Below are 57,671 nucleotides of genomic sequence, written 5' to 3' on the forward strand. Positions count from 1 at the left end.
GCCTACCGGCTGCTCGCGGACTCGCCCGACCGGGCGCGGGCCGAGGTCGGCGAGGTGCTCCGTACCTCGCGCGGGGCGCTCGCCGACGTACGCGCGGTCAGCCGTGGCTACCGGGAGATGTCACTGTCGGGTGAGGCGCACGCGGCGGTGTCGATGCTGGGTGCGGCCGGTATCCGGACCACGCTGGACATCGACGGGAGGGAGTTGCCGCACGAGGTGGACGCGGCACTCGCCACCGTGCTGCGCGAGGGCCTGACGAACCTGTTGCGGCACAGCAAGGCGGAACGGTGCGAGATCAGGGCCGAGCACCGGTCGGGGACCGCCGTGGTGACCCTGATCAACGACGGCGTGGGACGCGGCCGGTCGGCCAGGACCGCGACGGACGGCACCCTGGCCGCGCTCGCGGACCGCATCGCCGCACTCGGCGGCGCGCTGGCCTACGGCCCGGACGGCTCGGGCCGGTTCTGCCTGCGGGCCACCGTGCCGGTCGCCGGCCACCTCACCCGACACGGCACCGGTCCCGTCGCCGGTGACGTCACCGGCCACCCTGAGGCCCACCCCGCGGCCCGCTCCGACGTCCACCCCGACGGCCGGGCCGACGTCCACCCCGACGGCCGGGCCGGTGCCGGCCCGGCGGGGGCCGCCGCGATCGGCGACGACGAGCAGCCGGCGGTGCAGCCGCACGGCCTGGGCCACCGGGACCTGGTGCCGCGGGCCGCCGCCGCGTTCAACTGCGCGGTCCTGGTGGGCTACTTCCTGGCGTACTCGGTGCTGTCGATCTCCTTCGGGACCTCTCCCGGGCGCGTGGTGTCCGTCGAACTCCCGCTCCTTGGAATGCTGTTGGTCCAACTCGCGGTGTCCTTCCCCCAAACCCTCGGCCGGGCGGAGCGGCTTCCGTACGCGATGCGCCAAGGCGCTCTGGCCGCGGCCCTGGTCCTGTTCCAGATCGTCCCGACCTTCCTCGTGGGGCCGACCTACATCGGGATGCCGGGCTTCCTCGCGGGCACGGCGCTGCTGATGCTGCCGGGCCGGGTCGCGTGGCCGGTGTTCGCCGCGGTCGTGGTGGGCGCCGACGTCCAGCTGTATCTGATCGACCCGCTCCTCCAGGACCTCATCTACTTCGGCGCCTACACCCCGATTTGCGGTGCGGTCGTGTTCGGCCTCGCCCGGCTGTCCCGGTCCGCCTCCGAACTGCACCGTTCCCGTGCGGAGATCGCCCGGCTCGCGGTGACGACGGAGCGGCTCCGGTTCGCCCGTGATCTGCATGACCTGCTCGGTTTCAGTCTGTCCGCGATCACGCTGAAGTGTGAGCTGGTGCGCCGGCTCGCGTCGGTCCGGCCGGTGGTGGCGCGGGCGGAGTTGACCGAGGTGTTGGGCATCGTGCGGCAGGCGCTGGCCGATGTGCGGACGGTGGCGGAGGGGCGGCAGCGGATGAGCCTGACCGAGGAGGCGGCGAGCGCCACCGCGATGTTGGCGGGGGTGGGGATACGGGCGACCGTGGACACCGACTGCGGCGAGCTCCCGGGCGATGTCGACACGGTGCTGGCCACGATGCTGCGCGAGGGCCTGACGAACATGCTGCGGCACAGCAGGGCCGAGCACTGCGAGATCACCGCCGAGCGGACGGCGGCGGGGGTGCGGCTGACCCTGGTCAATGACGGTGCCGACGGGACCGGCGCCCCCGGGCTCGCCGCGCGTCCCGGCGGCGGCAGCGGGATCGGCAATCTGACGACGCGCGTCGAGGCGGTCAACGGGCGGCTCACCGCGCGGCCGCGCCCCGGCGGCCGCTTCGAGCTGCGGGCCGAGGTCGCCCTGCTCATGGCCTGAGGGGCGGGCCTCAGGCCGAGTGCAGCCAGCCCGCGTCACGGGCGATCCGGATGGCGTCGACCCGGTTGCGCGCGTTGAGCTTGCTGACGGCCGAGGTCAGGTAGTTGCGTACGGTGCCGGAGGAGAGGTGCAGGCGGGACGCGATGTGGCCGGCCTCCATGCCCTCGGAGGCCAGGTGGAGCACTTCGCGCTCGCGATCCGTGAGCGGCGAGGGGCCCGAGTCGAGTGTGGCGAGCGCGAGTTGTGGGTCGATGACGCGCTCACCGGCCGCGACCTTGCGGATCGCGGCGCACAGGCTGTCCGGATCGGCGTCCTTCGGCAGGAAGCCGGAGACATGGGCGGCCAGTGCCCGCCGGAGGTTTCCCGGCCGGCCCAGGCTGGTCAGGATGAGCGTGCGGCACTCCGGTGCCGAGGTGTGCAGCTCGGCGGCGGCGGTGATCCCGTCGGTGCCGGGCAGGTCGATGTCGAGAACGGCGACGTCCGGCCGTATCGCCATGGCGGTCGGCACGATGTCCGAACCGGACGACAGCTCGGCGACCACTTCCAGGTCGGGCTCCAGTTCGATGAGCGACACCAATGCCTTGCGCAGCATGTGCATGTCTTCGGCGATCAGAACGCGCACCATGGTGCCCCCCGTTGTGCTGGTCATGGGTCGGTCTCCAAGGATTATGCAATAGGCGCCCGGCGCGACCGCGCGCTCCTGTCGGGCTCCCGGACGGGGTGCCGGACGAGGTGCCGGACACGGATCGTGCCGCTGCCTGACGCCTGACGCCTGACGCCTGACGCCTGACGCCTGACGCCTGACGCCTGACGCCTGACGCCTGACGCCTGACGCCTGACGCCTGACGCCCCGGCCCAGTACCGCACGGAGCGCCCGTACGCGCCGCGCGCCGACAGCACGAAGGCCCTGTTCCGTCCTGGGGAAGGACGGAACAGGGCCTTCGCATTACGCGATGACTAGCGCCGCGCCCGCGTGGCGAACGCGTCCGCGCGCGGCACTGGGGTGCCGTCGGGGAGCGGTAGAGGGGCCGCTGGGTCCCGTCGGGCGGGTCGATCAGATGAAGCGGGGTGTTCAGCCCTGGAGGCCGGCCACCTTGTGCGCCAGCGCCGACTTCTTGTTGGCGGCGGCGTTCTTGTGGATGACACCCTTCGAGACAGCCTTGTCGAGCTGACGCGAAGCGGCGCGGGACGCCGCCGTGGCCTTCTCGACGTCGCCGGCGGCGACAGCCTCGTTGGCCTTGCGGATGAAGGTGCGCAGGGAGGACTTGACGGACTTGTTGCGCAGGCGCGCCTTCTCGTTCGTCTTGTTCCGCTTGATCTGGGACTTGATGTTCGCCACGAAAGAGCCTTTGCAGGTTCGATGATTCGATCTTAGGTCGGCCCCGCCGCCACAAGGGTGACGAGACACAGCTGTCCACGTTACCAGCCGCCCCCCGACCAGCCCAAACCGGGCGCAGGCCCGCAGGCGTGGGACGATAGGGGCTGCTACTTACGTATCGAACCGTCGTCGACCCGAGACGAGGCGCCGCGATCAGACCCGCGGGCCTCAAGAATCAGGACCCTGCGTGCCCGCGACTCCTCCCAACGTGCCCGAGCCGAGCCGTACCGACCCGGCGCTGATCCGCAACTTCTGCATCATCGCCCACATCGACCACGGCAAGTCGACTCTTGCCGACCGGATGCTCCAGCTGACCGGTGTGGTCGACCAGCGGCAGATGCGCGCCCAGTACCTCGACCGCATGGACATCGAGCGCGAGCGCGGCATCACGATCAAGTCCCAGGCGGTCCGTCTGCCGTGGGCCCCCAGCGACGGCCCCGGCCAGGGCCGGGCCCACATCCTGAACATGATCGACACCCCGGGCCACGTGGACTTCACGTACGAGGTGTCGCGCTCGCTCGCCGCCTGCGAGGGCACCGTCCTGCTCGTCGACGCCGCCCAGGGCATCGAGGCGCAGACGCTGGCCAACCTGTATCTGGCCATGGAGAACGACCTCACCATCGTTCCCGTCCTCAACAAGATCGACCTGCCGGCCGCGCAGCCCGAGAAGTTCTCCGAGGAGCTCGCGAACCTCATCGGCTGCCAGCCCGAGGACGTGCTCAAGGTCTCGGCGAAGACCGGCGTCGGCGTGGACGCGCTCCTGGACCGCGTGGTCCGTGACGTGCCCGCCCCGGTCGGCATCGCCGACGCACCCGCCCGCGCGATGATCTTCGACTCGGTGTACGACTCCTACCGCGGTGTCGTCACCTACGTCCGTGTCGTCGACGGCCAGCTCAACAAGCGCGAGCGCATCCGCATGATGTCGACCGGCGCCACCCACGAGCTCCTTGAGATCGGCGTCTCGTCCCCCGAGATGACCCCGGCCGACGGCATCGGCGTGGGCGAGGTCGGCTACATCATCACCGGCGTGAAGGACGTCCGTCAGTCCAAGGTCGGTGACACCATCACCAGCCTGCACAACGGCGCCACCGAAGCCCTCGGCGGCTACAAGGACCCGAAGCCGATGGTCTTCTCCGGTCTGTATCCGCTGGACGGCTCGGACTACCCGGACCTGCGCGAGGCCCTCGACAAGCTCCAGCTCAACGACGCCGCCCTGGTGTACGAGCCGGAGACCTCCGCGGCCCTCGGCTTCGGCTTCCGTGTCGGCTTCCTCGGCCTGCTCCACCTCGACGTGATCCGCGAGCGCCTGGAGCGCGAGTTCAACCTCGACCTCATCGCGACCGCGCCCAACGTGGTCTACCGGGTCGTCCTGGAGGACGGCAAGGAGGTCACGGTCACCAACCCGAGCGAGTTCCCCGAGGGCAAGATCTCGGACGTGTACGAGCCGGTCGTACGGGCCACGATCCTCGCCCCGTCCGAGTTCATCGGCTCGATCATGGAGCTGTGCCAGACCCGGCGCGGCACCCTGCTCGGCATGGACTACCTCTCCGAGGACCGGGTCGAGATCCGCTACACGCTGCCGCTCGCGGAGATCGTCTTCGACTTCTTCGACCAGCTGAAGTCCAAGACCCGCGGCTACGCCTCGCTCGACTACGAGCCCACCGGCGAGCAGGCCGCCAGCCTGGTCAAGGTCGACATCCTGCTGCACGGCGACAAGGTCGACGCCTTCTCGGCGGTCTGCCACAAGGACGCGGCCTACGCCTACGGCGTGCGCCTGGTCGCCAAGCTGCGCGAGCTCATCCCGCGCCAGGCCTTCGAGGTGCCGGTCCAGGCCGCGATCGGCTCCCGGGTCATCGCCCGCGAGACCATCCGCGCCATCCGCAAGGACGTCCTCGCCAAGTGCTACGGCGGTGACATCTCCCGTAAGCGCAAGCTCCTTGAGAAGCAGAAGGAGGGCAAGAAGCGGATGAAGATGGTGGGCTCCGTCGAGGTCCCCCAGGAGGCCTTCATCGCGGTGCTCTCCAGCGACGAGTCGGGCGGCAAGAAGAAGTAGTACGCCCGCGATCACCGGCTCTTCGCACCACCGGCACAACGGACCCCCGCGCCTTCGCACGGGGGTCCGTTCGTTATGAAACCACTCTCCGTTGCCCCTTACGCGCCGGGCGGTGGCGCCTTACTCTGATCACGGCCCGATGGTTACTCGCCAGTTAAACAAGGGTCGGACAGCCAGAGCACTCGAACAACAAAACCAGTCGCGCAGCCTTGCCGCAGGCCAGCCCGGAGGACGTCGTGAGCGACACACAGACCTTGATCGAGAACCGGCCGCCGTCCGTGGCGACCCTCTTCGTCCAGCGCGTGGACGCCACGCCGGACGCGGAGGCCTACCGCTACCCGGTGCCGGGCAGCGGCCAGAGCCCCGACGAGTGGAAGTCGCTGAGCTGGGCCCAGGCCGCCGAGCGGGTCTACGCGATCGCGGCGGGCCTCGCCGACCTCGGGGTGCGGGCCGAGGAGCGGGTCGCGCTCGCCTCCTCCACCCGCGTCGAGTGGATCCTGGCCGACCTCGGGGTGATGTGCGCCGGGGCCGCCACGACCACGATCTACCCCTCCACCAACGCCGAGGAGTCGGCGTTCATCCTGGCCGACTCCGAGAGCCGGGTCCTGATCGCCGAGGACGCGGCCCAGCTGGCCAAGGCCCGCGAGCGCCGCGCCGAGCTGCCGGAGCTGAAGCACGTCGTCGTCATCGACGCGGCCGGTGCCGAGGCGGCCGAGGGCGACCCGGAGGGCTGGGTGCTCAGCCTCGCGGAGCTTGAGGCGCGCGGCGCGGCCCACCTGGAGAAGAACCCCGAGGCGGTCAAGGAGCGGATCGCGGCCATCACCGCAGACCAGCTCGCCACCCTCATCTACACCTCCGGCACCACCGGCCGCCCCAAGGGCGTGCGGCTGCCGCACGACAACTGGTCGTACATGGCCCGGGCCACCGTGGCGACCGGTCTCATCACCGCCGACGACGTCCAGTACCTGTGGCTGCCGCTCGCGCACGTCTTCGGCAAGGTGCTGACCTCCGGCCAGATCGAGGTCGGGCACGTCACGGCGGTCGACGGCCGGATCGACAAGATCATCGAGAATCTGCCGGTGGTCCAGCCGACCTACATGGCGGCCGTGCCCCGCATCTTCGAGAAGGTCTACAACGGCGTCGCGAGCAGGGCCCGTGAGGCCGGCGGCGCCAAGTACAAGATCTTCCAGTGGGCGGCCGGGGTGGCCCGCGAGTACGCGAAGGTCAGCCAGGACAACTTCCGCCGCACCGGCCGGCCCGGCGCGCCCTTCGCCCTGGCGGCCAAGCACAAGGTGGCCGACGCCCTCGTCTACAGCAAGATCCGCGAGGCGTTCGGCGGCCGGCTGCGGGCCTGCGTCTCCGGCTCGGCCGCGCTCGCGCCCGACATCGGCTTCTTCTTCGCCGGCGCCGGCATCCACATCCTGGAGGGCTACGGCCTCACCGAGTCTTCGGCCGCCTCCTTCGTGAACCCGGGCGAGGCCTACCGCACCGGCACCGTCGGCAAGCCGCTGCCCGGCACCGAGGTCCGGATCGCGGACGACGGCGAGATCCTGCTGCGCGGCCCCGGCATCATGGAGGGCTACCACCGGCTGCCCGAGAAGACCGCCGAGGTCCTGGAGTCCGACGGCTGGTTCCACACCGGTGACATCGGCGAGCTGTCCGTGGACGGCTATCTGCGCATCACCGACCGCAAGAAGGACCTCATCAAAACCTCCGGCGGCAAGTACATCGCGCCCGCCGAGGTCGAGGGCCAGTTCAAGGCGGTCTGCCCGTTCGTCTCCAACATCCTGGTGCACGGCGCCGACCGGAACTTCTGCACCGCCCTCATCTCGCTCGACGAGCCCACGATCCTCGGCTGGGCCAAGGAGCAGGGCATCGCGGGCGGTTACGCCGAGGTCGTGGCGGCCCCGCAGACACTGGAGCTGGTCGACGGCTACGTCAAGCGCCTCAACGAGGGCCTCCAGCGCTGGCAGACCATCAAGAAGTTCCGGCTGCTGCCGCGCGATCTCGACGTGGAGCACGGCGAGTTGACGCCCAGCCTCAAGCTGAAGCGCCCGGTCGTCGAGCGCGAGTACCGGGTCCTGATCGAGGAGATGTACGCGGGCTCCCGCGAGGCCTGAGCCCGCCCGTCAGGGATTGCTGCGGGCCCGCTTCAGGGCCCGCAGCGCCTCTTCGAGCCGGGCCATCTGCTGGCGCAGCTCGGCCATCTCGCTCCGCTCGCCCCGGGCCAGCTCGTCCTCGATCGCGCCGAGCCGCGCGCCGATCTCGTCGAGCTGCTCCCGGTCGCCCGCCAGCATCCACTCCAACTGCCGGTTCTTGCGGTGCAGTTCGAGGAACACCTTCACCTTGGCGCGCAGCACCCACGGGTCGAAGGGTTTGGTGAGGAAGTCGGCCGCTCCGGTGGCATAGCCCCGGAAGGCATAGCCGGCGTCGCCGTCGTTGCCGGTCAGGAAGATGATCGGCACGTCCTTGGTCTGGTCGAGGCGCTTGATGTGGGAGGCCGTCTCGAAGCCGTCCATGCCGGGCATCCGCACATCGAGCAGCACCACCGCGAACCGCCGGCGCAGCAGTGCCTTCATCGCCTCCTCGCCCGAACGGGCCCGCACCAGCGGCTCGTTGAGGGATCCGAGGACGGCCTCCAGGGCGATCAGGTTGTCCTCCATGTCGTCGACGAGGAGGATGCCGGCGCCGTCCTGCGGTGGTGCCTGTGGGCTCATCCCGGGCCGCCTCACGGAGTCGGTGACGTCGCTTCGGTCTCTCCGGCGCCGCTCTGCCGCCCGGGGGCCGAGGGGGTCTCGCCGGCCTCCTCCGCCGCCGCGCCGTCGGGGTCCAGAAGGGCGCAGGCTACGCCGAGGAGGCGGTCCACGTCGACGGGCTTGGGCACGTAGGCGTTGGCGCCCTTCGCGATCGACCGCTCCCGGTCGCCGGGCATCGCCTTCGCGGTGAGCGCGACGATCGGCAGCTCGGCCCACCGCGGGCTGCGCCGGATCGCCTCGATCGTCTCGTAGCCGTCCATCTCCGGCATCATGATGTCCATCAGGACCAGCTCGATCCCGGCGTCGCGCTCCAGGATCTCGATGCCCTCCCGCCCGTTCTCCGCGTACAGGACCGGCATGCCGACCCGGCCGAGGACATGGGTGAGGGCGAAGACGTTGCGGATGTCGTCGTCGACGATCAGCACCCTTCGCCCGGGCAGGACTTGACCGGGCCGCCCGCTGCTCCACTCCTCCAGCCTGCTGGTGGTGGGCCAGTCGTCCTCCTGCTCGGGCAGCAGGACGTCCTCGCCGGAGAACCGGCCCGGGCCGTCGAAGGCGGGCGCCACCGGTCCCGGCTGCTCCAGCTCGCCGAGCACCTGCCCGGGGTAGCGGACGGGGACGTACAGGGTGAAGGTGGAGCCCTGGCCCGGCTCGCTCTCGGCGACGATCCGGCCGCCGAGCAGCCCGGCGATCTCCCGGCTGATGGACAGGCCGAGGCCGGTGCCGCCGTACTTGCGGTTGGTGGTGCCGTCGGCCTGCTGGAACGCCTCGAAGATCACCGGCAGCTTCTCGTGCGCGATGCCGATCCCGGTGTCCTTGACGACGAACGCGACCAGGTCCTGGCCGTCGTGGGTGTCCTTGAGCCGGTTGACGCGCAGCTCCACCCGGCCCGACGAGGTGAACTTGATGGCGTTGGACAGGAGGTTGCGCAGGATCTGCTGGAGCCTTTGCTCGTCGCAGTACATCTCGCGCGGCACGTCCTCGCCCACGGCCAGCTCGAAGGCGAGGCCGCGGTCGAGGGTGATGGGCCGGAAGGTGGCGTGGACGTAGTCGAGGACCTTGATGAGCGGCAGCTGCCTGGGCCGTACGTCCATGCGGCCGGCCTCGATCTTCGACAGGTCCAGGATGTCGTTGATCAGCTGGAGCAGATCGGAGCCCGAGCGGTGGATCGTGGCGGCGAACTGCACCTCCTGCTCGGACAGATGGGCGTCCGGGTTGTCGGCGAGCAACCGGGCGAGGATGAGCAGCGAGTTCAGCGGGGTGCGCAGCTCGTGCGACATGTTCGCCAGGAACTCCGACTTGTACCGGGAGCTGGTGGCGAGCAGCGCCGCCTTCTCCTCCAGGGCGGCATTGGAGCGCTGCAACTCGGCCTGCTGGCGCTGGAGTTCGTCCGAGCGCTCCTGGAGCTGGACGGCGAGCCGCTGGGACTCGCTGAGCAGTGACTCGGTGCGGGAGTTGGCGATGATCGTGTTGATCGCGACCCCGATGGTGTTCACGAACTGGTCGAAGAAGGCCAGGTGGACATCGGAGAAGCGGGAGAAGGAGGCCAGCTCGATCACACCGAGCAGCTTGTCCTCGAAGAGGATCGGGATGATGACGACACTGGCGGGCGCGGCCTCGCCCAGACCGGAGTTGATCTTGATGTAGTCCGGCGGGGCCTCTTCGAGCAGGATCCGCTTCTTCTCCAGGGCCGCCTGCCGCACCAGGCCGTGCCCCGGCATGCCGGTGGTGTCCACGGTCGCGCCCTGCGCCGCGCCGTACCCGGCGATGAAGGCGAGCCCCTTGGTGGTGCTGGTGGTGCGCGACGGGGCGCCGTCGTCGTCGGGGTCGGCCAGGAAGAACGCGCCGTACTGGGCGTTCACCAGCGGGGTCAGCTCGCGCAGGATCAGATCGGCGACCTCCATCAGGTCCCGGTGGCCCTGCATGAGGCCGGCCAGCCGGGCCAGATTGGACTCCAGCCAGTCCTTGGCGCGGGTCGTCTCGCGCAGATTCGACACCATCAGATTGATGTTGTCCTTCAGCTCGGAGACCTCGCCCCGGGTCTCCACCGTGATCGAGCGCGACATGTCGCCCTGGGCCACCGCGGAGGCGACCTCGGCGATCGCGCGGACCTGGGTGGTGAGGTTCAGGGCGAGTTCGTTGACGTTGGTCGTCAGCCGCTTCCACGTCCCGTACACGGCCTCCACCCGCGCCTGCCCGCCGAGCTGCCCCTCCGAACCCACCTCGCGGGCCACCCGGGTGACCTCGGAGGAGAACGACGACAGCGTGTCCACCATGGTGTTGATGGTGGTCTTGAGCTCCAGGATCTCGCCGCGCGCGTCCACGTCGATCTTCTTCGACAGATCGCCCTGGGCCACCGCCGTGGCGACCTGGGCGATGTTGCGGACCTGCGAAGTGAGGTTGTCCGCCATGTAGTTGACGTTGTCCGTGAGGTCCTTCCAGACCCCCGACACCCCGAGGACCTGGGCCCGCCCGCCGAGCCGGCCGTCCGTACCGACCTCGCGGGCGACCCGGGTGACCTCGTCGGCGAAGGCGCGCAGCTGCTCCACCATCGTGTTGACGGTGTCCTTGAGCTCCAGGATCTCGCCCCGCGCGTCCACGGTGATCTTCTTCGACAGATCGCCGTTGGCGACGGCGGTGGTGACCTGCGCGATGTTGCGCACCTGCGAAGTGAGGTTGGACGCCATGAAGTTGACGTTGTCCGTGAGGTCCTTCCAGACCCCGGACACGCCCCGCACCTGCGCCTGCCCGCCGAGGTTCCCCTCCGTCCCCACCTCGCGGGCGACCCGCGTGACCTCGTCCGCGAAGGCGGACAGCTGGTCGACCATGGTGTTGATGGTGGACTTCAGCTCCAGGATCTCGCCCTTGGCCTCCACCGTGATCTTCTTGCCGAGGTCGCCCTGGGCCACCGCCGTCGACACCAGGGCGATGTTGCGGACCTGCGACGTCAGGTTGTCGGCCATGAAGTTGACGTTCTCGGTGAGGTCCTTCCACACCCCCGACACCCCGCGCACCTGGGCCCGCCCGCCGAGGTTGCCCTCCGTGCCGACCTCGCGGGCGACCCGGGTGACCTCGTCCGCGAAGGCGGACAGCTGGTCGACCATGGTGTTGATGGTGGACTTCAGCTCCAGGATCTCGCCCTGGGCGTCGACGGTGATCTTCTGCGACAGATCGCCGTTGGCGACGGCGGTGGTGACCTGGGCGATGTTGCGGACCTGCGAAGTGAGGTTCGAGGCCATGAAGTTGACGTTGTCCGTGAGGCCCTTCCAGACCCCGGACGCACCCCGCACCTGGGCCCGCCCGCCGAGCCGCCCCTCGGTGCCGACCTCGCGGGCGACCCGGGTGACCTCGTCGGCGAAGGCGGACAGCTGGTCCACCATCGTGTTCACGGTCAGCTTCAGTTCGAGCAGCTCACCGGTGGCCTCGACCGTGACCGTACGGGTCAGATCGCCGCGGGCCACCGCCGTGGTCACCGCCGCGATGTCCCGGACCTGCGCGGTCAGCCGCGCGGCCATGGTGTTCACCGCCTCCGTCACCGCGCGCCAACTCCCGCTCAGGCCCTGTGCCTTGGCGCGCCCGCCGAGCCGTCCCTCGGTGCCGACCTCGCGGGCGACCCGGGTCACCTCGCCGGTGAACAGCGACAGCTGGTCGACCATCGTGTTGACGGCCCGGCCGAGCCTGCGCAGATCGCCGCGCAGCTGCCGGCTCCCGTCGTGCAGATCGACCCGCTGGGTCAGATCGCCGCCCGCCACCGCGTCCAGGACCCGCGTCGCGTTCGCCGCCGGCACCACCAGGGCGTCGAGCAGGGTGTTCGCATGCCCGATGCCGGTCGTCCAGGCGCCCTGCCCGGGGCTGGCCGCGAGCCGCTCGTCGAGCCGCCCGTGCCGGACCACCTCGCGGCGCACCCGCGTCAGCTCGTCGGTGAAGTGCTGGTTGCGCGCGGCCACTTGATTGAACAGGGCCGCCAACTCGGCCGGAAGACCCTCGTGGACCTCCTGGAGCCGCACCCGGAAGTCGCCGTCCCGCAGCGCCGTCAGCGCGGCCAGGAGCGGGCGCAGCTCGGAGGCGCGGACCCAGCCGTCCTCGTCCGGCGACGAGGTGCGGACCCAGCCGTCCTGGTCCGGCGACATAGCACTGTCTCTGTTCATACGGGCCCACTTCGGTGACTCGGTGCTCACGCGCCCGCTCAGTCTGTCACTCTGTCGAAGCCGTGAGCGGCGCATTGCGAGAACCCGTCAGGAGCCGCACGTGGGACCCTTGCCAGCCCAGCGGGGCAGCGTGAACCGCCCCCAACTCCCGCTCCCCGCAGCCCTGTCCGGTGAGGCCGCGCGGGATTCCCCGGCGCGCACCGGAGCGCCGGCGGGCCCCCACGGCGCCCTCGCCGCCTGCCCCACCGCCCGCACCAGCCTGCCCGGCAACCCGCTCGCCCCCGGCGCCGCCCGGCGCTTCATACGGGCCGCGCTCGCCGACTGGGCCGGGCCCGGCCCCCTCGGCGCGGGCCAAGTGGGCCTGTTCTCCCACGAGTTCGCCTACGAGGCGGCCGTCCTGGTCAATGAACTCGTCACCAACGCGGTCGTCCACGCCGGCACCACCGTCGACGTCCTGTGCCGCCTGGAACGCGGCAGCACGACGCAGCCCACGGCCCTCGTCATCGAGGTGTCCGACCACCACCCGGCGCGCACGGTACGCGGTGCGCCGCGGCGCACCCGCGACGACCTCACCGCGCAGGAGTGCGGGCGCGGCCTGCACGTCGTCGCGGCCCTCGCCGAATGCTGGGGGATCACCTACCGCACCGGGCTCAAGACCGTCTGGGCGCGGCTGTGCACGGACGCGGGCGAACCGCCCGAGCGGCACGGGGCGGCGCGTGACGAACGGCTCCAACGCGGCCTGCGCGCAGCCGAGTTCCTCGCCCACGCCCCGCAGCTCGCCCCGCGCGGGCCCGACCGCGACTGGATCAACCGGGGCGCGCTCTCCTTCCTCGCCGAAGCCTCCGACCTGCTGGCCGGCCAGTTCGACGAGGACCTGATCGCCGCCCTGGCCGGCCAGCTCCTGGTGCCCCGGCTCGCCGACTGGTGCGCGATCTGGCTCGACGAGGACGCGGGCGGCCCGCTCGCCGCGCCCCGCCTGGCCCGGGTCTGGCACGCGCGGGAGGCCGTCATCGCGCCGCTGCGGGCCGCCGTCGAGAAGGAGCCGCCCCGGCTGCCCGCCGCCGCGCGCGGCGGCCCGGTGCCGATGCCCTGGCCGCGTGCCGCCGGACTGGGCGCCGAAGGGGCGGCGCTCGCCTACCGGCTCGTCGCGGGCGGCCGCGAGGTGGGCGCCCTGCTCCTCGGCCGGGCCGGCCAGACGCACATCCCCGACGAGATCACCGGCCTGATCGAGGACTTCCTGCGCCGGGTCGCCCTCGCGATCGGCGCGGCCCGCCAGTACACCCGGCAGGCCACCATCAGCCGCATCCTCCAGCGCGGGCTGCTGCCCAGCCGGGTCGCCGAGATCCCCGGCGTCGACAGCGCCTTCGTCTACCAGCCGAGCAACGAGGCGCTGGCCGGCGGCGACTTCTACGATGTCTTCCCCGGCGCCGCGGGACGCTGGTGCTTCGCGCTCGGCGACGTCCAGGGCAGCGGCCCCGAGGCCGCAGTGATCACCGGTCTCGCCCGGCCGTGGCTGCGGCTGCTCGCCCGCGAGGGACACCCGGTGCACGAGGTGCTCGACCGGCTCAACCAGCTGCTCGTCGACGACGCCACCGAGGCGGCCGAAGCGGCGGTCCACCTCGCGACCGCCGAACACCCCGTCGAGCCGACCGCCCCCCTCGACCCCGCGGACGGCGGGCAGGCCCGCTTCCTGTCCCTCCTCTACGGGGAGCTGGTGCCGGACGCCGACGGCGGCTCGGTGCACTGCACCCTCGCCAGCGCCGGCCACCCGCTGCCCCTGCTGCTGCGGCCCGACGGCTCGGTGTGCCCGGCCGCCGCCCCGCAGATCCTGCTCGGCGTCGTCGAGGGCGCGCGCTACGAGAGCGAGAGCCTGCGCCTGACCCCCGGCGACACCCTGCTGTGCGTCACGGACGGGGTGACCGAGCGCCGCTCGGGACCGCGCATGTTCGACGACGCCGACGGGCTCGCCACGGTCCTGGCGGGCTGCACCGGCCTGTCCGCGGCCGCGGTGGCGGGCCGCATCAAGCAGGCGGTGCACGACTTCGCCGACACCCCGCCCGCCGACGACCTGGCGCTCCTCGTGCTCCGGGTCAGCTGATCCGGTCCGCCGCCCGGTCCGCCGCCCGGTCCGCCGACCCGGCGGGCGGCATCGCAGGCCCGCGCGTGCCGGACAATGGGGGCATGCCTTCCGTACTGCCCGATGGTGAGCCCATGCCCGAGGACGGGTCGCTGCCCCGCCATGCCCTGGAGGGCGCGGGGGACCGGCCGCTCGGGTTCTACCTGCACGTTCCGTACTGTGCGACGCGCTGCGGCTACTGCGACTTCAACACGTACACGGCGAGCGAACTGGTCGGCAAGGGCGGCGTCCTGGCCTCCCGCGACAACTACGCCGACATGGTCGTCGAGGAGATCCGCCTCGCCCGCAAGGTGCTCGACGGCGACCCGCGCCCGGTGCGCACGGTGTTCGTCGGCGGCGGCACCCCGACCCTGCTCGCCGCGGCCGACCTGGTGCGGATGCTGGCGGCGGTACGGGACGAGTTCGGCCTGGCCGAGGACGCGGAGGTCACCACCGAGGCGAACCCGGAGTCGGTGAACCCCGAGTACCTCGCCGAGCTGCGGGCCGGCGGGTTCAACCGGGTCTCCTTCGGGATGCAGAGCGCCCGGCAGCACGTCCTGAAGGTCCTCGACCGCACGCACACGCCCGGCCGCCCGGAGGCGTGCGTGGCCGAGGCCCGTGCGGCGGGCTTCGACCACGTCAACCTGGACCTGATCTACGGCACGCCCGGCGAGAGCGACGAGGACTGGCGGGCCTCGCTCACCGCGGCCGTCGGGGCGGGCCCCGACCACATCAGCGCGTACGCCCTGATCGTCGAGGAGGGCACCCAGCTCGCCCGCCGGATCCGGCGCGGCGAGGTGCCGATGACGGACGACGACGAGCACGCGGACCGGTACCTGATCGCGGACGAGGTCCTCGGCGCGGCCGGGTACTCCTGGTACGAGGTCTCCAACTGGGCCACCACCGAGGCGGGCCGCTGCCTGCACAACGAGCTGTACTGGCGCGGGGCGGACTGGTGGGGGGCCGGTCCCGGGGCCCACAGCCACGTGGGCGGGGTGCGCTGGTGGAACGTCAAGCACCCCGGTGCGTACGCGGCGGCCCTGGCCTCCGGCCGCTCTCCCGGCGCGGGCCGGGAACTCCTGTCCCCGGAGGACCGCCGGGTGGAACGCATCCTCCTCGAACTCCGCCTCCGCGAGGGCTGCCCCCTGACCCTGCTCAACCCCGCGGGCCTCGCGGCGGCGCGGGGCGCGGTTGCGGGGGGCCTGCTGGAATCCTCCGCCTTCGCGGCGGGGCGGGCGGTCCTGACCCTGCGGGGTCGGCTGCTGGCCGATGCGGTGGTCCGGGACCTGGTGGACTGAGGGGGTTGCGCCTTCGCGGCGCCTCCCGGCCCTGGGGTGATTGCGCAGTTCCCCGCGCCCCTGAACCCGATTTCGTCCGCGGGCCGTAGGGGCCGTTCGCGCAGTTCCCCGCGCCCCTAAGGGTCTCGGTGCTGGCCCGCACCGAGCATTTCAGCCCGTCATGGGGGTCCCTCTGGCCCCTAAGGCCTTGGGGGAGTTTGAGGACGAGCGCCGTTCGGGCGCGAACGGGGTCTGGGGCGGAGCCCCAGGGGGCCGGCCCGTCCACCCCGGTGGGGATAGGCCTACGGGGCCGTGACGAAGTCGATCAGGTGCTCCACCGAGCCGAGCAGGGACGGATCCAGGTCCCTGTACGACCGCACCCCGGACAGAATCCGCTGCCACGCCGCCCCCGTGTTCTCGGGCCACCCCAAGGCCCGGCAGACCCCCGTCTTCCAGTCCTGCCCCCGCGGCACCACCGGCCACCCCGCGATCCCCACGGAGGCCGGCTTCACCGCCTCCCACACATCGATGTAGGGGTGCCCGACGACCAGCACGTCAGGATGCGTCACGGACGCGGCGATACGGGACTCCTTCGAGCCCGGGACCAGGTGGTCCACCAGGACACCGAGACGCGCGTCCGGCCCCGGCGCGAACTCGGCGACGATCGCCGGAAGGTCGTCGATGCCCTCCAGGTACTCCACCACCACGCCCTCGATGCGCAGATCGTCCCCCCACACCCGCTCCACGAGCTCCGCGTCGTGCCGCCCCTCGACATAGATCCGCCCGGCCCGCGCCACCCGGGCCCGCGCTCCGGGCACGGCCACCGAACCGGATGCGGTACGTGCGGGGCGCCGAGGGGCCGCCGAGGCGGAGGGGCGTACGAGGGTGACGGCCCTGCCCTCCAGGAGGAAGCCGCGGGGCACGAGCGGGAAGACGCGGTGCTTGCCGAAGCGGTCCTCAAGGGTGACCGTCGGCCCCTCGGCCGTCTTCTCGCAGCGGATCACGGCCCCGCAGAATCCCGTGGCGACCTCCTCCACGACGAGGTCGGTCTCCGCGGGCACCTCGGGAACAGGAGCCTGCTTCTTCTTCCAGGGCGGGGTCAGGTCAGAGCTGTAGCTGCGCATGGCCTCATTATTCGGCGGGGTCGGAGGGAGCGGGTGTGCGGCCGGGGGTCCGGGGGGTGGCCCCCGGGGGATGCAGCCAGGGCGGGGTCAGGTCAGAGCTGTAGCTGCGCATGGCCTCATTATTCGGCGGGGTCGGAGGGAGCGGGTGTACGGCCGGGGGTCCGGGGGGTGGCCCCCGGGGGATGCAGCCAGGGCGGGGTCAGGTCAGAGCTGTAGCTGCGCATGGCCTCATTATTCGGGGCCGCCGGGGCGGACGGGTGCCCCGGCGGCACATCGGCATGGCGGCGCTACGACACCCCGAAGCGCGCGGCGAGCCGGTCCCGCTGGGTGCGTACGAACCCCGCGTCCACCACCGCCCCGTGCCCCGGCACGTACACCGCGCCCTCGCCGCCGAGCGAGAGCAGCCGGTCGAGCGCGGAAGGCCAGCGCGAGGGCACCGCGTCGGGGCCCGCCTGCGGCTCGCCCGACTCCTCGACGAGGTCGCCGCAGAAGACGATCTCCGGAGCGCCGCCGGCCGCCGGAACCAGGACCACGAGATCGTGCCCGCTGTGCCCGGGGCCCACATTGGCGAGCAGCACCTGCCGGCCGCCCAGGTCGAGCGTCCACTCCCCGCTCACCGCGTGGTGCGGAAGCACCAGCAGATCGACCGCCTCGGCCGCTTCCCCGGCGGGCACTCCGTGGCTCACCGCGTCCGAGCGCAGCTCGTCGCCCCGCAGGGCCCGCTCGATGCCGACCGCCCCGTACACCTCGGCCCCGGCGAAGGCCGCCGTGCCCAGGACGTGGTCGAAGTGCGGGTGGGTCAGCGCGATGTGGGTCACACGGCGGCCGAAGAGGGCCTCGGCCTGGGCCCTCAGTTCGGCGCCCTCGCGCAGCGTCGAGCCGGTGTCGCACAGGAGCAGCGAGCGCTCGCCGGCGACCAGCGCGGCCGTCGCGTCCCAGCCCGGCAGCCGTCTGCGCCCGACCCCGTCACCGAGCCGCTCCCAGCCGAACTCTTCCCAACTGACGTCCATGACGCGACGCTATCCGCAATCAAGGGGCGACGTCGCACGGTAGCGTGGTCGGCCGCCCTTGCTAGGGGCGTACCGGTCGGCCGTACACTGGCCGGGGGATTGCTGGCACTCGTACACAGTGAGTGCCAAACGGACGGCAACTGGAGGTGTGCGCGATGCTCAGTGAACGCAGGCTTGAGGTGCTGCGCGCCATCGTCCAGGACTACGTCGGCACCGAGGAACCGGTGGGCTCCAAGGCCCTCACCGAGCGCCACGCGCTCGGCGTCTCCCCGGCGACCGTGCGCAACGACATGGCCGTCCTGGAGGAGGAGGGCTTCATCGCCCAGCCCCACACCAGCGCCGGCCGCATCCCGACGGACAAGGGCTACCGGCTCTTCGTCGACCGGCTCGCGGGCGTCAAGCCCCTGTCGTCGCCCGAGCGCCGCGCGATCCAGAACTTCCTGGACAGCGCGGTCGACCTGGACGACGTCGTGGCCCGCACGGTGCGGCTGCTCGCGCAGCTGACCCGGCAGGTCGCGGTCGTCCAGTACCCGTCCCTGACGCGGTCCACGGTGCGGCATGTGGAGCTTCTCTCACTCGCCGCGGCCCGGCTCATGCTGGTGCTGATCACGGACACCGGACGGGTCGAGCAGCGGATGGTCGACTGCCCGGCGCCGTTCGGCGAGGCCGCGCTCGCGGACCTGCGGGCCCGGCTCAACGCACGAGTGGTGGGGCGCCGCTTCGCGGACGTACCGCAACTCGTGCAGGACCTGCCGGAGTCCTTTGAACCGGAGGACCGAGGAACCGTTTCGACGGTCCTCGCCACCCTCCTCGAAACCCTGGTCGAAGAGACCGAGGAGCGGCTGATGATCGGCGGCACCGCCAATCTCACCCGCTTCGGACACGACTTCCCGCTGACCATCAGGCCGGTGCTGGAAGCACTTGAGGAGCAGGTCGTGCTCCTCAAGCTGCTCGGCGAGGCCAAGGAATCGGGCATGACCGTACGCATCGGGCACGAGAACAACGCCCACGAGGGACTGAACTCCACGTCCGTCGTCTCGGTCGGCTACGGTTCCGGCGGCGAGGCGGTCGCCAAACTCGGCGTGGTCGGACCGACCCGCATGGATTACCCCGGAACGATGGGAGCGGTACGCGCAGTGGCACGTTACGTCGGACAGATCCTGGCGGAGTCGTAAGTGGCCACGGACTACTACGCCGTACTCGGCGTGCGCCGCGACGCATCACAGGACGAGATCAAGAAGGCGTTCCGGCGCCTCGCACGCGAACTCCACCCGGATGTGAATCCGGACCCGAAGACGCAGGAGCGCTTCAAGGAGATCAACGCCGCGTACGAGGTCCTGTCGGACCCGCAGAAGAAGCAGGTCTACGACCTCGGCGGGGATCCGCTGTCGTCGTCGGGCGGCGGCGGAGCCGGCGGCTTCGGCGCGGGCGGCTTCGGCAACTTCTCGGACATCATGGACGCCTTCTTCGGCACGGCATCGCAGCGCGGCCCGCGCTCGCGCACCCGCCGCGGCCAGGACGCCATGATCCGCCTGGAGATCGACCTCAACGAGGCGGCCTTCGGCACCACCAAGGAGATCCAGGTCGACACCGCCGTGGTGTGCACGACCTGTTCGGGCGAGGGCGCGGCCCCCGGCACCTCCGCGCAGACCTGTGACATGTGTCGCGGTCGCGGCGAGGTGTCCCAGGTCACCCGGTCCTTCCTGGGCCAGGTCATGACCTCGCGGCCCTGCCCGCAGTGCCAGGGCTTCGGCACCGTCGTCCCCACCCCGTGCCCGGAGTGCGCGGGCGACGGCCGGATCCGCTCGCGGCGCACCCTCACCGTGAAGATCCCGGCCGGTGTCGACAACGGCACTCGGATCCAGCTCGCGGGCGAGGGCGAGGTCGGCCCCGGCGGCGGCCCCGCCGGCGACCTGTACGTGGAGATCCACGAGCTGGCGCACGACGTGTTCCAGCGCCGCGGCGACGACCTGCACTGCACGGTCACCATCCCCATGACGGCGGCCTCGCTGGGCACCAAGGTGCCGCTCCAGACGCTGGACGGCATGGAGGAGGTGGACATCCGCCCGGGCACCCAGTCCGGCCAGTCCATCCCGCTGCACACCCGCGGCATCACGCATCTGCGCGGCGGCGGCGGCCGGGGCGACCTCATCGTGCACGTCGAGGTCCTGACCCCGAGCAAGCTGGACCCGCAGCAGGAGGACCTGCTGCGCCAGCTGGCCAAGCTCCGTGGCGAGGAGCGGCCCACGGGCCAGTTCCAGCCCGGCCAGCAGGGCCTGTTCTCCCGTCTGAAGGACGCGTTCAACGGCCGCTAGGCCGAGCGGTGAACGGCCGCCGGGCCGTGCGGAAGGGGCCACGGGATGCACCCCGTGGCCCCTTCCGCGTTCTCCGGGGCGTCCGTGTACCGGACACGTGACGGGCCTCACCACCCCGGACGGAAGAGGCGATTCGGTACGGGAGCTACGGCGTGGCACGATGCGGGCATGGCTTTGACCGATCTCTGCCGGTATCCGATCGTGCAGGCGCCCATGGCGGGCGGCGCCTCCGGTCCGGCTCTGGCCGCGGCCGTCTCCGAGGCCGGGGGGCTCGGCTTCCTGGCCGCCGGATACAAGACCGCCGACGGCATGTACCAGGAGATCAAGCAGGTGCGCGGGCTGACGAGCCAGCCCTTCGGCGTCAACCTGTTCATGCCGCAGGAGCCGCACACCGACCCCGCAGCGATCGACGTCTACCGCCACCAGCTCGCCGGCGAGGCCTCCTGGTACGAGACCCCGCTGGGCGACACGGACTCCGGCGGCGACGACAACTACGAGGCCAAGCTGGCCATCCTGCGCGAAGACCCGGTGCCGGTCGTCTCGTTCACCTTCGGCTGCCCCCAGCGGGCCATCCTCGACGCCTTCGCGAAGGCGGGCACGTACACGATCGTCACCGTGACCTCGCCCCAGGAGGCCCAGGTCGCGCAGTGGTCGGGGGCGGACGCGGTGTGTGTGCAGGGCGTCGAGGCGGGCGGCCACCAGGGCACCCACCGGGACGACCCGGAGGCCGACGGCTCCGGCATCGGACTGCTCACCCTGATCGGGCTCGTCCGCGAGGCGGTGCAGCTGCCCATCGTGGCGGCCGGCGGCCTGATGCGGGGCGCGGGGATCGCGGCGGTGCTCGCGGCGGGCGCGTCCGCCGCTCAGCTGGGCACCGCGTTCCTGGTGTGCCCCGAGTCCGGCGCGAACGTGCTGCACAAGCAGGCCCTCACCAACCCCCTTTTCGTACGAACCGAGTTGACGCGCGCGTTCTCCGGGCGGCCCGCGCGGGGCCTGATGAACCGTTTCATGCGCGAGCACGGTCCGTACGCCCCGGCCGGCTACCCCCAGGTGCACCACCTCACCTCCGGACTGCGCAAGGCCGCGGCGGCGGCCGGCGACCCCCAGGGCATGGCGCTCTGGGCGGGCCAGGGCCACCGGCTGGCCCGGGAACTCCCCGCGGGCCGGCTCGTCGAAGTCCTGGCGGCCGAACTCGACGAAGCGGCTGGCGAGTTGACCGCCACTCTGCTGAACCTGAAGAACCAGAGGAGTACCTCATGACCGCCCCGGTCTTCGTCGTCGACAAGGTGCCGGGCGTCGGCGGATTCGTCCTGGACGGGGCGGAGGGCCGGCACGCCGTCTCGGTCAAGCGGCTGCGCGCCGAGGAGCAGGTGACCCTCACCGATGGCACGGGCAACTGGGCGCAGGCCGTGGTCGTCGCGACCGAGGGCAAGGACCGTCTGGTCGTACGGGTCACCTCCGCCGCGGCCGAGGAGGAGCCCGCGGTACGGATCACCGTGGTGCAGGCACTGCCCAAGGGCGACCGGGGCGAGGTCGCCGTGGAGACCATGACCGAGACCGGGGTGGACGCGATCGTGCCCTGGCAGGCGTCGCGCTGCATCACCCAGTGGAAGGGCGAGCGCGGCGCCAAGTCCCTTGCGAAATGGCGTGGTACGGCCCGGGAGGCGGGCAAGCAGTCCCGCCGGGTGCGGTTCCCCGAGGTGCGCGAGGCCATGACGACCAAGCAGCTCGCGCCGCTCCTGGCCGGGGCGGACCTCGCGATGGTCCTGCACGAGGACCGAGACCATCCCTCCGGCGCGCTGGCCACGGCGGAGCTGCCCGCGGCCGGGGAGATCGTCCTCGTCGTGGGCCCCGAGGGCGGGGTCTCTCCGGAGGAGCTGGCCGTGTTCGCGGGGGCGGGGGCGCGGGCGTATCGGCTGGGGGCGAGTGTGTTGCGTACCTCTACGGCGGGTACGGCGGCGGCCGCGGTCCTACTGGCCCGAACGGGCCGCTGGTCCTGACCGGCCCGGACCCCGGGTCCCCCTGGGGCTCCGCCCCAGACCCCGGGCATCTTGCCCACCCACCCGCCCGTACAGGAAGTCGAAGGGCTCGGGCCCTGGGGCTGCGCCCCAGACCCCTGCGGGGGCTCCGCCCCCTGCACCCCCGTTCGCGCCTGAACGGCGCTCGTCCTCAATCGCCGGACGGGCTGAAGATGCCTGCACTGGCCCGCACCGAGCCTTTAGGGGCGCGAGGAACTGCGCGAGAAGCGACCACGGCCCGCAGACGGGAACGGGGTTAGGGCCGCCAGGCTGCGTCATCGCGCGGCGCAACCGAGGTGGCCGCAACCCGGGAGCCCTGGGTCACCTACAGGGGCGCGGGGAACTGCGCGAGCAACCACGCACGGCGGGCGGACGGGAACGGGTTTTGGGGGCGCGGGGAACTGCGCAACCAGCCGCGCACGGTGGAGGACCGCGGGGTCGGGGTGGAGCCCCGTGGTGTGGTGCGGGGGCCGGGGCGGGCCCCGGATGGGTGGGATGGCTGTGAGGGGGCTATCGCGCGGGGAGCCGTGGTGGCACCCTGGCGCTCATGGGGGCCCAGAGGTCGAACCACGCGAACCACCACCCGCGCCGCACGGCACACCGCACGGCATACCGCGCGCTGCCCATCCCCCTGCTCGCCGCCCTGGCGATCGGCGGCGCAACCGCCTGCGACCCCATCGGCGGCCTCAACTCCACCGCGGTCGCCGTCACCACCGAGCAGACCGCGACGGCCGCCCTCGCGCACGAGCACGTCGACGTCAAGTGGCTCACCTGCAACGCCAGCCTCAACTCGGGCGCCGGCGCGACCCCTTCCGCGGCCGCCACCGCCAAGCAGGTCGCCGATGTGGACTGCCAGGGCGAGACCAAGGACGGCAAGGCGATCGCCGTCAAGGGAAAGGTCACCCAGGAGGTCGAGGGCCGCTGTGTGAAGGGCGACCTGACGGCCAAGGTGGCCGGCCGGACGGTATTCCGCGCCAGCGTCCTGGGCAACTGCACCGCGCCCGCCCCGACAATGGGCCCCACGACCCCCGCGCCCGGCGGCCGCCCCACCGTCACGGTGACCACGACCGTCACCGTCACCGTCACCGCCACCCCGTCCTTCCAGGGCAAGTAGCCCAGCCCCGCCCGGGCACGCACCCCGCACCCCGCAACCCCGCACGCACACCGCACTCCGTACCCCGCCCGAACGCGTTGAGTAGCATGCGGTTACCTGATCAACGCGACCAAGGAGGACCGGACCGTGGCCGGAGAGCCGCAGGCGGACTGCCTGTTCTGCAAAATCGTCTCGGGCGATGTCCCGGCGACCGTCGTGCGGGAGACCGACACGACCGTGGCCTTCCGGGACATCAACCCCCAGGCGCCGACCCACGTCCTGGTCATTCCGAAGGTCCACCACCCCGACGGCGCCTCCCTGGCCGCCGCCGAGCCGGCCATCGCCGCGGACGTGCTGCGCGAGGCCGGGGAGGTCGCCCGCGAGGAGAAGATCGACGGCAGCGGCTACCGGATCGTGTTCAACACGGGCAGCGGCGCCGGCCAGACCGTCTTCCACGCGCACGCCCACGTCCTCGGGGGCCGCGGCCTCCAGTGGCCGCCCGGCTAGCCCCCCGACCGCCCCGGCCGCCACCGCGACCAGCCCCAACAGCGCGCACAGCAAGGCAACTCACCGTGTCCGTACGTGAATTGGTGGTGCTCGGCACCGCCAGCCAGGTCCCCACCCGGCACCGCAACCACAACGGCTACCTGCTGCGCTGGGACGGCGAGGGCATCCTCTTCGACCCGGGCGAGGGCACCCAGCGCCAGATGCTGCGGGCCGGGGTCGCCGCCCACGACATCCACCGGATCTGCGTCACGCACTTCCACGGCGACCACTCGCTCGGCCTGGCCGGGGTGATCCAGCGGATCAACCTCGACCGGGTCCCGCACCCGGTCACCGCGCACTACCCGCTCAGCGGCGAGCACTTCTTCGACCGGCTGCGGTACGCCACCGCCTACCGGGAGTCCGTCCAGCTCGGCCAGCAGCCGGTCGCGGGCGAGGGCGCCGTGCTGGCCGCGACCGGCGCGTACACCCTTGAGGCCCGCAGGCTCTCGCACCCCGTCGAGTCGTACGGGTACCGGCTCGTCGAGCCCGACGGGCGGCGGATGCTGCCCGAGCTGCTCGCCGAGCACGGCATCAAGGGCCCCGACGTGGGCCGCCTCCAACGCGAGGGCGAGCTGAACGGCGTCACCCTCGACGACGTCAGCGAGAGCCGGCGCGGCCAGCGGTTCGCGTTCGTCATGGACACCCGCCTGTGCGACGGTGTGCACGCACTCGCGGACGGCTGCGACATGCTGGTCATCGAGTCGACGTTCCTGGACGGGGACATTCAACTGGCCGTCGATCACGGTCACTTGACGGCTGGTCAGGCCGCCGCGGTGGCCCGCGACGCGGGCGTACGCCATCTGGTCCTCACCCACTTCTCGCAGCGGTACTCCGACCCGGAGGAGTTCGAGCGGCAGGCCAGGGCCGCCGGATTCGAGGGCGAGCTGACCGTGGCCGCCGACCTCATCAGGGTCCCGGTCCCCAAGCGCACCACCTGAAGCACCGCACCGAGCACCACCCTAGGAAGCCCCCCACATGCCTCTCTCCACGCCCCTCCCCAAGGCCGAACTCCATCTCCACATCGAAGGCACCCTCGAACCCGAGCTGGCCTTCGAACTCGCCGCGCGCAACGGCGTCGAGCTGCCGTACGCCGACACCGAGGCACTGCGCAAGGCGTACCTCTTCGACGACCTCCAGTCCTTCCTGAACCTGTACTACTCGCTGATGACGGTGCTGCGGACCGAGGACGACTTCGCGGCGCTCGCCGACGCGTATCTGGCCCGCGCCGCGGCCCAGGGCGTGCGGCACGCCGAGATCTTCTTCGACCCGCAGGCGCACACGGCGCGCGGCATCTCCATCGGCACGGTCGTGGAGGGCCTGTGGCGCGCCCTGTCCGCGAGCGAGGAACGCCACGGCGTCTCGACCCGGCTCATCATGTGCTTCCTGCGGGACGAGCCGGCCGAGTCCGCGCTGCTCACCCTTGAGGCGGCCCGGCCGTACCTGGACCGGATCACCGGCATCGGCCTCGACTCGGCGGAGGTCGGGCATCCGCCGGCCAAGTTCCGCGAGGTGTACGAGGCGGCCGCCGCGCTCGGCCTGCGCCGGGTCGCGCACGCGGGGGAGGAGGGGCCGCCCGCGTACATCACCGAGGCGCTCGACCTGCTCGGGGTGGAGCGGATCGACCACGGCCTGCGGGCCCTGGAGGACCCGGACCTGGTCGCCCGTCTGGTCCGCGACCGGGTGCCGCTGACGCTGTGCCCGCTGTCCAACGTGCGGCTGCGGGCCATCGACGTCCTCGCGGAGCACCCGCTGCCGGCGATGATGGACGCGGGGCTGTTGTGCACGGTCAACTCCGATGACCCGGCGTACTTCGGGGGGTATGCGGAGGACAACTTCCGCGCGGTGCGAGAGGTGTTGGGGCTCTCCCCGGATCGGCTCCGGGAGCTGGCCCGGAACTCCTTCGAGGCGGCGTTCCTTGAGGACGACGAGCCGCGCCGTGCGCGGTATCTGGCCGAGGTCGCGGCCTACGACTTCCCGGAGTCCTGACCCCGGGGGCCCTGGCTCCCCGGGCTCCGCCGCAGGCCCCGGATTTCGCCCCACCCCACCCCTTCCCGCAACCCTCCGGGGGTGGGGAGACACCGGGTTCTGTTTCGCCTGCGGACCGTGCGGGGCTGGTCGCGCAGTTCCCCGCGCCCCTAAAGGCTCGGTGCTGGCCCGCATCGGCATCCTCAGCCCGTCCGGCGTTTGAGGACGAGCGCCGTTCAGGCGCGATCGGGGTCTGGGGCGGAGCCCCAGGGAGGGGGGCTCAGGACGCCAGTACCTTGCGGCGTCGCCTCGCCCGCGAGCGGATCGGGATCTCGGCCACTTCCTGCTCGGGCACGCCGATCTGCGGCAGCAGCGCCGCGGAGGCGGCCCCCCGCCCCGCGACCACCGCCGCGGGCATGCCGCCCCGCCGCCGGATGGACCCCGGCACCAGCGGCCGCCCGGACGTGTGCAGCGCCACCGCCGTCATCGGCGCCGCGATGAGCAGCAGCAGCGCGCACAGCACGAGCCCCATGCCCCGGTACCCGGCGTACTCCGAGAGCAGGCTCCCGGTGAGCGGCCCGCAGGCCACCCCGAGCGAGGACGCGGAGCCCGCGAGCACCGCCCAGCGTCCGCGCGGGTCGAGCGAGGCGGACAGGCCGATCAGATAGGACAGGACGACCGGGTAGAAGACGTTCCAGAGGATCTCGCCGGTCGCGAAGGACAGCAGTCCCCGTGCCGATGAACTCGCCACGATGCAGGCCGCGATGACCGCCGTACCCGCCCCGATCGGCACCGCCCGGCCGAGCCGCGCGCCGAGCGCACCCGCGCCGAGCACCCCGAGCAGTCCCGCGCCGAGCCCGGCCGCGAAGACCATGCCGACGGTGACCTCGGTCAGCCCGGCCTGGGTGAGGCCGATCCGTCCGCTCACGCCCCACAGCGCGTTCTGCGCGAGGGACCAGCACAGCATGGTCGCGGCCAGGACCGTGCCGGAGCGGCGGTGGGGAAGCCGTACGCCCGCCGCGACCTGGACGGTCTCCACCTGCGGAGCCGAGCCGTAGGCGTCCGGGAGCCACCGGGTGGCGGGCCACACCAGCGCCGCCACGGCGGCGATGGAGGCCAGCGGGGTCGCGTGCCCGCCGCCGAGGTGAGGGATCGTCAGGTAGAGCACCCCGGCCGTCGCGGAGACGGAGAGCAGGCCGAGCGTGGAGGCCCGGTGGGGGTCGCGCTGGGCGGCGATGCCGGCCGCGGCGACGGCCGTGGCCGTGCCGGAGCCGAGCCCGCCGACCATCGCGCCCGCCACGACGAGCGGGACCAGGGTGGTCAGGGCGGCGGCGCCGTACCCGGTGACGGCCAGGACGAGGCCGTAGCGGGCGAGGCGGCGCGGCCCGTGCTGCTCCACTCTGGAGGCGAGGGTGAAACCGGCCGTGGCCGAGCTCAACAGGAGGGCGGAGCCGACCAGTCCGGCTTCGGCGGGGGAGAGTCCGAGGCCGGCCGAGAGCCGGCCGACGACGGTGGGGAGGAGGTAGGCGGCGAGGTAACCGGCGGTGAAGACGGCGACCAGCGGCCAGGCAGCACGAGGGCGTGCGGACATGGGCGTTCCAAGGAACAGTGCCCGTGGGGCAGAGAGGTCAAAGAGGGGGGATGCGCCCGGTGTTGTACGGGAACGCGAGGCCAATTTGTATCAAGCGTCCCGAGGGCACGAAAAGCCAGGACGGAGTGATCTGGGTCACGTTTCGTTTGGCCTGGGATTCGTCGGGTACAAGAGCGAATTTCGCGGAGGGGGAGGGGAGTTGGGGCCGGGCGGCGAGCGGGGGTGACCCTTGACGGTGATCGTTCACATATCTAGTCTCGATCTGCATTGATGGATGAGTGCATGGCCGGACGGATGGACGGGACCCCATGGATCGAGTTGCCTCCGAAGGTGCGCGGCGGATCGCCGAGGTGCGGCTCACCCCCGTCCTCGTCTGCGACCCTCCGCTCCTCAACGTCCAGGGCGTGCACCAGCCCTACACGCCCCGCCTGATCGTCGAGGTCGTCACGGACGAGGGGGTGACCGGGATCGGTGAGACGTGCGGCGACACCAAGTACCTCGAACTGGCCCGCCCGTACGCCGGGGCGCTGGTCGGCCACGACCTAGCCGACCTCAATGGGCTGTTCACATGCATGGACGAGATCGAGGTCGACGGCTCCCGGATCGACGACTCGGTGGACGTCGGCGGACTGCGGGGCGTCCAGACCGCCGACAAGCTGCGCCTGTCCGTCGTCTCCGCCTTCGAGGTGGCCTGCCTGGACGCGCTGGGCAGGATCCACGGCGTACCCGTGCACACCCTGCTCGGCGGCAAGGTCCGCGACACCGTGGAGTACAGCGCGTACCTCTTCTACCGCTGGGCCGAACACCCCGGCGGCGCGGGCGAGAAGGACTCCTGGGGCGCTGCGCTCGACCCCGCGGGGATCGTCGGCCAGGCCCGCCGTTTCGTGCGCGAGTACGGCTTCGGCTCCTTCAAGCTCAAGGGCGGTGTCTTCCCGCCCGGGCAGGAGGTCGCCGCGATCCGCGCCCTGGCCGCCGCCTTCCCCGGCCACCCGCTCCGGCTCGACCCCAACGGCGGCTGGACGCCGGCGACCGCGCTGCGGGTGGCCGCCGAACTCGCGGACGTACTCGAATACCTGGAGGACCCGGCGCCGGGCACGGCCGCGATGGCCGAGGTGTCCCGGGGCACCTCGGTGCCGCTCGCCACCAACATGTGCGTGACGACGTTCCCCGAGATCCGCGAGGCCTTCCTGAACGACGCGGTGCAGGTCGTCCTGTCCGACCACCACTACTGGGGCGGGTTGCGCAACACGCGTGAACTCGCCGCGATCTGCCGGGTGTTCGGGGTCGGCCTGTCCATGCACTCCAATACGCACCTGGGGATCAGCCTCGCCGCGATGACCCACGTCGCGGCGACCGTCCCCAACCTGGACCACGCCTGCGACAGCCACTACCCGTGGCAGACGGAGGACGTGATCACCGTCCGGCACGTGTTCCGCGACGGACGCCTGACGGTGTCCGATGCCCCCGGCCTCGGCGTCGAGCTCGACCGCGCCGAACTGGCCCGGCTGCACCGCCGCTGGCTCGACGACGACGGCACCCTGCGCGACCGCGACGACGCGGCCGCGATGCGGCGCGCACCGGAGCACGCCGACTGGACGGTCCCGGCGCTTCCGCGCTGGTAGCGGCACCGCAACGGCCCCCCTCCGGCGCGCATCGGGCAGACTTGCCAGATCTGTACGCGAACGGAGAGCCCGCCGTGACGACACCAGACAGCAGAGAGCAGCCGTCCCACCCGCACCACGAGCCCCGGCTGCCCGGTCCCGGACACTCGTCCGAGCCCGAGCCCGCCGAGTGGAACCCGCACCGCCGTGCCCCGGGCGCCGAGCCGCGACGGTCCTCACGGGTCGACCCGCTCGACGGGCTGCGCGATCCGCGCGATCCGCCCTGCGACGTGTTCCTCACCGGCACGGTCTTCCTCGACATCATCTTCACCGGGCTCGACTCGGCGCCGGTGCGCGGCACCGAGTCCTGGGCCCGCGGCATGGGGTCGAGCCCGGGGGGCGTCGCCAACATGGCCACCGCGCTCGCCCGCCTGGGCCTGCGCACCTCGCTGGCCGCGGCCTTCGGCGACGACCACTACGGCGAGTACTGCTGGGACGCGCTCGAACAGGGCGAGGGCATCGACCTGTCGCTCTCGCGGACCGTGTCCGGCTGGCACTCCCCGGTCACCGTCTCGATGGCGTACGAGGGCGAACGCACGATGGTCACCCACGGCCACGAGGCACCCCACGAACTGTCCGCACCCAACGGCCCGCCCCGGGCCCGCGCCGCCGTCGCATCCCTGGTGCCGGGCCGCCGCGAGGGCTGGATCGAGGACGCGGCGCGCTCCGGTGCGCGGATCTTCGCGGACGTCGGCTGGGACGACACCGGCCGCTGGGACCTCGCTGGGCTGCCCGAGCTCGAACACTGCGAGGCGTTCCTGCCCAACGCCGCCGAGGCGATGCGCTACACCCGCACCGACTGCCCCCGGGCGGCGGCCCGCGCGCTGGCCGAGAAGGTGCCGCTCGCGGTGGTGACGCTGGGCTCGGAGGGGGCGTACGCGGTGGACGGCGCGACGGGGGAGACGGCGGACGTCCCGGCCATCGAGGTCGAGGCCCTCGACCCGACCGGCGCCGGCGACGTCTTCGTGGCCGGCTTCGTCACCGGCACCCTGGCGGGCTGGCCGCTCGCCGACCGCCTCGCCTTCGCGGGGCTGACGGCGGCCCTCTCGGTCCAGGAGTTCGGGGGATCGCTCTCGGCGCCGGGCTGGGCGGAGGTGGCGAGCTGGTGGGAGCGGGTACGGACGCTGCCCGACCAGGACCCCGAGGCGCTGCGCCGCTACGCCTTCCTCTCCGCCCTCCTCCCCGGCGCGGCCCGCACCTGGCCCCTGCGCCGGGCCCTCCCCACCCTGGGCTTCCGCCACCCGGCGTAACGCCCCTTGGCCCGGGCGGGCCCGCCGGGGCCGGGGCCGGCCTGCTGCCCGCCCACGCGCGGGGCCCCGGGCCGCGGCCCGCCCCGGGCCTCGGCGAGGCCCCCCGAACCACGCGAGGTGGGAAAACCTCTCGGCGCGCCGCACGGCAAGTCGTACGCTTGGTATCCCAGAGGCTCTCGAACAGCGAGGACCCTGCAACGGGAGGTATGTGCAGGCCCCAGAGCCGGCCCATGACTCAGACACCCACACAACCGCAGGCGCACGCCCAGATCACCATTCCGGCCAAGCACCCCATGGTGACCGTCCTGGGTTCGAGCGACTCCCTGCTGCGCGTGATCGAGAAGGCCTTCCCGTCGGCCGACATCCACGTACGGGGCAATGTGATCAGCGCCGTGGGGGACGCGACGGAAGTCGCCCTCATCCAGCGACTGTTCGACGAGATGATGCTGGTGCTCCGCACCGGGCAGTCGATGACGGAGGACGCAGTGGAACGCTCGATCGCCATGCTCCGTGCGAGCGGCAACGGCAACGGCAGGGCGAACGGCAGCCCGGCCGACGGAAACGGGCACGGCGAGACGCCTGCCGAGGTGCTCACGCAGAACATCCTCTCCAGCCGCGGCCGCACCATCCGCCCCAAGACCCTCAACCAGAAGCGGTACGTCGACGCGATCGACAAGCACACGATCGTCTTCGGCATCGGCCCCGCCGGTACCGGAAAGACCTACCTCGCCATGGCCAAGGCGGTCCAGGCACTCCAGTCCAAGCAGGTCACCCGGATCATCCTGACCCGGCCCGCGGTGGAGGCCGGCGAGCGCCTCGGCTTCCTGCCCGGCACGCTCTACGAGAAGATCGACCCGTACTTGCGCCCGCTGTACGACGCCCTGCACGACATGCTCGACCCGGACTCGATCCCGCGCCTGATGGCGGCCGGCACGATCGAGGTCGCCCCGCTGGCGTACATGCGCGGCCGCACGCTCAACGACGCGTTCATCATCCTCGACGAGGCGCAGAACACCAGCGCCGAGCAGATGAAGATGTTCCTCACCAGGCTCGGCTTCGACTCGAAGATCGTCATCACCGGTGACGTCACCCAGGTCGACCTGCCGAACGGCACGAAGAGCGGTCTGCGCCAGGTCCAGGACATCCTGGACGGCGTCGACGACGTGCACTTCTCCCGGCTCACCTCGCAGGATGTCGTACGGCACAAGCTCGTCGGCCGTATCGTCGACGCGTACGAGCAGTACGACAGCCGCCAGGACCAGGAAGGTCGCGGCGGCCGAAACGGGAAGTAGAGCAGAGCGCACCATGTCGATCGACGTCAACAACGAGTCCGGAACCGAGGTCGACGAGCAGGCGATCCTCGACATCGCCCGCTACGCGCTCACGCGGATGCGGATCCACCCGCTCTCCGAACTGTCGGTGATCGTCGTGGACGCCGAGGCCATGGAGCAGCTGCACATCCAGTGGATGGACCTGCCGGGCCCCACCGATGTCATGTCCTTCCCGATGGACGAGCTGCGCCCGCCGTCGAAGGACGACGAGGAGCCCCCGCAGGGGCTCCTCGGTGACATCGTGCTGTGCCCCGAGGTCGCCAAGAAGCAGGGCGAGGACGCCGAGACGCAGCACTCCATGGACGAGGAGCTCCAGCTCCTCACCGTCCACGGCGTGCTGCACCTGCTCGGCTACGACCACGAGGAGCCGGACGAGAAGGCCGAGATGTTCGGCCTCCAGGCGGCCATCGTGGACGGCTGGCGGGCGGAGAAGGGCCTGACCGGTCCCTCCCCGGCGCCGACCGTCTCATGACCGGTCAGCTGATCGCGGGCGCCGTCGCCCTGGTCGTCGTGGCCTGGCTCGCCGCCTGCGCCGAGGCCGGCCTCGCCCGCATCTCCTCCTTCCGCGCGGCCGAAGCGGTCCGCACCGGCCGGCGCGGCAGCGCCAAGCTCGCCCAGATCGCCTCCGACCCCACGCGCTACCTCAACGTCGCCCTGCTCGTGCGGGTCGCCTGCGAGATGGCCGCCGGGGTCCTCGTCACGTATGTGTGCCTGGAGGAGTTCGGCGAGACATGGGCCGCGCTGCTCGTGGCCATCGCCGTGATGGTCCTCGTCAGTTACGTCGCCGTCGGCGTCTCGCCCCGCACCATCGGCCGCCAGCACCCCCTGAACACCGCGACGGCTGCCGCGTACGTGCTGCTGCCGCTGGCCAGGGTCATGGGGCCGATCCCGCAGCTCCTGATCCTCCTGGGCAACGCGCTGACCCCCGGAAAGGGCTTCCGCAAGGGCCCGTTCGCCTCCGAGGCCGAGCTGCGGGCGATGGTCGACCTCGCCGAGGCGGAGTCCTTGATCGAGGACGACGAGCGCCGCATGGTGCACTCCGTGTTCGAGCTGGGCGACACCCTGGTGCGCGAGGTCATGGTGCCGCGCACCGACCTCGTCTGCATCGAGCGCTACAAGACGATCCGCCAGGCCCTCACCCTCGCCCTGCGCTCCGGCTTCTCACGCATCCCGGTGACCGGCGAGAACGAGGACGACATCGTCGGGATCGTCTACCTGAAGGACCTCGTCCGCAAGACGCACATCAACCGGGACTCCGAGGCCGACCTGGTCTCGACCGCGATGCGCCCCGCCGCCTTCGTGCCCGACACCAAGAACGCGGGCGACCTGTTGCGCGAGATGCAGCAGCAGCGCAGCCATGTCGCCGTCGTCATCGACGAGTACGGCGGCACCGCCGGCATCGTCACCATCGAGGACATCCTGGAAGAGATCGTCGGCGAGATCACCGACGAGTACGACCGCGAACTGCCGCCCGTCACCGAGCTGGCGGACGGCTGCTTCCGGGTCACCGCCCGGCTCGACATCGGCGACCTGGGCGAGCTGTTCGGCTTCGACGAGTTCGACGACGAGGACGTGGAGACCGTCGGCGGGCTGCTGGCCAAGTCGCTCGGCCGGGTGCCGATCGCCGGGGCCACGGCCGTGGTGGAACTGCCCGACGCGCGCAGGCTGCGGCTCACGGCCGAGTCCCCGGCCGGCCGCCGCAACAAGATCGTCACCGTGCTCGTGGAGCCGACCAAGGACGAGGACGACCAGGAGGACGTGGCGTGACACCGAAGCAACTGCGGGCGTTCTGCCTGGAGTTCAACGCCGTGACGGAGGAGTTCCCGTTCAACCCGGAGACCTCCGTCTTCAAGGTGCTCGGCAAGATCTTCGCGCTCACCTCCCTCGACGGGAAGCCGCTCACGGTCAACCTCAAGTGCGACCCGGAGGAGGCGGTCAGGCTCCGCGAGGAGCACCCTGCGATCGTGCCCGGCTACCACATGAACAAGCGGCACTGGAACACCGTGAACGTGGCCGAGCTCCCGGACCGGCTGGTCCGGGAGCTCATCGAGGACTCGTACGACCTGGTGGTGGCCGGCCTGCCGAAGGCCGAACGCCTCCGGCTCGACCGGGCCTGAGACCAACGGGCCTGAGGCCAGCGGGCCTGAGACCAACGGGCCGGAGCGGACGCGGTCCGGCCGCCGGGGGCACTAGGCCTTCCCGCGGCCCGGGCCGCGACCGAGGCCGACGGCGATCAGGGCGGCCGCCGCGACCACGACAGCCGCGTCGATCGCGAGGACCGTACGCACCCCGTCGAACAGCGAGCCCTGCGTGGTGGCGAGTACGCCGAGCAGCGGGATGCCGACCGTCAGGCCGACCTGCTGGGTGGTGGTGACGAGGCCGGTGGCAAGACCCTGCTCCTCGTTCGGCACCCCGCTGGTCACGGTCACGCCGTACGAGATGATCGCGCCGAGGTGGCACATGCTGGCCAGCGAGACGGCGACGGTGGCGAGCAGGGCGCCCGAGTGGGTGCCGAGCCCCAACAGGGCTGCCACGAAGGCGCCTTGGCCGAGCAGCGAGGCCGCGAGGACCCGCCGCGAGCCGAAACGGCCGATCAGCCGGGCCGCGTACGTGCCGGCGACGGCCGACGCCAGGCCCTGGATCCCGAAGACCAGGCCGGTCTCGAAGGACGAGAGGCCGAGGGTCTCCTGGAGGTAGAGGGTCAGCACGAAGACGACCGTCGACATCATCGAGAAGGTCACCAGACCGCCCAGGTTGCCCCAGGCCACCGTGCGGCGCTTGAGCATCGGCAGCGAGACCAGCGGCGCCGACGCCCTCGACTCGACGACCACGAACGCGGCGAGCAGGGCGATGCCGACGAGCAGGATGCCCCACACGTCCACGCCGCCGAAGCCGCGCTGGGCCGCCGTCGACAGGGCGTAGATCACCGCGAGCAGCCCACCGGTGACGGTCACGGCACCGGGCACGTCCAGGCGCGGCCGCTCGGGGGTGCGGGACTCCGGCAGCAGCCCGGGTGCCAGGGCCAGGACGACCACCGCGAAGGCCACCAGCAGACCCATCGTCGAGCGCCAGCCGAGCGTGTCCGTCATGACACCGCCCAGCACCATGCCGACGGTGAAGCCCAGCGAGAGCAGCGTGCCGGAGATGCCGAGCGCCTTGTCGCGCAGCGGGCCCTCGGGGAACGTCGTGGTCAGCAGGGACATGCCGGTCGGCACGATGACGGCCGCGCCGAGGCCTTGCAGAGCGCGCCCGGTCAGGAAGGACGCCGGGTCCCAGGCCAGGGTGGCGAGCAGCGAGGCCGCGCCGAACAGGGCGAGGCCGGTCAGGAACAGCTTCTTGCGGCCGAAGAGATCGGCGATACGGCCGAACAGGAGCAGGAAGCCGCCCGAGGGCAGCGCGAACGCCGTGACCGCCCATTGCAGGGCCGACTGGCCGAGCCCCAGGTCCCTGCCGAGCGCGGGCAGCGCCACGTTCAGTACGGAGAAGTCGAGCGCCACCATGAACTGGGCGGCGCAGAGCACGAAGAGGACCAGCTTGGCCCGTCCGCTGAGCCGGGCTTCCGCAGCGGAACCGGCTGCGGAGTCTCCGCGCGGGCCGGGAGTGGGGGCCGCCGTCCCGGGGCCGGTGGTTGTCGTCGTTGTATCGATCGCCATGGCCCTACCCTCGCGGTCCGGGAATGGCCGTGGAGAGTGGGAACTTATCCTGTTGCTGGCACCACCAGGCAGCCGACAGGGGGATTCTCGTGGCCACACCGATCGACCGGCACCGGCGCAGTGAGCTGCGCGAGTTCCTGATGAGCAGGCGCGCGCGGATCACTCCGACGCAGGCCGGACTGCCCGACGGCGGGGCCCGCCGCCGCACGCCGGGGCTGCGCCGCGAGGAGGTCGCGGTGCTCGCGGGGGTGGGGGTCTCCTGGTACCAGTGGCTGGAGCAGGGCCGCGACATCACGGTCTCGCCGCAGGTCCTGGACGCGGTCGGCCGGGTGCTCCAGCTGACCAGCGCCGAGCGCCGCCACCTGTACGTGCTCGCCGGGCTCAATCCGCCCGCCCTGGAGGTCGATCCGGCCAACGTCGACATGTGCCACGGGCTCCAGCGGCTGATCGACGCCTGGATGCCGTTCCCCGCGCACATCATGGACGCGTACTGGAACACGGTCATGTACAACGAGTCGGCCGCGCTCGTCCTCGGGATGCGCCCCGAGATCGTGCAGAACTGCCTGATCGCGTTCTTCACCGACCCCATCTACCGTGCCCGCGCCCAGCGTTGGGACGAGATCGCCTGCAACGTCGTCGCGCAGTTCCGCGCGGCCTGCTCGGAGCACCCCGACGACGAGGGCTTCCGGGCGGTGGTCGAGCAGGCGAAGGAGCTCAGCCCCGAGTTCGTCGAGCTGTGGGAGCGCCGGGACGTCCAACCCGGCGGCCAGCTCCGCAAGGAGATGGAGCATCCGCTCGTCGGCGCCCTGCACGTCGAGTCCACCCAACTGCGCGTCCCGGCCCGCCCGGACCTGGTGATCGTGCTGCACACGCCGCTTCCGAACACGGACACGGCGGAGAAGCTGGAGTGGCTGACCTCGCCGGAGGGGCGGCGGGGGTCGATGTATCCGATCGCCGGCTGACGCCTCGGCCGGGCGGTGGCCGACCACCGGCTGAGAAAATGCAGGTCAGCGCGCCGATTTCTTCGCATACAGTCGACCTGCACAGAAAACGCACAGCTTTCGTCCCGTGGGGGGATTCACGCATGCCCGCTTTCGCCGCCGTCTCCGTCAGACGCGCCGCCGCCGTGGCCCTGGCCGCCTCGTCCCTGGTCTTCGCCGCCGCGTGCGGCAGCTCGGACGGCAAGGGTGACAAGCCGGCGCAGAAGGACGCCGCCACGTCCTCGACGGCCGCGTCCCCGGGCGCCTCGGGCGCCTCGGGCGGCGCCAAGGGGCCGGTCACCGAGGCCCAGCTCAAGGCGGCCCTGCTGACCGAGAAGGACGTTCCGGCGACCTGGAAGGCGGGCCCGGGCACCGATGGCCTCACCTTCGGCAAGGCCGTCAAGCCCGAGTGCCAGAAGCTCATACAGCTGATGCAGAGCGAGGCCGCCCCCATGGGTGCCGCGACCCGGCAGAGCAGCAACTTCGAGTACGGCCTCCAGCAGGTCTTCGGCTTCGACGGCGACAAGGCCGCCGGGTACCTCAAGGGCTTCGACGCGACCCTCACCCAGTGCGCCACCGTCGCCGTCGACATGGAGGGCGAGAAGTACCCCGTCACCGTGAAGCCGCTGCCGGTGGACCAGGCGGGCGACGAGGCGCACGGCTACGAGCTCGTCATGGACATGGGCCCGATCAAGATGGGCTTCCACACCTACGTGGTCCGCAAGGGCGGCGCGCTGAGCGCGCTCTGCGCGAAGGGCAAGCAGGCGGTCGGCATCCCGGCGGCCGAGTACCAGGCCGTCACGGGCACCGTCGCCAAGAAGCTGGACCAGGCGATCCAGGGCTGAGCCCCCGCATCCGTCGGCCCCGGGCAGTCCTTATGCTCGGGGCATGACTGAGAGCACCGCACTCGACCCCGAGGACCGCAAGATCATCACGCTCGCGCGCAGCGCCCGGGCCCGCAACGGGGTGCCCGAGGGCGCGGCCGTACGCGACGAGACGGGCCGCACGTACGTGGCCGGCACGGTCGAGCTTCCCTCTCTGAAGCTTTCCGCGCTCCAGACCGCGGTGGCCATGGCGGTGGCGAGCGGAGCGGGGTCCCTGGAGGCGGCGGCGGTCGTGACGGCGGCGGGGGCTCTGGCGGAGGCGGATGTGGCGGCCGTACGGGACCTGGGTGGTCCCGCCACGCCCATCCTCCTGGCGGGCCCGGACGGCACCCTGAAAACCCCCTGACCCCTGACACGGGCCCCCTCGGGGCTCCGCCCCGAACCCCGGGGGGTTTGCCCACCCTCCCGCCCGTCGCCCGGGGTTGGTTGGTTCCGGCCCCTGGGGCTCCGCCCCAGACCCCCGGGGGTTTGCCCACCCACCCGCCCGTGCGGCGGGTTGAACCGGCTGAGCCCTGGGGCTGCGCCCCAGACCCCGGGCGGGGGCTCCGCCCCCTGCACCCCCGTTCGCGCCTGAACGGCGCTCGTCCTCAATCTCCCCCAAGGCCTTAAGGGCCAGGGGGGACCCCCATGACGGGCTGAAGATGCCCATGCGGGCCAGCACCGAGCCTTCAGGGGCGCGAGGAACTGCGCGAGAAGCGACCGGTCCGCAGCCGAAGACGGGTTTAGGGGCGCGGGGAACTGCGCGACCAGCCCCCCACGGCCCGCGGACGAGAACGGGTTTTGGGGGCGCGGGGAACTGCGCGAGAAGCGGGCACGGTCCGCAGCCGAAGACGGGTTTCAAGGGGCGCGGGGAACTGCGCGACCAGCCCCCACGGCCCGCAGACGCAAACGGGTCCAGGGGCGCGAGGAACTGCGCGAGAAGCGGGCACGGTCCGCAGACCGAGACGGGTTTAGGGGCGCGGGGAACTGTGCGACCAGCCCCGCACGGCCCGAGGCCGAAAAGGGGCGTTGGGGGCGCGGGGAAGTGCGCGAGCAACTCCGCACGGTCCGAGGCCGGGCGGATCAGGGGCGCGGGGAACTGCGCGGAACCCCGCTACAGCCAACCGCACCCCGCCCGCCCGGCGTTAAGAATCAACGCGGAGGCCCTTGTAATCCACAGCCACCCGCGCATCAATGGACGGCAGTCGATCCGACGACCCGTCAGATACGAGGGACGGACCGGCACGGGGTGCAGAGCCGCAACCCCGCACCGGAGTCGGACCCACTCCCTCCGCGCAAGCGAAAGCACAACGCACCAGCACCACAGTGCACCGCACCGCACAACGCAACCCCCGCCCCCGCAGAGCCATGCCCGCACGCCCGCGCACCCGTGCGCGTGGGCCGCGGGGGCCGCTGCGCGGTCGTGTGTCGACGGCGTCGATGACGTCGAGACGCGGCAGACGATCAACTCCCGTTACGGGAAGGGGAATCATGCGTAAGAGCACCAGCAGACCGGTCGCGCGGGCCGCACTCGCGGTGGGGGCGGTGGCCGTGGCGGGCCTCGCCTTCGCGCCGAGCGCCGCCGCCGTCACCCCCACCACGGCGACCGCCACGTACGACTGCGGAACCTGGGGCGGGGGCGGCGCCACCCTCACCGCCACCCAGAGCGGCACCGCCGCGACCATCACGCTGACCTCGGCCGTCACCACCCCGGTCGCCGTCGGCGCCAACCAGATCAGCGCGACCCTGACCCTCGCCAAGGGCGGCGGCGGCACCAGGGTGTTCAGCGGCAAGGCCAACCCCGCCCTGCCCGCGGGCAGTTCGGTCAAGATCGGGCCGCTGAACGGCACCGTCGCCGCCGGTGACAGCCTCAACTCGTACTTCGCCGGCACCGCCCTGAAGATGGTGATCTTCGGAGTCACGGTGAACTGCGACGCGACGACCTCCCAGTCGCCGGGCCCGTTCGTCTTCTGATCCGTCATCGCTCAACGCCCGACCGCTCAACGCCCGACCGTTCAACGCCCGATCGCTCCACGCGCAACGAGCCGGTGCCGTCCCGGGCGGCGCCGGCTCCGGCGTGCCCCGGTGCATCGATACATCGGTACATCGGTACATCGATTCGTCGATGTGGGATGTGAAATGCCTTGGTCCGTCGGGATCTTGACAGTATCTGATGGGTCATCAGTCAATGCGCCGGGATGCCATTGACTTCTTTTCGGCCCGAGCCGTCAATGGCCCCCTGTCGGCGCAGCCGAGCCGCGCTGTGCCACTTCAGGAAGGGGGGCAAGCCCATGTCGGAACGTCGAAGACGGCGTCTGGCCGCCGTGTTGGGGGCGGTCGCACTCGCCGCCGGGACCGGCGCGCTCGCCGCACCCGCGAGCGCACTGGCCGCGACGCCCGTCGACTTCGCCACGCACTGCATCCCGCCGGCCATCGCCGGCATCCCGCCCATCGACGGCACCACGAACGCGACCGTCACCGTCGACAACGCGGCACCCAAGGTCGGCGACAAGGTCACCGTCACCTACACGGTGAACAAGCCCGCCGCCAGCAACCCCGTCGACATCGCCCTGCCCGCCGACATCATGACCCCGACCGGAAAGGTCGTCCTCGCGGGCGCCCAGACCGGCACCGTGGACGTGACCGGCCCCAAGAAGAACGCGCCCGTGCCCGGCAAGGGCGCGTTCCCGGCGTTCTCCATGAGCGGCAGCTTCACCGCCACCAAGGCCGGCGCGATCAACCTCTCGCCCGGCGACTACAACATCCACACCAGCTACATCATGGAGCTGGACACCCCCTGCACCGTCACCAATCCGCCCGCGCCCGTCTCCGAGACGGTCAATGCCACGGACGGCGGCGGCCAGGTCAACCAGCGCGCCATCACGGCCGACCCGGCCTCCGGCAACGCCGGTGACCGCACGACGGTCAGCGGGTCCAAGTTCACCCCCAACGCGGACGTCACCGTCGCGGGCTGGAACGGCACCGCCACCACCGCCGACAAGATCACCTTCAAGGCGGACGCCAACGGTGACTTCACCGCCCGGCCGAAGATCACGGACCCGGCGACCACCGGCATCGTGGCCTTCGAGGGGGCGGCCTGGGACCCGGCGAACGGCGCGGGCCCGGTCGCGTACACGGTCAACAGCGGGCCCCCGCCCACCGGACCGAGCCAGAAGCTCAACACCTCGGTGAACGCGGGCACGTTGGCGATGACGCAGGCCGGTGACAGCGTCGACCTCCAGGCCGTCGACTTCGGCAAGGGCGGCGCCTCCACCGGCGATCTCCAGACGGTGACGGTCCAGGACTTCCGCGGCGGCCCCGCGGGCTGGTCCCTGACCGGCAAGGTCACCGACTTCACCGGACCCGCCGGATCCATCGACGCGGGCAGACTCGGCTGGACCCCGGCCTGCTCCGCCAAGGCGGGCTCCCCGTCCGTCTGCGCGGCCGGCTCGGCCGGCACCGTGGGCAGCGCGGGCGCGACCCTCGCCTCCACCCCGAACGCCGCGCTCACCGGTGGCGAGTTCACCGTGGACGCGAAGCTCTCGCTCGACGTGCCGGCGTTCACCGCGCCCGGCGCCTACAGCGGCGTACTGACCCTCACCCTCACCTGATGTCCACCCGTGGGCCGGGCGCGCACCCGGCCGGCCCACCCGTCCCCGGGGGTCCCGCACCGTGCGCAAGCTGTCCGCACTCCTCCTGGCCGTCGTGCTCGCCCTGCTCACCGCGCCCGCGGCGCACGCCGCCGACAACGGCAACTGGTCGGTGTTTCCCGCGAGTTCGGGCACGGCCGCCCAGCGTCCGTACTTCTACCTCTCCGCGAACCCCGGAACCACCCTGGACGACAAGGTCACCGTCGCCAACAAGACCTCGGCGCCGCTGACCTTCCGGCTGTACGGGGCCGACGCGTACAACACCGAGCGTGACGGGGGCTTCGCCGTACGCACCGAGAAGGAGCGGCAGACGGGGGTGGGGGCGTGGACCAAGCCGGCCCGGACCTCGGTGACCGTACCGGCCCGGTCCTCGGTCACCGTGCCTTTCACGCTCGCCGTGCCTTCGGACGCCGAGCCGGGCGATCACGTGGGGGCGCTCGTCGCCCTCGACGACCGGGTCGCGCCCGGCCCCGCCGCGAACGGGAAGGTCGCGGTCGGCATCCAGCAGGCCGTCGGCGCGCGGGTCTATCTGCGGGTCGGCGGGCCCACCGTGCCCGCGCTCGCCGTCGAGAACGTCTCGCTCTCCCAGCACCGGCCGCTGGTGCCCGGCGTGGGGGCGAGCCGCACGGACATCACGTACACGCTGCACAACCGGGGCAACGTGACCCTGAACCCGGCGGTCCGGCTGAGTGCGACCGGGCTCTTCGGCCGTACGCTGCTCGGCCGGGGCCTGGCGAAGGTGCCGTCCGAGCTGCTGCCCGGGCAGCGGGTGACGCTCACCGAAGCGTGGCACGGGTCGCCCCAACTGGACTGGGGTGACGTCAAGTTGACCGCGACGGCGAAGGGCACGTCGGGCTCGGGCGGGGCGTCCTTCCTGGCCCTGCCCTGGCTGGCCCTGGCGATCCTCCTGGCCGCGGCCGCGGCCTTCACGGGCCACCGGGTCCTGCGCCGCCGCGCCGCCGCCCGCGCCTAGCCCCGGCCCACCTCGGACCGGGCCCCCGTTCCTGTCTTCCTCGCGCCGTGCGGGGTTGCTCGCGCAGTTCCCCGCGCCCCTGGACCCGTTTTCGTCCTCGGGCCGTGGGTGGCTGGTCGCGCAGTTCCCCGCGCCCCTGGCGGTACTGGTGCCGGTCGGCATTGGCATCTTCGGGCTGCTCCCGGTGCCCCTGGCAGGTCCGGTGCGGGCCAGTGCAGGCATACCCAGCCCGTCCGGCGTTTGAGGACGAGCGCCGTTCAGGCGCGAACGGGGGTGTGGGGGCGGAGCCCCCGCAGAGGGCGCTGGGGCGGAGCCTCAGGGGGCGTGGGCGGCGCGGGGCCCGGGATCGGGGAGAATGGCGGCATGAGCGCTCGTACCCCTGCCGCCGACACCCCCGCAGCCCCCACCCACCGGGCCGGCTTCGCCTGCTTCGTCGGCCGCCCCAACGCGGGCAAGTCCACCCTCACGAACGCTCTGGTCGGGCAGAAGGTGGCCATCACCTCCAACCGCCCGCAGACCACCCGGCACACCGTGCGCGGCATCGTGCACCGCCCCGACGCCCAGCTGATCCTGGTCGACACCCCGGGCCTCCACAAGCCGCGCACCCTGCTCGGCGAGCGCCTCAACGACGTCGTCCGCACCACCTGGGCCGAGGTCGACGTGATCGGCTTCTGCCTGCCCGCCGACCAGAAGCTCGGGCCCGGCGACAAGTTCATCGCCAAGGAACTCGCCGGGATCAAGAAGACCCCCAAGATCGCGATCGTCACCAAGACGGACCTGGTCGACTCCAAAACCCTGGCCGAACAGCTCATCGCCGTCGACCAGCTCTCCAAGGAGCTCGGCTTCGAGTGGGCGCAGATCGTGCCGGTCTCGGCGGTCGGCGACCAGCAGGTCCAGCTCGTCGCGGACCTGATCATCCCGCTGCTCCCCGAGAGCCCCCCGCTCTACCCCGAGGGCGATCTCACCGACGAGCCCGAGCAGGTCATGGTCGCCGAGCTGATCCGCGAGGCCGCCCTGGAAGGCGTACGCGACGAGCTGCCGCACTCCATCGCCGTCGTCGTGGAGGAGATGATCCCGCGCGAGGACCGGCCCGCCGACAAGCCGCTCCTGGACATCCACGCCAACGTCTACATCGAGCGGCCCAGCCAGAAGGGCATCATCATCGGCCCCAAGGGCAAGCGCCTGAAGGAGGTCGGCATGAAGTCCCGCAAGCACATCGAGGCACTGCTCGGCACGCCCGTCTTCCTCGATCTGCACGTCAAGGTCGCCAAGGACTGGCAGCGCGACCCCAAGCAGCTGCGCAAGCTCGGCTTCTGAGCCCGGAGACCCCGGCCCCGGCCCCGGCCCCCTCCGCGGGACCGGGACCGGGACCGGGACCGGCCGGTGCGAGGGTCAGGAGGCCTTCGGGGCGCAGCGCATACCGATGTAGCAGCAGGGCGTGCCGTCCGGGAGCGTGGCGAACACGACCGGCATCCAGTCCGCGCTGTACGCGCCCGAGCCCGCCCCCGCGAACACCGTGTCCGTCACCGCCACCAGGTCCATCTCCAGCGGCGGCGAGAAGTCCTTCATTCCGCCGACGAACTCGTACACCAGGTGCGGCCGGCCGTCCTGCTGCTCGGAGACGGTGATGCGGACGCCCTCGCGCTCGTACGTCCCGGTCAGCGGCGCGAAGTCCACCGCGACCGGCGCGGCGGGCGGCTCGAAGGGGGCGGGCATGCGGACGCCGGCCAGCTCGCCGAGCAGTTCGGTGAAGAGGTCCTCGTAGAGGCGGCGCGCGTCGCCCCCGTTGGTGAGCAGCACCAGGGCGAGGTCCGCGCTCGGCACCACCCGCAGGAAGCCGTACTGCCCGATCGACGCGCCGTCGTGGCCGAAGCCCTGGACGCCGTTCCAGTCGTACAGCGTCCAGCCGAGGCCCCAGCCGTCCGCGTGGACGGTCCATTTGTCGGGGGAGTCGATCTCGCGGTTCCGCATCGCCGCGACGCTGTCCGGCGTGAGCAGCCGGGTGCCGTCGGGGGCGGTGCCGCCCGCGAGGTGCATCCGTGCGAACCGGGCGACGTCCCCGGCGCTGGCGATGACCCGGCCGTACGGGCCCGCCGAACGCGGCATGAGGTCCCAGGCCGGGGCCGGCTCGGGGTCCTGGCCGTACTCGCCGAGGTGTCCCATCGCGGCCCGGAACCGGAGCGCCTCCTCGGGCAGCGTCATCGTCTCGGCCAGGCCGAGCGGGGTCAGCAGCAGGTCCTTGAGGGCCTGGTCCCACGTCGTGCCGTGCAGCACCTCCACGATCCGGCCCAGCACATTGAAGCCGAGGCTGCTGTACGAGCAGGCGCTGCCGGACGGACAGTCGAGCGCGACCCCCTTCGCGGCGTCGACGTATCGCTCGACGCAGTCGTCACCCCGGCCCGAGTCATAGGTGAAGTCGCAGGTCAGGCCGCTGGTGTGGGAGAGGAGCTGCCGGGGCGTGATGGTGCGGCTCGCCTCCTCGTCGGCGACCGTGAAGTCGGGCAGGACCTTGCGTACGGGCGCGTCCAGGTCCAGCCGGCCGGCGTCGGCCAGCCGCATGATCAGCGTCGCGGTGTACGTCTTGGCGAGCGAGCCGAGCTGGAAGACCGAGTCCGTGGTCGCCTCGACGCCGGTGCCGGTGTGCAGCACCCCGCTCGCCAGCTCGTGGATCGTGTCGTGGCTGAGCACGGCGAGGGTGGCGCCCGGCACGTGATGCGTCCGGCGCAGCGTGTCGAGCCGGGCCTGCCACCGGTCCAGGTCGAACCGCCTGCCGCTGGAGTCACCGGCCCCCCACGCGCCCCCGGCCCGCCAGTTCCCCTGCTCGTCCCAGCTCACGTTCTTCGCCATCGCCCGTTCCCCCTTGATGCGTACCACTGACGGATGCGTACCACTGACGCGTACAACGTTCTCTCGTTGCGCACACCGTACGCAGGGAGATCGCAGGAGTGCAAGGGCGCGCGCCTGCGTCCGCGTGCGGGCCCAATGGCCCTCAGGCGTCGGGGAGTTCGGCGATCAGGGCGGTGCCGGCCGGGCGGAAGCCGAGCGTGGCGTACATCCGCGCCACATCGGTGTCGCCCGCGGACAGGAACACCGTGGCCGCCCCGGCCGCCCGCGCGTCGGCGATCAGCGCGGCGGTGACCGCACGCCCAAGTCCCCTGCGCCGCGCGGAAGGCAGGGTGCCCACCCCCACGATCTCGGTGACCGCGCCCACCGGGTTGTGCATCCCGGAGCAGAGCGGAAGCCCGTCCTCGAAGGCGGCCGCGACGGCGGAGCGCCCCGCGCGGATGCGTTCGGCGACCTGGTCGGCGCGGCCGTCACCGGCGCGGGCGATGATCTCGGCGGCCAGTTCGTCCGGGCCCGCGGCCCCAACTGCCGTACCGGGGGCGGAGAATGCGAGATGCGGCACGACGAGCGCGGCGTGCAGCAGCGGGTCGGCCGCGTCGAGCACCCGGACCAGGGGGTGCGGATCGGCGGCGGGCGCATCGGGGTCGAGCACCATCAGGGGGTGCTCGTGCACGACGAGGCCCGACGTCTCGACCGCCGCCCGCAGCCCCGGGCTCACCTCGGCCACCCACTCGAACGCCTCGGGCGCCCCGAGTGCCCGCTGGCGGGCCCGCACCGCGTCCACGTCGGCGGCCGTGACCGGCCCCCCTTGGCCGAGCGCGGGCCGGGCGTAGAACGGCCACCCCGCACCCTCGCGCACGAACAGGGTCAGCGGCCCGAAGTCCTCGGCACGCGCCGAACCGCGGGGTGCCGCGTCGTAGTAGTGCTCAAGACCGTCCAGGGTGGCGCGCGGCGGGATGCTCATGGTGCGATCCAAGCAGGGCCGCGCCCCGCCCGCACGTGCCTTTCCCGGCGCCTACGCCCCCTCCTTCAACACCCTTGAAATAAGCTCGCGCTGAGCCTCCGTCAGGTTCGGGTCGGCGCAGTGGACGGGCCGGCCGTCCACGGTGATCGTGTAGTGGAAGCCGTCCGGCACGCCGAGGGGCGGTTCGGCGTGCCCCTCGTCGAGCGCCGCCTTCACCAGGGCGTGCCACTCGGCGGCATCGGGCCGGCCCGCGGTGTCGATCCCGGCCCGGCGCTCGATGCCGGCGAACCCTCCTGAGCGGGAAACCTCAATACGCATGGCCTCTGTCTAGCAGCCCCCGTCCGATACGTCAGCGCCTACGTCTCAGGCGGCCGGAACACCCACCTGCGCCCACGCCTTCAGGACGGCCTGGGTCTCGGCGCCGTCGAGGCCGTAGCGGTCCCTGGCCGCGGCCACCGTCAGCCCGGCGAAGTCCTTGAACGTCGCCTGACTGCCGAGGCGGCCACCGGTGAGCACGTCGTACCAGATCTGCCCGGCCCGCTCCCAGGCCTTGCCGCCGAGCGCGTCGGCGACCAGGTAGAAGGCGTGGTTGGGGATGCCGGAGTTGATGTGCACACCGCCGTTGTCGCGCCCCGTCGTGACGTACTGGTCCATCGTGGCGGGCTGCGGGTCCTTGCCGAGCACGGCGTCGTCGTAGGCCGTGCCGGGCGCCTTCATCGAGCGCAGCGCGTCCCCGTGCACGCCCGGCGCCAGCAGGCCCGCGCCGATCAGCCAGTCCGCCCGGTCGGCGTCCTGGTCGAGGGCGTACTGCTTGACGAGGGAGCCGAAGACGTCCGACATCGACTCGTTCAGGGCGCCCGGCTGGCCGAAGTAGGTCAGGTTCGCGGAGTGCTGGGTGACGCCGTGCGTGAGCTCGTGGCCGATGACGTCCACGGGCAGCGTGAAGTCCAGGAAGATCTGGCCGTCACCGTCGCCGAACACCATCTGGGTGCCGTTCCAGAAGGCGTTGTTGTAGCTGTTGTCGAAGTGGACCGTCGCATCGAGCGGCATGCCGCTGCCGTCGATCGAGTGCCGCCGGTAAGCCTGGAGGTACAGCTCGAAGGTCGCGCCGAGCCCCGCGTAGGCGCGGTTCACGGTCGCGTCCTGGACCGGCGCCTCTCCCTCGCCGCGCACCTTGCGGCCGGGCAGCGTGGTGGAGTGCCGGGCGTCGTACACGGTGCGCTGCGGCTGGTCGGCGGCCGCGCCCGCGGGTGGGACGGCCGGCTCGGCGCCGAGGACGGTGGTCAGCCGGCGTTCGGTGCGCTGCGCGGCATCCGCGACGAAGGTCCGTCGGGCGATCCGGGCGAGCGCGGGGTCCTCGGCCTCGATGAGCCGGTCGAAGACATGGGGCGGGACGATGGTGCAGAAGACCGGGTTGGTGGTGGTGGCGTCCATGGCCGAAATGTGGCACTGGGTCATGGAGCTGTCACTAGTCGCCACCATGATTGTGCGGCGTGCTTTCCCTACGACCGTTCCCGGCCACCACTGGTGCTCGTCAGAGACGAGGCATACGTCACTTTTCGTCCGGGTATGCCGGGGCGTCCCGCATACTGATACGGGTCCGGCGCTCATCCGGACCCTCGGCTAGGCTGCGGCATCATGCGTATCGGGCTGCTTCTTCTTAGCTGCCGCGGCGAGGGCCTGTAGTCGTAGGCCGACCCCCTCCCCGCGGGATCTGGTGTTGCGCTCGACAGTCGGCCGTCCCTCTCACCGCCCGAGGAGCCGCACGCCATGTCTCAGCCCGTTGGCCGCCCCACCCCCGTCACCAACGCCACCCGGATGCAGAAGCCGTCCGGGATGCCGGTCCACAAGTACGGCCAGTACGACGCCGTGGACATCCCCGACCGCACCTGGCCCGACGGCCGCATCACCCAGGCCCCCCGCTGGCTGTCGACCGACCTGCGCGACGGCAACCAGGCGCTGATCGACCCGATGAGCCCGGCCCGCAAGCGCGAGATGTTCGACCTGCTGGTGCGCATGGGCTACAAGGAGATCGAGGTCGGCTTCCCCTCCTCCGGCGAGACCGACTTCAACTTCGTACGGTCCATCATCGAAGAGGGCGCGATCCCCGAGGACGTGACGATCTCCGTCCTGACCCAGGCCCGCGAAGAGCTGATCGAGCGCACCGTGGAGTCCCTGCGCGGCGCCCACCGCGCCACCGTCCACCTGTACAACGCGACCGCCCCCACCTTCCGCCGGGTCGTCTTCCGCGGCACCAAGGAGCAGGTCAAGCAGATCGCCGTGGACGGCACGCGGCTGGTCATGGAGTACGCGGACAAGATCCTGGGCGACGAGACGATCTTCGGCTACCAGTACTCGCCGGAGATCTTCACCGACACCGAGCTGGACTTCGCGCTGGAGGTCTGCGAGGCGGTATGTGACGTCTGGCAGCCCGAGGAGGGCCGCGAGATCATCCTCAACCTGCCCGCCACGGTGGAGCGTTCGACCCCGTCCACGCACGCGGACCGCTTCGAGTGGATGAGCCGCAACCTGACCCGGCGCGAGCACGTGTGCCTGTCCGTGCACCCCCACAACGACCGCGGCACCGCGGTCGCCGCGGCCGAGCTGGCGATCATGGCCGGTGCGGACCGCATCGAGGGCTGCCTGTTCGGCCAGGGCGAGCGCACCGGCAACGTCGACCTGGTGACCCTGGGCATGAACCTGTTCAGCCAGGGCGTCGACCCGCAGATCGACTTCTCCCAGATCGACGAGATCCGCCGCACCTCCGAGTACTGCAACCAGATGGAGGTCCACCCGCGCCACCCCTACGCGGGCGACCTGGTCTACACCGCCTTCTCCGGCTCCCACCAGGACGCCATCAAGAAGGGCTTCGACGCGATGGAGGCGGACGCGGCCGCCCAGGGCAAGACCGTGGACGACATCGAGTGGGCGGTCCCGTACCTGCCCATCGACCCCAAGGACGTCGGCCGCTCCTACGAGGCCGTCATCCGCGTCAACTCCCAGTCCGGCAAGGGCGGTATCGCCTACGTCCTGAAGAACGACCACAAGCTGGACCTGCCGCGCCGCATGCAGATCGAGTTCTCGAAGATCATCCAGCAGAAGACGGACGCGGAGGGCGGCGAGGTCACCCCCGCCGCGATCTGGTCGGTCTTCCAGGACGAGTACCTGCCCAACCCCGAGAACGCCGCCGCTCGTTGGGGCCGCATCCAGCTGCGCTCCGGCCAGACGACGACGGACAAGGACGGCCGCGACACCCTGACCGTCGAGGCGGTCGTCGACGGCACGGACACGGTCCTGACCGGCACCGGCAACGGCCCGATCTCCGCCTTCTTCGAGGCGCTGGCCGCGACGGGCGTGGACGCGCGGCTGCTGGACTACCAGGAGCACACGATGAGCGAGGGCGCCTCCGCGCAGGCCGCGTCCTACATCGAGTGCGCCATCGACGGCGTCGTGCTGTGGGGCATCGGCATCGACGCCAACACGACGCGGGCGTCCCTGAAGGCGGTCGTCTCCGCGGTCAACCGCGCAGCCCGCTGACCCGTCGCGTCGCCGGGCCCCGCGGGTGAACTGCGGTGCCCGCCAAGGCCGTTGCCATCCCCGGGCCGCCGCCCCCGCCCTCAGGGCAGGGGCGGCGGCCCGGTTGCTTCAGTCGTTCCGCCCGGCGGCCCGCCTGGGCAGGCAGAACATCAGGCCCCACATCAGGGCGAGGATCCCGCCGACCCACCACAGCACCCCGGTGAACGCGTCCCGGTTGACCCCGCCGTCAGGTGAGCCGCCGGTGACCGCGAAGAACACGACGGCGGTCAGCGCGGTCCCCAGAGCGATGCCCAAGTGCATCGCCGTGTTGAAGAGGCCCGAGGCCGAACCCGCGTCCTCGTGCGGGACGTCGGCGAGCGCCATGTCGGCGAGCGGGCCGCCGACCATGCCGAGGCCGAAGCCGATCAGCACCACCGGGCCGGTCATCGCGAGCAGGTCCAAGTCGGCCTGACGGCTGCCGATCTGGACTCCGTACGCGCCCATCGAGGCGAGCGCGATCAGGGCTCCGGCCTGGGGCAGCCGGCGGGCGAAGCGCCCGGCGCTCCTCGCCGCGATCGTCGCACCGGCCAGTTCTCCCAGGGAGAGCAGCACGAAGGCCAGGGCCGCGTGGAAGGGGCTCATGCCCAGACCGCGCTGGAGGTAGAGGGTCCAGGTCATGAAGAACAGGCCGCACAGCAGGCCGAGCGTCAACTGCGCGGACAGCCCGCCGGAGAACTGCCTGCCCCGGAACACGGACAGCGCCACCAGCGGGGCACGGTTCTGCTTGCGGCGCTGGTGGCTCAGGAAGACACCGAGGACGAGGAAGCCGGCGCCGAGCATGGCGAAGCACCACAGCGGCCAGTGGTGGGTGTGGCCCTCGGTGAGCGGGAAGAGGACGAGGACGATGGCCGCCGCGGACAGCAGCACACCGGTGAGATCCAGCCGGTCGGCCCTCTCCACGGTCGACTCGGGGATCACCCTGCGTCCCAGGAGGATCACGGCGACGCCGACGGGCACATTGATCAGGAAGATCGGCCGCCACGACAGCCCGAACAGATCGGCCTCGGTGAGCAGACCTCCCAGAACCGGTCCCAGAACGTTCGCCAGCGAGAGGACGGCCCCGTAGAGGCCGAAGGCCCTGCTCCGGTTCTCGCCGTCGAAGGTGACGTGGAGAGTGGCCAGGACCTGCGGGATCATCAGCGCCACGCCGACGCCCTGGAGCACCCGGGCGCCGATCAGCACCCCCGGGCCGGTGGCGAGACCGCACAGCAGCGAGGCCGTGATGAACACGGCGGTGCCCATGAGCAGGATCCTGCGCCGGCCGTGGAGGTCGCCTAGACGCCCCCCGGTGATCAGTCCGACGGCGACCGTCAGCGAGTAGCCGGCGGTCAGCCACTGCACGGCCGCCGGACCGGCGCCGGTCGACGACTGGATCGCGGGCAGGGCGGTGAGGACGACCGACTGGTCGAGGATGTCCATGAGTTCGGCGACCAGGAGCACCACGAGGGCGATCCGGGCGGCCAGGGCCGTCCTGGGCGGTGGGCCCGATGGAGTGCGGGACGGGTTGTCGGTGATGTGCTGCGGCTCGTTGCCGAGCGCGTGGGAAGACACGCGGGGGACTCCTGCTCCCTGGGGACCGGGAAGCCAGTCCTGCCCTCGCCGCGCAGGGATCGACATCGACATCGACATCGACATCGGAACCACATCAGACCCGGAGCAGCGGACGGCAGAGCTGCACCCGGCGAACAACGGTGATGGGCGACGCAACTCAAGCCAATGCGGGTCCGCCCCCGGACACGTGCGCATGCTGGGCACGTGGGGGCTGCGGACCGCTACCGGGCCTGGGGGATAAAAACACCTCGAAGTCGCCACAGATGGAACAGGGGGCCGTGCGTGGTGCGGCTGCCGGTGCTGTCCCGAGCCGCGCCGTCTTCACGGTACGTCACCCCCGGCGAGGGCCGCACATGATTACCCGCCGTGCGGCGCGGGCCCGTGCGGGGCCGCTCGCGCAGTTCCCCGCGCCCCTACACCCGTCTCGGTCTGCGGACCGTGGTCGCTTTTCGCGCAGTTCCTCGCGCCCCTGGACCCGTTTGCGTCCGCGGGCCGTGCGGGGCTGGTCGCGCAGTTCCCCGCGCCCCCAAAACCCGTTCTCGTCCGCGGGCCGTGGGGGGCTGGTCGCGCAGTTCCCCGCGCCCCTTGAAACCCGTCTTCGGCTGCGGACCGTGATCGCTTTTGGCGCAGTTCCTCGCGCCCCTTGAAACCCGTCTTCGGCTCCGGACCGTGGTCGCTTCTCGCGCAGTTCCTCGCGCCCCTGAAGGCTCGGTGCTGGCCAGTGCAGGCATCTTCAGCCCGTCCGGCGTTTGAGGACGAGCGCCGTTCAGGCGCGAACGGGGGTGCAGGGGGCGGAGCCCCCGCAGGGGTCTGGGGCGCAGCCCCAGGGCTCAGCCGGTTCAACCCGCCGCACGGGCGGGTGGGTGGGCGAACCCCCGGGGTCTGGGGCGGAGCCCCAGGGGCCGGGCCCCTCCAACCCCGAGCAACGGGCGGGAGGGTGGGCAAGCATCCCCGGGGTCTGGGGCGGAGCCCCAGGGGGCCGGATTTCGCCAGGCGGGGCACCTACTCCTCCCGGGGTGCTGACGCCACCGCGTCGATGTGGCTAACATCACGTCAACGCGGCAACGTTGCCGGAGCGTTACGGAGGTGCGCGGTGCGGCCAGCACGGGGACAGAACGGCACAAACCTCAGCACCGGGCCGCAGCCCGGCTTCCGCCCCCGCCTGTGGTCCACCCGAACCCTGTGGCACACCGTAGGAGACGGCGAGTTCTTCTGCCCCGACTGCGGAGGCGACCGCAACTACCAGCGCCGCACCGGCCGCAGGCGCCTCACCGTCCTCGGCGTCCCCCTGGTCGCCCGTGGCGACACCGGCCCCGTCGTCGAATGCGCCGCCTGTCTCGGCCACTTCGGCACCGAGACCCTGGACCACCCCACCACCACCCGCTTCTCCGCGATGCTGCGCGACGCCGTCCACACCGTCGCCCTCGCCGTCCTCGCCGCGGGCGGCACCTCGTCCCGTACGGTCACCGGCACCGCCGTCGCCACCGTCCGGGCCGCCGGGTTCGAGGACTGCACCGAAGACCAGCTCCTCGCCCTCATCGAGGCCCTCGCCGCCGACACCGGCCGCTTCCTCACCGACCCCGTCGACGACACCGACCCCTGCGGCGCGGCCCTGGCCATCGAACTCCACGAGGCCCTCGAACCGCTCGCCCCGCACCTCGCCCCCGCCGGACGCGAATCCATCCTGCTCCAGGGCGCACGGATCGCCCTCGCGGACGGCCCGTACAGCCCCGCCGAACGCGAAGTGCTCAGCACGGTCGGCGGCGCGCTCTCGCTCTGCGCGGACGACACCGCCCGACTCCTCGCGGCAGCCGCCCGCACACCGTCCTGAACCAGCCAACAGATCAAGGGAGTTGAGCCGACGACCCCGCCGGCCCGGCTCCCGTACGCCTTCTAGAGCGCGCCGCTCCTGACCCCGTTCACGAACCCCTGCCAGGCCCCGCCCTCGACGACGAGAGCGGGCCCGGCGGGGTTCTTGCTGTCCCGCACGGGGACGATGCCGGGGAAGTCGTCGCAGACCTCGACGCAACTGCCGCCGTTGCCGTCGCTGTACGTGCTCTTGCGCCAGCGAGCGGCGCCGAGGAAGCCGTGACCGACCTCGACGCACTCGCCACCATTCCCGTCGCCGTAGCTGCTCTTGCGCCACTGAACAGAACTCAGGTCGTACTCGCGCATCGTCTGTAGTCCTCAGCCGCCGATTCCACCAGGGCGAGGGACGCCTCCGGCGACAACGCGGCGGCCCTGATCAGATCGTAGGTCGCCTGCACACGCTTCACCAGGGCCGGATCGTCCAGCAGATTGCCCGAAAGCAGCGCTTCTGCATAGGCAGTTGGCGGCGCGTCCTCGAACTCCATGAGCGACATCATCCCGCCCAGTGCCGCATGCGCCCCCTCCTCGTACGGCAGCACCTGGATCAGCACCGTTCGCGTGCGCATGAGGTTCGCGATGTGGTCCAGCTGCCCGGCCATCGTGGCTCGCCCGCCCACCGGCAGGCGCAGCACTCCCTCGTGCAGGATGGCCCAATACACGGGCCGTGTAGCGTCCTTGAGGATGCGCGCCCGTTCCAGCCGAGCCGCGACCTTTTCCTCCACGTACTCGTCCGCCGCGAGCGGGTTCGTCGCGATGGTGACGGCTCGGGCGTACGGGGCTGTCTGGAGCAGGCCCGGAACGACCGTCGGGGCGAACTCGCAGATCTGGGTAGCGAGGGCTTCAAGCTCGGCCGCCGCAGCGAAGTAATCCGCATACGGCGAGTCCTTGATGAGCTTGCGCCACATCCGCTCGAAAAAGCCATCGGTTTGCAGTATGTGATCGATCCGCTGCGCCACGTCCAACTGCGGCTTGCGAATCGCCTGTTCGAACTGGCCGATGTATCCGCCGGACACGAAGACCCGCATGCCCAGCTCGGCCTGCGTCAGATCCGCCTCCTCGCGGCGGTTTTTCAGTTCCGCCCCGAAGAACTCCCAGGCGGCCTGCCGGGATCCGGGTCGCCGCCTTCTGCCTGTATCGCCCACCATTCAACTCCCTTGCGCAGCGCTGCCGTTGTAGTCGGCACGCTCTGTCCGTTCCCCGTCCGAAAGGCCAATGTAGAGGCGTCGGAACGGAAAGGGAATGGGAGGCTTTGGCCATGGGTGTACCCGGGAGAATCGCGGAAGCGGAGTCGGCCGTGAGGGAATTGCGAGCCGCGCTCGGGCGGTCCGGAATTACTTTGCCTTCGCTCGGCCTGGATCCCCTTACCTGTGCCAACGAGAAACTCGGGCCATTGGTCGACCTGGGCCGCTGCACCCCCGACACCGCCCGTCTGCTCGCTTCCGTTCTGCCCGGCCCTGCGGGGGAAAGGCCGTGAGCCTTTCCCTGCCCGTGGGTGCGTACGCCGTCGACACGGGCAGCGGCAAGGTGGGCCGGGTGATGGGCCGCGCGGGCCCGTACCTGTTGCTGCGGCCGTACGGCGGGGGCCGGGAGTGGGAGTGTCTGCCGGAGGCGGTGCGGGCGGCCACCACCGTGGAGTGGCTGACGGCGGCGACGGCGCACGCGAACGCGCGCAGCCGGGGCGAGGTGCTGTGAGCCGCGCCTCCCGGGCCGGGGCCGCGTTACTCCCGGGGGAGTAGCGGGGGTGGCCGGGACGCCCGGGGGCGTACGGGCGATCTCGGTCGTGGGCGGGACGGATCCCGCCCCGCCCGGCGGGACGCTGGACACAGCCGGGCAGGCCGCAGGGGCCCTTCCGAGACGTCCGGCCGGAGGGGGCCCGCCATGGGGTCAGGGATACCAGGAACGACCCGTACGCCAACCGCGGTGCACAGAAAGGCAGTTCCGTGGAGCGTGCTCGCGCTCTGGATCATCGTGCTCGCCGTCGCCGGGTCGTTCGCGGGCAGGCTCGGTGACGTACAGCGCGACCAGACCGCCGACTATCTGCCGGCCGGAGCCGACTCCACCCAGGTTGCCAAGCTCCAGGACAAGCTGCCCGGCGGCGAGATCACCGGCCTCGTCCTCGTCTACCACCGCGACGGCGGCCTGAGCGCCGCCGACCGGGCCACCGCCGCCCGGCAGGTGGACGCGGTCACCGTCCCGCCCGGCACCCCGGCCGCCCAGCCCGCGGCCGGCCTCGGCGCGGCCACCGACCCCAAGGCCTTCGCCGCCGTACGCAACGGGCCCGCCGTCACCTCCCAGGACGGCGCCACCCTCATGTACGCGGTCTCCACGGCCGCGCCCGGCAAGGACGACGACGCGAAGAAGGCCTTCGTCGAGGCCGTGCGCGACCGGGCCGCCGACACGGACGGCATGAGCGTGAAGGTCGGCGGGGACGGCGCGCTCGCCGTCGACGCACGCGGAGTGTTCGGCTCCCTCGACGGGACGCTGATGCTGGCCACCGGCCTCGTCGTCGCACTCCTCCTGATCCTCACCTACCGCAGCCCCGTGCTGTGGCTGGTACCGCTGCTCACCGTCGGCGCGGGCGCCATCTGCGCGCGGGCCGCCGTCTACGGGCTCGCCTCCTGGACCGGGATCACCGTCACCAGCCAGAGCGCCGGCATCATGACCGTGCTCGTCTTCGGCGCGGGCACCGACTACGCGCTCCTCCTTGTCGCCCGCTACCGCGACGAACTGCGCCGCACCCCGCTCCCGTACGACGCGATGCGCGCCGCCCTGCGCGGCTGCGCGCCCGCCCTGCTCGCCTCGTCCGGCACCGTCGTGGCCGGACTGGTGTGCCTGCTCGCCGCCGACCTCAACAACATCAGGGGGCTCGGCCCGGTCGGCGCGGTCGGGGTGGTGTGCGCGCTCGTCGCGATGCTGACCCTGCTGCCCGCGATCCTCGTCCTGCTCGGCCGACGCGTGTTCTGGCCGCTGATCCCGGCGTACGGCAGCGAACCGAAGCGGCGCCGCCGTGACCTGTTCGCCGCCATGGGCGGCTCGGCCGCCAAGCGCCCAACTGCCGTACTGCTCACGGGTGTTGTGCTGCTCGGTGCGCTCGCGCTCGGCGCGTTCAACCTGCCCGGCGCGCTCAAGCAGGAGGACAGCTACACCACCAGGCCCGACTCGACCGTCGCCATGACCACCCTCGCCACCGCCTTCCCCGACCGCAGCAGCCGGCCCATCGAGGTGATGACCCCGACCGGCCGGGCCGACCGGGCGCTCGCCGACGCCCGCGCCGTCGACGGCGTCGCGAGCGTCCAACGCGGCCGCAGCGGCGGCGGCTGGACCGAGATCGCCGTCACCGCGAAGGCCGCCCCCGAATCGGCCGCCGAGAGCGCCACCATCCACCGGCTGCGCGACCGGCTGCCCGGCGCCCACGTCGGCGGCGCCAGCGCCCAGGCCCTCGACCTCGCCGACACCAACGCCCACGACCGGCTCGTCGTCATCCCGCTCGTCCTCGGCTGCGTCCTGCTGGTCCTCGCCCTGCTGCTGCGCAGCCTCGTCGCTCCGCTGCTCCTCGTGGCCGCCGTCGTCCTGGTGTGGGGCGCGGCCATGGGCATCGGCGGCCTGGTCTTCGGGCCGGTCCTCGGCTTCGCCGGGCTCGACCCGGGGCTTCCCCTGCTGACCTTCGTCTTCCTCGTCGCGCTCGGCGTGGACTACGGCATCTTCCTGATGCACCGCACCCGCGAGGAGACCCTGCGCGGGGCCGGTCCGCGCGAGGCGGCACTGACCGCGCTGCGCACCACCGGCGGCGTGATCGCCTCCGCGGGCATCGTGCTCGCCGCGACCTTCGCGGTGCTCGCCTCGCTGCCGCTCGTCATGTTCGTCGAACTCGGCACGATCATCGCCGTCGGAGTGCTCCTGGACACCTTCCTCGTCCGCACCTACCTCGTGACCAGCGCCAACCTGCTGCTCGGCCGCCTGGTGTGGTGGCCGGGACGCCTCTCGCGCACCCCGCGGGCCTCCGCCGAACCGCCGCCGGAACTGGTCGGCACCGGCCGATGAGGATGAGGACGGCAACGGGGAGCAGGGCAAGGGAGAGGATGGCAGGGTGGCAGACGTGAACCGACCGACCGGCCCCGATCCCGGCCCCGGCCCCGGGCTCGGGGAGCGGATTGCGGCGCTGCTGCTCCGCGATCCCGGGGACAGTACGCACCCGCTGCGCGCCGACGCGGCCCTCGCCGCCGGGGCCGGGCTGCTCGGCGCGGCCATCGCCTACGCCGACACCGCGCTGCGGCCGAACGCGCTCGGCTGGGCGCTGTTCGCCGCGTCCGCGCTCGCCCTCGTCTGGCGGCGCCGCCACCCGATGGCGGTGCTCGCCGTGATCGTGGCCTGCATCGCCCCGTACCAACTGCTCAACAACGCCCACATGGGGACCATGCCGATCGCGATGACCGCCCTGTACACGGTCGCCGCGACCGGCCCGGTCCGGCGGACCGCGACCGTCGGCGCGGGCGTGGTGGCCGTCGCGATCGCCGGCATGTCGTTCAACGGCATCCACCGGGTCTTCGACCTGTTCCGCACCTCCGGCTGGCTGGTGGCCGCGCTCGTCTTCGGCGTCGCCGTGCACAACTCCCGCGCCTACCTCGCCGAACAGCGCGCCGCCGCCGCCCGCGAGGCCGAACGCGAACTCACCGAGGAACGCCTGCGCATCGCCCGCGACCTGCACGACCTCCTCGCCCACAGCATCACCCTGATCGGGGTGCGCACCTCGGTCGCCGCCCATGTCCTGACCGCGTCCCCCGAGCGGCTCGACCGGGCGGCGGTCGCGGCCGCCCTGGACTCCATCGCCGACACCTGCCGCGAGGCCCGCGCCGAACTGCGCACGACGCTGACCGTGCTGCGCGCCGACGACCACGGCCCCCTGACCGGCGAACACGGCCCGCTGCCCGACCTCGACGCACTGCCCGACCTGGCCCGCAGCGCCGGTGCCGAACTGACCGTGGCCGTTGCGGGCACGCATGTGCCGCCCGCGGTGGGGGCCGCGGCCTATCGGATCGTCCAGGAGTCCCTGACCAACGCGGTCCGCCACGCGGGGTCCGGCGCCACGGTCCGGGTCCGCGTCGAGACGGCCGCCGGGCCTTCGCTGCGGGTCGGCGTGACCGATGACGGGCGGGGTGGAGACGGGCGGGGTGGTGACGGGCGGCGCGACTCCACCGGCCCGGCCGGGGGAGGCGCCGGCTTCGGCATCCTCGGGATGCGCGAGCGGGCCCGCAGTGTGGGCGGCACCCTGGAGGCGGGGCCGCGCCCGGA

Annotated in this window: 46 protein-coding genes (2 of these 46 cut by a window edge); 31 read left to right on the top strand and 15 right to left on the bottom strand. The window is 72.0% G+C overall.

Features of this window, described 5'->3' with window-relative positions; genetic code table 11:
- Window positions 1-1,827, top strand: partial view of a sensor histidine kinase gene (locus CG740_RS29190; RefSeq protein ID WP_159030429.1) — the 3' portion only. The gene continues 657 nt to the left of window position 1, outside the view; only the last 1,827 of its 2,484 coding nucleotides appear in the window; the start codon falls outside the window, past its left edge; its stop codon occupies window positions 1,825-1,827.
- A gap of 10 nt (window positions 1,828-1,837) precedes the next feature.
- Here the strand turns inward: CG740_RS29190 and CG740_RS29195 are convergent, their stop codons facing one another.
- Window positions 1,838-2,452 carry a response regulator transcription factor gene (locus CG740_RS29195; protein WP_100578272.1) on the bottom strand — a complete coding sequence of 205 codons (615 nt, stop codon included), beginning with the start codon at window positions 2,450-2,452 and terminating at the stop codon, window positions 1,838-1,840.
- A 447-nt stretch (window positions 2,453-2,899) separates the two neighbouring features.
- Window positions 2,900-3,166 carry a 30S ribosomal protein S20 gene (rpsT, locus tag CG740_RS29205; RefSeq protein ID WP_100578273.1) on the bottom strand — a complete coding sequence of 89 codons (267 nt, stop codon included), beginning with the start codon at window positions 3,164-3,166 and terminating at the stop codon, window positions 2,900-2,902.
- A gap of 226 nt (window positions 3,167-3,392) precedes the next feature.
- Between rpsT and lepA the strand changes: the two genes are divergently transcribed.
- Together lepA and CG740_RS29215 are read left to right on the top strand one after the other, a co-directional pair.
- A complete protein-coding gene (gene lepA / locus CG740_RS29210) occupies window positions 3,393-5,258 on the top strand; it encodes a translation elongation factor 4 (RefSeq protein WP_100578274.1) in 1,866 nt (621 codons plus the stop codon).
- Window positions 5,259-5,494: 236 nt separating this feature from the next.
- A complete protein-coding gene (locus tag CG740_RS29215) occupies window positions 5,495-7,378 on the top strand; it encodes an AMP-dependent synthetase/ligase (RefSeq protein ID WP_100578275.1) in 1,884 nt (627 codons plus the stop codon).
- Between the two features lie 9 nt (window positions 7,379-7,387).
- Here the strand turns inward: CG740_RS29215 and CG740_RS29220 are convergent, their stop codons facing one another.
- Window positions 7,388-7,975, bottom strand: a complete 588-nt coding sequence (locus CG740_RS29220) for a response regulator (RefSeq protein ID WP_100578276.1) — start codon at window positions 7,973-7,975, stop codon at window positions 7,388-7,390.
- An 11-nt stretch (window positions 7,976-7,986) separates the two neighbouring features.
- Window positions 7,987-12,144, bottom strand: coding sequence for a HAMP domain-containing protein (locus CG740_RS29225; RefSeq protein WP_100578277.1), 4,158 nt, complete (start codon window positions 12,142-12,144; stop codon window positions 7,987-7,989).
- Between the two features lie 118 nt (window positions 12,145-12,262).
- On the opposite strand from CG740_RS29225, the gene CG740_RS29230 reads away from it, so the two are divergent.
- Together CG740_RS29230 and hemW are read left to right on the top strand one after the other, a co-directional pair.
- Complete coding sequence (locus CG740_RS29230) at window positions 12,263-14,260, top strand: ATP-binding SpoIIE family protein phosphatase (RefSeq protein WP_100578278.1); 1,998 nt, start codon at window positions 12,263-12,265, stop codon at window positions 14,258-14,260.
- Window positions 14,261-14,343: 83 nt separating this feature from the next.
- Window positions 14,344-15,576, top strand: coding sequence for a radical SAM family heme chaperone HemW (hemW, locus tag CG740_RS29235; RefSeq protein ID WP_100578279.1), 1,233 nt, complete (start codon window positions 14,344-14,346; stop codon window positions 15,574-15,576).
- Between the two features lie 281 nt (window positions 15,577-15,857).
- Here hemW and CG740_RS29240 read toward each other — a convergent pair whose 3' ends face one another.
- Window positions 15,858-16,679: a DUF3097 domain-containing protein gene (locus CG740_RS29240; RefSeq protein WP_100578280.1), complete on the bottom strand. Its 822-nt coding sequence runs from the start codon at window positions 16,677-16,679 to the stop codon at window positions 15,858-15,860.
- A gap of 287 nt (window positions 16,680-16,966) precedes the next feature.
- Window positions 16,967-17,689, bottom strand: coding sequence for an MBL fold metallo-hydrolase (locus CG740_RS29245; protein ID WP_100578281.1), 723 nt, complete (start codon window positions 17,687-17,689; stop codon window positions 16,967-16,969).
- Between the two features lie 155 nt (window positions 17,690-17,844).
- On the opposite strand from CG740_RS29245, the gene hrcA reads away from it, so the two are divergent.
- The 8 genes from hrcA (at window position 17,845) to CG740_RS29285 (ending at window position 25,647) form a co-directional block, all read left to right on the top strand.
- Window positions 17,845-18,864, top strand: coding sequence for a heat-inducible transcriptional repressor HrcA (gene hrcA, locus CG740_RS29250; RefSeq protein WP_100578282.1), 1,020 nt, complete (start codon window positions 17,845-17,847; stop codon window positions 18,862-18,864).
- Window positions 18,865-20,004 (top strand): molecular chaperone DnaJ, encoded by a 1,140-nt coding sequence (dnaJ, locus tag CG740_RS29255; protein ID WP_100578283.1) that lies wholly within the window; start codon window positions 18,865-18,867, stop codon window positions 20,002-20,004.
- Window positions 20,005-20,172: 168 nt separating this feature from the next.
- Window positions 20,173-21,264: a nitronate monooxygenase gene (locus CG740_RS29260; RefSeq protein ID WP_100578284.1), complete on the top strand. Its 1,092-nt coding sequence runs from the start codon at window positions 20,173-20,175 to the stop codon at window positions 21,262-21,264.
- Window positions 21,261-22,004 (top strand): 16S rRNA (uracil(1498)-N(3))-methyltransferase, encoded by a 744-nt coding sequence (locus CG740_RS29265; protein ID WP_100578285.1) that lies wholly within the window; start codon window positions 21,261-21,263, stop codon window positions 22,002-22,004. The genes CG740_RS29260 and CG740_RS29265 overlap by 4 nt, the downstream gene beginning before the upstream one ends.
- Before the next feature lie 565 nt (window positions 22,005-22,569).
- On the top strand, window positions 22,570-23,136 hold the full coding sequence (locus CG740_RS29270; protein ID WP_234376537.1) for a hypothetical protein: 567 nt from the start codon (window positions 22,570-22,572) through the stop codon (window positions 23,134-23,136).
- Window positions 23,137-23,262: 126 nt separating this feature from the next.
- A complete protein-coding gene (locus CG740_RS29275) occupies window positions 23,263-23,622 on the top strand; it encodes a histidine triad nucleotide-binding protein (RefSeq protein ID WP_100578286.1) in 360 nt (119 codons plus the stop codon).
- Window positions 23,623-23,687: 65 nt separating this feature from the next.
- Complete coding sequence (locus CG740_RS29280) at window positions 23,688-24,599, top strand: ribonuclease Z (RefSeq protein WP_100578287.1); 912 nt, start codon at window positions 23,688-23,690, stop codon at window positions 24,597-24,599.
- Window positions 24,600-24,636: 37 nt separating this feature from the next.
- Window positions 24,637-25,647 carry an adenosine deaminase gene (locus CG740_RS29285; protein WP_100578288.1) on the top strand — a complete coding sequence of 337 codons (1,011 nt, stop codon included), beginning with the start codon at window positions 24,637-24,639 and terminating at the stop codon, window positions 25,645-25,647.
- Window positions 25,648-25,906: 259 nt separating this feature from the next.
- Here the strand turns inward: CG740_RS29285 and CG740_RS29290 are convergent, their stop codons facing one another.
- Window positions 25,907-27,217 (bottom strand): MFS transporter, encoded by a 1,311-nt coding sequence (locus CG740_RS29290; protein ID WP_100578289.1) that lies wholly within the window; start codon window positions 27,215-27,217, stop codon window positions 25,907-25,909.
- A 308-nt stretch (window positions 27,218-27,525) separates the two neighbouring features.
- On the opposite strand from CG740_RS29290, the gene CG740_RS29295 reads away from it, so the two are divergent.
- The 6 genes from CG740_RS29295 (at window position 27,526) to CG740_RS29320 (ending at window position 33,576) form a co-directional block, all read left to right on the top strand.
- Complete coding sequence (locus CG740_RS29295) at window positions 27,526-28,839, top strand: glucarate dehydratase family protein (protein WP_100578290.1); 1,314 nt, start codon at window positions 27,526-27,528, stop codon at window positions 28,837-28,839.
- Window positions 28,840-29,078: 239 nt separating this feature from the next.
- Complete coding sequence (locus tag CG740_RS29300; RefSeq protein WP_234376546.1) at window positions 29,079-30,128, top strand: PfkB family carbohydrate kinase; 1,050 nt, start codon at window positions 29,079-29,081, stop codon at window positions 30,126-30,128.
- Between the two features lie 230 nt (window positions 30,129-30,358).
- Window positions 30,359-31,420, top strand: coding sequence for a PhoH family protein (locus CG740_RS29305; RefSeq protein WP_100578291.1), 1,062 nt, complete (start codon window positions 30,359-30,361; stop codon window positions 31,418-31,420).
- A 13-nt stretch (window positions 31,421-31,433) separates the two neighbouring features.
- Window positions 31,434-31,931, top strand: a complete 498-nt coding sequence (gene ybeY, locus CG740_RS29310; RefSeq protein ID WP_100578292.1) for an rRNA maturation RNase YbeY — start codon at window positions 31,434-31,436, stop codon at window positions 31,929-31,931.
- On the top strand, window positions 31,928-33,226 hold the full coding sequence (locus CG740_RS29315; protein WP_100578293.1) for a hemolysin family protein: 1,299 nt from the start codon (window positions 31,928-31,930) through the stop codon (window positions 33,224-33,226). The genes ybeY and CG740_RS29315 overlap by 4 nt, the downstream gene beginning before the upstream one ends.
- On the top strand, window positions 33,223-33,576 hold the full coding sequence (locus CG740_RS29320; RefSeq protein WP_100578294.1) for an MmcQ/YjbR family DNA-binding protein: 354 nt from the start codon (window positions 33,223-33,225) through the stop codon (window positions 33,574-33,576). Before CG740_RS29315 ends, CG740_RS29320 begins: the two co-directional genes overlap by 4 nt.
- Window positions 33,577-33,648: 72 nt before the next feature.
- On the opposite strand, the gene CG740_RS29325 is transcribed toward CG740_RS29320, so the two are convergent.
- A complete protein-coding gene (locus CG740_RS29325) occupies window positions 33,649-35,112 on the bottom strand; it encodes an MFS transporter (protein WP_100578295.1) in 1,464 nt (487 codons plus the stop codon).
- 140 nt (window positions 35,113-35,252) lie between these two features.
- On the opposite strand from CG740_RS29325, the gene CG740_RS29330 reads away from it, so the two are divergent.
- From CG740_RS29330 to era, 7 genes are all read left to right on the top strand, one after another.
- Window positions 35,253-36,074, top strand: coding sequence for a helix-turn-helix transcriptional regulator (locus CG740_RS29330; protein ID WP_234376547.1), 822 nt, complete (start codon window positions 35,253-35,255; stop codon window positions 36,072-36,074).
- Between the two features lie 122 nt (window positions 36,075-36,196).
- Window positions 36,197-36,937: a hypothetical protein gene (locus tag CG740_RS29335; protein WP_100578297.1), complete on the top strand. Its 741-nt coding sequence runs from the start codon at window positions 36,197-36,199 to the stop codon at window positions 36,935-36,937.
- A 43-nt stretch (window positions 36,938-36,980) separates the two neighbouring features.
- On the top strand, window positions 36,981-37,322 hold the full coding sequence (locus CG740_RS29340; protein ID WP_100578298.1) for a cytidine deaminase: 342 nt from the start codon (window positions 36,981-36,983) through the stop codon (window positions 37,320-37,322).
- Between the two features lie 1,124 nt (window positions 37,323-38,446).
- On the top strand, window positions 38,447-38,929 hold the full coding sequence (locus tag CG740_RS29345; RefSeq protein ID WP_100578299.1) for a hypothetical protein: 483 nt from the start codon (window positions 38,447-38,449) through the stop codon (window positions 38,927-38,929).
- A gap of 317 nt (window positions 38,930-39,246) precedes the next feature.
- Complete coding sequence (locus tag CG740_RS29350; protein ID WP_100578300.1) at window positions 39,247-40,566, top strand: beta-xylosidase; 1,320 nt, start codon at window positions 39,247-39,249, stop codon at window positions 40,564-40,566.
- Window positions 40,567-40,627: 61 nt separating this feature from the next.
- Complete coding sequence (locus tag CG740_RS29355) at window positions 40,628-41,578, top strand: WxL protein peptidoglycan domain-containing protein (protein WP_100578301.1); 951 nt, start codon at window positions 40,628-40,630, stop codon at window positions 41,576-41,578.
- 363 nt (window positions 41,579-41,941) lie between these two features.
- A complete protein-coding gene (gene era, locus CG740_RS29360; protein WP_100578302.1) occupies window positions 41,942-42,895 on the top strand; it encodes a GTPase Era in 954 nt (317 codons plus the stop codon).
- Between the two features lie 75 nt (window positions 42,896-42,970).
- Here era and CG740_RS29365 read toward each other — a convergent pair whose 3' ends face one another.
- The 4 genes from CG740_RS29365 to CG740_RS29380 form a co-directional block, all read right to left on the bottom strand.
- The gene (locus CG740_RS29365) at window positions 42,971-44,425 is read right to left on the bottom strand and encodes a serine hydrolase domain-containing protein (protein WP_100578303.1); all 1,455 of its coding nucleotides are present in this window, start codon (window positions 44,423-44,425) and stop codon (window positions 42,971-42,973) included.
- Window positions 44,426-44,567: 142 nt separating this feature from the next.
- Window positions 44,568-45,386: a GNAT family N-acetyltransferase gene (locus CG740_RS29370; RefSeq protein WP_100578304.1), complete on the bottom strand. Its 819-nt coding sequence runs from the start codon at window positions 45,384-45,386 to the stop codon at window positions 44,568-44,570.
- A 51-nt stretch (window positions 45,387-45,437) separates the two neighbouring features.
- Complete coding sequence (locus CG740_RS29375; RefSeq protein ID WP_100578305.1) at window positions 45,438-45,704, bottom strand: protealysin inhibitor emfourin; 267 nt, start codon at window positions 45,702-45,704, stop codon at window positions 45,438-45,440.
- 45 nt (window positions 45,705-45,749) lie between these two features.
- Complete coding sequence (locus tag CG740_RS29380) at window positions 45,750-46,820, bottom strand: M4 family metallopeptidase (RefSeq protein WP_100578371.1); 1,071 nt, start codon at window positions 46,818-46,820, stop codon at window positions 45,750-45,752.
- Between the two features lie 336 nt (window positions 46,821-47,156).
- On the opposite strand from CG740_RS29380, the gene leuA reads away from it, so the two are divergent.
- Window positions 47,157-48,923, top strand: coding sequence for a 2-isopropylmalate synthase (leuA, locus tag CG740_RS29385; protein ID WP_100578306.1), 1,767 nt, complete (start codon window positions 47,157-47,159; stop codon window positions 48,921-48,923).
- Between the two features lie 108 nt (window positions 48,924-49,031).
- On the opposite strand, the gene CG740_RS29390 is transcribed toward leuA, so the two are convergent.
- Window positions 49,032-50,513 (bottom strand): MFS transporter, encoded by a 1,482-nt coding sequence (locus CG740_RS29390; protein WP_100578307.1) that lies wholly within the window; start codon window positions 50,511-50,513, stop codon window positions 49,032-49,034.
- A 1,093-nt stretch (window positions 50,514-51,606) separates the two neighbouring features.
- Between CG740_RS29390 and CG740_RS29395 the strand changes: the two genes are divergently transcribed.
- Window positions 51,607-52,344, top strand: coding sequence for a TerB family tellurite resistance protein (locus tag CG740_RS29395; RefSeq protein WP_442802859.1), 738 nt, complete (start codon window positions 51,607-51,609; stop codon window positions 52,342-52,344).
- Between the two features lie 62 nt (window positions 52,345-52,406).
- Here the strand turns inward: CG740_RS29395 and CG740_RS29400 are convergent, their stop codons facing one another.
- Both CG740_RS29400 and CG740_RS29405 read right to left on the bottom strand, forming a co-directional pair.
- Window positions 52,407-52,688: a DUF397 domain-containing protein gene (locus CG740_RS29400; RefSeq protein ID WP_100578309.1), complete on the bottom strand. Its 282-nt coding sequence runs from the start codon at window positions 52,686-52,688 to the stop codon at window positions 52,407-52,409.
- Complete coding sequence (locus CG740_RS29405) at window positions 52,670-53,527, bottom strand: helix-turn-helix domain-containing protein (protein WP_100578310.1); 858 nt, start codon at window positions 53,525-53,527, stop codon at window positions 52,670-52,672. The genes CG740_RS29400 and CG740_RS29405 overlap by 19 nt, the downstream gene beginning before the upstream one ends.
- 325 nt (window positions 53,528-53,852) lie before the next feature.
- Between CG740_RS29405 and CG740_RS29415 the strand changes: the two genes are divergently transcribed.
- From CG740_RS29415 to CG740_RS29425, 3 genes are all read left to right on the top strand, one after another.
- Complete coding sequence (locus tag CG740_RS29415; protein WP_100578312.1) at window positions 53,853-54,074, top strand: hypothetical protein; 222 nt, start codon at window positions 53,853-53,855, stop codon at window positions 54,072-54,074.
- 186 nt (window positions 54,075-54,260) lie between these two features.
- Window positions 54,261-56,423, top strand: a complete 2,163-nt coding sequence (locus CG740_RS29420; RefSeq protein ID WP_100578313.1) for an MMPL family transporter — start codon at window positions 54,261-54,263, stop codon at window positions 56,421-56,423.
- A 55-nt stretch (window positions 56,424-56,478) separates the two neighbouring features.
- Window positions 56,479-57,671, top strand: the 5' portion of a protein-coding gene (locus tag CG740_RS29425) for a sensor histidine kinase (RefSeq protein WP_100578314.1). The gene runs 160 nt beyond the window's last position; 1,193 of the gene's 1,353 nt are visible here — the first part of the coding sequence; it begins with the start codon at window positions 56,479-56,481; the stop codon falls past the right edge of the window.

Origin of the sequence: Streptomyces sp. CB01201 (genome assembly GCF_002803085.1) — a bacterium.
In the GTDB taxonomy this organism is placed as follows: domain Bacteria; phylum Actinomycetota; class Actinomycetes; order Streptomycetales; family Streptomycetaceae; genus Streptomyces; species Streptomyces hundungensis.

What these genes read in the sequence shown, in the direction of transcription:
- CG740_RS29195 (WP_100578272.1), bottom strand. Translation starts at nt 2,452, where the DNA reads ATGGTGCGCGTTCTGATCGCCGAAGACATGCACATGCTGCGCAAGGCA.
- CG740_RS29220 (WP_100578276.1), bottom strand. Translation starts at nt 7,975, where the DNA reads ATGAGCCCACAGGCACCACCGCAGGACGGCGCCGGCATCCTCCTCGTC.
- CG740_RS29225 (WP_100578277.1), bottom strand. Translation starts at nt 12,144, where the DNA reads ATGTCGCCGGACCAGGACGGCTGGGTCCGCACCTCGTCGCCGGACGAG.
- hemW (WP_100578279.1), top strand. Translation starts at nt 14,344, where the DNA reads ATGCCTTCCGTACTGCCCGATGGTGAGCCCATGCCCGAGGACGGGTCG.
- CG740_RS29240 (WP_100578280.1), bottom strand. Translation starts at nt 16,679, where the DNA reads ATGCGCAGCTACAGCTCTGACCTGACCCCGCCCTGGAAGAAGAAGCAG.
- CG740_RS29245 (WP_100578281.1), bottom strand. Translation starts at nt 17,689, where the DNA reads ATGGACGTCAGTTGGGAAGAGTTCGGCTGGGAGCGGCTCGGTGACGGG.
- hrcA (WP_100578282.1), top strand. Translation starts at nt 17,845, where the DNA reads ATGCTCAGTGAACGCAGGCTTGAGGTGCTGCGCGCCATCGTCCAGGAC.
- CG740_RS29260 (WP_100578284.1), top strand. Translation starts at nt 20,173, where the DNA reads ATGGCTTTGACCGATCTCTGCCGGTATCCGATCGTGCAGGCGCCCATG.
- CG740_RS29265 (WP_100578285.1), top strand. Translation starts at nt 21,261, where the DNA reads ATGACCGCCCCGGTCTTCGTCGTCGACAAGGTGCCGGGCGTCGGCGGA.
- CG740_RS29270 (WP_234376537.1), top strand. Translation starts at nt 22,570, where the DNA reads ATGGGGGCCCAGAGGTCGAACCACGCGAACCACCACCCGCGCCGCACG.
- CG740_RS29285 (WP_100578288.1), top strand. Translation starts at nt 24,637, where the DNA reads ATGCCTCTCTCCACGCCCCTCCCCAAGGCCGAACTCCATCTCCACATC.
- CG740_RS29290 (WP_100578289.1), bottom strand. Translation starts at nt 27,217, where the DNA reads ATGTCCGCACGCCCTCGTGCTGCCTGGCCGCTGGTCGCCGTCTTCACC.
- CG740_RS29295 (WP_100578290.1), top strand. Translation starts at nt 27,526, where the DNA reads ATGGATCGAGTTGCCTCCGAAGGTGCGCGGCGGATCGCCGAGGTGCGG.
- CG740_RS29305 (WP_100578291.1), top strand. Translation starts at nt 30,359, where the DNA reads ATGACTCAGACACCCACACAACCGCAGGCGCACGCCCAGATCACCATT.
- ybeY (WP_100578292.1), top strand. Translation starts at nt 31,434, where the DNA reads ATGTCGATCGACGTCAACAACGAGTCCGGAACCGAGGTCGACGAGCAG.
- CG740_RS29315 (WP_100578293.1), top strand. Translation starts at nt 31,928, where the DNA reads ATGACCGGTCAGCTGATCGCGGGCGCCGTCGCCCTGGTCGTCGTGGCC.
- CG740_RS29325 (WP_100578295.1), bottom strand. Translation starts at nt 35,112, where the DNA reads ATGGCGATCGATACAACGACGACAACCACCGGCCCCGGGACGGCGGCC.
- CG740_RS29330 (WP_234376547.1), top strand. Translation starts at nt 35,253, where the DNA reads ATGAGCAGGCGCGCGCGGATCACTCCGACGCAGGCCGGACTGCCCGAC.
- CG740_RS29335 (WP_100578297.1), top strand. Translation starts at nt 36,197, where the DNA reads ATGCCCGCTTTCGCCGCCGTCTCCGTCAGACGCGCCGCCGCCGTGGCC.
- CG740_RS29340 (WP_100578298.1), top strand. Translation starts at nt 36,981, where the DNA reads ATGACTGAGAGCACCGCACTCGACCCCGAGGACCGCAAGATCATCACG.
- CG740_RS29345 (WP_100578299.1), top strand. Translation starts at nt 38,447, where the DNA reads ATGCGTAAGAGCACCAGCAGACCGGTCGCGCGGGCCGCACTCGCGGTG.
- CG740_RS29350 (WP_100578300.1), top strand. Translation starts at nt 39,247, where the DNA reads ATGTCGGAACGTCGAAGACGGCGTCTGGCCGCCGTGTTGGGGGCGGTC.
- era (WP_100578302.1), top strand. Translation starts at nt 41,942, where the DNA reads ATGAGCGCTCGTACCCCTGCCGCCGACACCCCCGCAGCCCCCACCCAC.
- CG740_RS29365 (WP_100578303.1), bottom strand. Translation starts at nt 44,425, where the DNA reads ATGGCGAAGAACGTGAGCTGGGACGAGCAGGGGAACTGGCGGGCCGGG.
- CG740_RS29370 (WP_100578304.1), bottom strand. Translation starts at nt 45,386, where the DNA reads ATGAGCATCCCGCCGCGCGCCACCCTGGACGGTCTTGAGCACTACTAC.
- CG740_RS29375 (WP_100578305.1), bottom strand. Translation starts at nt 45,704, where the DNA reads ATGCGTATTGAGGTTTCCCGCTCAGGAGGGTTCGCCGGCATCGAGCGC.
- CG740_RS29380 (WP_100578371.1), bottom strand. Translation starts at nt 46,820, where the DNA reads ATGGACGCCACCACCACCAACCCGGTCTTCTGCACCATCGTCCCGCCC.
- leuA (WP_100578306.1), top strand. Translation starts at nt 47,157, where the DNA reads ATGTCTCAGCCCGTTGGCCGCCCCACCCCCGTCACCAACGCCACCCGG.
- CG740_RS29400 (WP_100578309.1), bottom strand. Translation starts at nt 52,688, where the DNA reads ATGCGCGAGTACGACCTGAGTTCTGTTCAGTGGCGCAAGAGCAGCTAC.
- CG740_RS29405 (WP_100578310.1), bottom strand. Translation starts at nt 53,527, where the DNA reads ATGGTGGGCGATACAGGCAGAAGGCGGCGACCCGGATCCCGGCAGGCC.
- CG740_RS29420 (WP_100578313.1), top strand. Translation starts at nt 54,261, where the DNA reads ATGGGGTCAGGGATACCAGGAACGACCCGTACGCCAACCGCGGTGCAC.